Below are 57,671 nucleotides of genomic sequence, written 5' to 3' on the forward strand. Positions count from 1 at the left end.
AATAGAAGCTTATAAAAGCTGGCAAAATTTAGTTGATTATGTGACTAATGTCCTCGATAATCTGGGAAAAGAATATGGAATTAATTTTGCATGACTGCTTACCTTCGCCAATTTAATGGTCACTGGCCTCATGGGAATGTTGGTGGATACAGCCGAGACTGGATAAGCGTTTGAAAATCTGACCCAATAAAACTGGGTCAGGTTTTTCCTTAAGTAGTTTTAAGGTTTCTTCTGCATAACGGTAACCGCGAAATTGACTTTTGAGATCTAGAACACTGCACAGAGGCCCCGAATGGATAACCTTTAACAGATAATGGGATAAATTCACCATAAAAAATGACAGATTAGCCGCATTAGTCACCCCAGTCTCCTTAATATTCATAAAGTCTTCTAATCCCCAAAATTGTTTGGCATCTCTAAAGTTAAATTCTATTTGGAATCGCAGGCGATAATAGTCAATTATTTTCTCCCAACTTAATTCCAAATCACTAGAAAATAAAATGACATGGCTTTGGCTTGAAGTCTGAAGGTTAGTTTTGACTATAATCACGACCTTCAAAGATTGGGCAAATTCTTTATGAATCAGAGTGGCTTGATAAATCTGAGTGGTGATTTTGTTTTTGTCCGTTGTTGTCTTTTTCAAATACTGCGCGGGAATTTGACCAATTTGCAGCCTAGGCCCATACTTGGTTTTAGTTTTTTCTTCTGGATCAGACTTTTCATAAGGAAAATAAAGGGCGGAGTCTTGGCGCAATTTAAAAATTAAATGAAGGCCCAATTGACGAGCCATTTGTAAAGCATTATTATTGCCAAAATGCCCATCCAGCAATAAATACGTCAAAGGCAAGAATTTATTTATCTGTCCCAACAGTCAGGCAATTGATGCCTTGATTCGCCATAACTCTGGAGTGAAAACTACTTGAGTTTTGTCTTTATTTTTGCTTCCTGGCGGTCGGCCTCCTTTGTTCTTTTTGACTAGAGAGCTATCCTCGGTTTATTGACGGCTTGCTTTATTTAGGGGGCATAACTTAGAATTTTTAGTTAATTTTTTCTCCTAGAATTTAGCCTGTTTTTTTGCTAATGCTGACGCCTTTTCTTCGGGAGTTTTTATGGTTTGTTCGATGTGAATGGGATAGGATTTTCTTTGTTGAACGCTAACTAAAGATAAAGCAAAAAAAGATAAACCTGCCACGGGCTTTCCATATAAGCTAGAAAAAAATCGGTCAAGACCGTGAGTTTCTTTTCCAGCTTTGGTGACAATCACTTCATCGCCAGCGAGCAAATAAGCGTCATCTTTGTTGAACAAATGCTCCTGAAAAAATACCCATAACATTCTGGCCCACGGTAAAACCTTGTAAAAGAATCGTTGTACCGTGCGATAACTGCCCCCCACTGGGGTCCAACGAGAAATCCCCAACATGGTCACTCGGCCCTCCATTGCCAGTATGGCTTTGGCAATCCGGCTCAATTGACGGACACTCGTGGTCCCTATGACTGGACTGAGGCATTGTAAAAGTGGTAAGATGTCTTTCTTATGCTAATGTAGATGTCATTTGTGGTTGTGGTAAACAACAAGTGTACTACGTTGGCCCTCCCTTTTTTGCTTTTTTGGCGAAGGTATTGTTTTTAAGCATTGTGATGATCGCGATTTTGGCCGTCATCGGCGGCGCGACAGGTTGGAAAGACATTGAAACTTACGCCGAGAGCCATGAGGTGTGGCTGAGTACCCTATTGCGGCTACCCCGTGGAGTACCCCATGCTGACAGGTACCGTCGTGTATTTCAGCAACTAGCCCCCGAAGCCCTAGAGCGATGCTTTTTAGGCTGGGTGCAGCAGATAGTTGAGGCCAGCGGTGCCCCGGTGATTCCGATTGACGGTAAGACCATTAAAGGCTCATAAGACCGCAACCACAAGCAATCCACCCTCCACGTCGTCAGCGCTTGGGCCAGCGAGCATCGTTTATTGTTGGGCCAGGTGAAGGTGGCGTCCAAGAGCAATGAGATCACCGCGATTCCCGCATTGCTCGAACTCCTGGATATCAGCGGTTGCATCATTACCCTGGATGCAATGGGAACTCAGACGCAGATTGCCCGCGAGATCGTCGGCCATTGGGCCGATTACGTCTTTTGTTTGAAGGCGAATCACCCTACCCTGTGGGCCCAGGTCACGGCTTGGTTTGAGCAGGCTCAGGCCCAGCACTTTGCAGGTAATGAGTACAGTTATGAACAGCTTGTGGAATCGGGTCATCATCGGCGCGAACATCGGCAGGTGTGGGCTGTGCCGGTTGTCTTGATGGGAGGTCTGCACCAAATCGAGCAATGGGCAGTTTTTAAAACCATCGTAATGGTGAAGCGGGTACGATACCTCTGGAACAAGACCACCCCAGAGGTGATGTTTTATCTCTCGTCACTGCCTTGTGATGCGGCATTGATTGGTCGGGCGATCCGTACCCACTGGAGTATCGAAAATCAACTCCACGCTTGTACTAGATGTCACCTGGTGCGAGGATAAGTCCCGCATTCGACGGGGCCACGGGGGCGAGAACATGGCTCTTTATTTTTCTTGCGCTTACCCTGTACAAATTAACCTTCTCAAGAATGCCCCTTTAAAGCAGCATTGAGAAGGTTAATCTGGGTTGTAATTATAGGAATTATGCCAGTATATATAGACTTATCGTCCTGGCCATGACTTTTCTAGAGTAAGCTTAGGAGGCTTGAGTTTCTTTGCGACGTCGGGAGAAAGCCATCGCACCCGCTACAAGTCCTAAACCAAGTAAGGTGGCGGGTTCAGGCACAGATACTTGAGCTACTCTAGCGGACACGATAAAGTCATCGTAGTCGTGATCCCCGGCCAGACCGTTATCTTCAAAGAACAACTGGAGACCCGAGAACAAATCACCTTCAAACAAGACGCGATCGCTTGCCTTGACAGTTCTGCCATTGAGAAGCGGATCGTAGTTATTGTCGCCTATGGTGACCGGCTTATTCCAATTCGGGTCATTTAACGGGTTATTGAGCGCACTGGTGGAGTAAACCGTATTAGCTAGATCTCCACGAGTACGACTTTGTGTTGCCTTGTAGCTGTTCAGAACCAAAGAGTATTCTTTACCTGCCTTGAAGGTGAAACTCGCAAAGGGATTTACAACTGCCAGACCCGAACCTGCTGTTCCTTTACTGTCATTCTCCAACCCACTTCCGATATTGGCATTGAGAGTTTCAGAAATCAGAAGCGTTTCTAATCCAGTAGATAGATCTTTAACCCCGAAGTCACCGAACCACCACCCGTGGGATTGAGCAAAGTTAAAGTCAATAGTCGTATCGGTATCGAACAGGATGCCGCTGTTTCCAAATGTAAGAGCGTCGGCAGGTGCTACAGAGGCTAGGCTGAAGAAAGTGGTTGCTGCTGCTACAGATAGAATGTGTCGTTGGAAGTTCATTGTTTTTGCCCTCAGTTATTTTTAGTTATGCTGACAGATGTCTTACCCTTGATGTCTTAACCCTTTGGGTCCTGAAGTATTTTTTTGAATGATTGTTTGCGACTGGCCTTGGGGGAATCGCCGGAAAGTAATATTGTTCTTTTTTCTTTCCTACTTTCTATTAAGCCATGAAATCTTTGATCTTTCCATGATCGAGATCACAGATTTAATAACTCTTTAAACTTCTCCCTAAATTAAGTGTAATTACGGAGGAATTTAAGTGATATAATTTCTTTTTAAAAAAAAAATCTAAGGAAAATTTTATCTGTTGAATCTGTTCGTGAAGCGTTGGCGAAGCAGAATCTCCTCCCCTAACTTAAAGCGGCATTTGATTTCTAACCCTCGCAGGAGGTATAGGTACGTCCCCGGAATGTGAATCCTGATCTTTCTCTGTATTGGGAAGTGGGCAGAATTTTGAGCCTTGAGCCATTCCCTGCCCCAATTTCCCTAAACCGTCCCTGAGGATATGGGAGAAAATACGGAGAGAGATCGCCCACTAACCGGTGAATCCTCCTCGAAAAATTCCCCCACTTCCCTCTTTACTTTAAAGATGTTCTAGGTCGATGGTGCGGCTGTCTCGGTTTCACTCTTTGGCGATCGCCGTTCCTCCGCCGTTGCCATCACCTCATCCATTTTCTCCAGAATCTCCCCTGGATAATTCTCTAACACCTTCGTCGTCAGAGAAATCCGTCCTTTCCACTCGTCCAACTCCGCAATCACCACTTTAATCGGTTGTCCCACTTGAAACACCGTCTGGAGAGACGCCACATACTTTTGACTGATCTGATTAATATGGAGCAACCCCGTCACCCCATTGAGGTCTACAAAGACCCCAAATGGCTTGAGTCCGACTACTTCTCCTTCAACCAGTTGACCCACTACGAGTTGGCCCATGCGCTTGGCGCGAGCTTGTAGGCGTTGAGATAGCACCAACTTATTGCGATCGCGATCGGCCTCCAAAATCGTGGCACTCAGATTCTGTCCAATGAGCTGCTCCAAATTCCCCCGCTCACTGAGGTGCGATCGCGGAATAAAACCGCGCAACCCTTCCACATTAACCGTGACGCCACCCTTATTCACGCCAATCACCCGGACTGGCACCGATTCATTATTCTCTTGCACCTGAGCTAAATGCTCCCAGACTTTCCTCAATTCCATCTGGCGAATCGATACCTTGACTTGACCTTCGTCATTCGGTTCGCTGACGATCAAAAAGTCCCGTTCCTCGTTGAGGGGTACCACTTCCGCCAGATTGCTGACCGGCTTTACAGACGCTTCTGCTAGGGGGAGAAAAGCCGCCGCTTTTCCCCCAATATCAATATAAGCCCCATCAGAAACATATTCAAACGCTTGACCTCGGACCTTCTGACCTTTACGAAAGTCATAATCTTGTTGTTCGAGGGCTTTCGCAAAATCCTCAGCAGAAAAAGACGGTTGGGCCTTTTGAGAACGGGATGAGTTAGAATTCATCGTGATTAAAACAAAAAACAAAATTAAGATAAAGTTGAAATCGCTGGCACCGCCTCGCCGATCGCCGTGCCAACTAGATCGATTGAATCGGCGTATTCCTAGAAAAACTGGGCCTTGGGTTGCACCCCTCAAAATTGGCGTTAAAGCGATCGCCTCCCAACGGATTGTCAGCTGGCTTTAACACCTGATCCTTCAGAGCACACTCTCATTGTCCTCCCTTGACTCAATTCTGACGAACAATCTTGCAGTTTAGCAACTTTGACTGCCTCCGCCAAAAATTCCCCGACCCATCAAGGGCATCGGTACAGTATAGGGAAGACCAACCCGGTTTCTTGACAAAATCCGTGAGAATCTCCCACAAAGAAATCTCCTGAAACCCGATGTCTGGACCCCTAGGGGTCCAAAACTATACCACTGCTCTAGCCATTGCCCCTTCCTAACAAAACACCGGCAGAACCCTTCCGGGATGGATCTAGCCCTTGTTCCCCAAGCGGACCCTCTGAGTCCCGGACTGTTGAACAGAGTCCACCGCCTAAAAAGCCCGGGAAAACCCCATTAACCATAGGAGACAAAATTAGCGGGACTGAGGGTATTGGAACTCACCCCCGTCAACACCGCTAACACTTCGCCAGTTGTGATCACACGCAGTAAGGCATCGGCACCGGAAGCTTCCACAGAGATTCCCTCAAAGGACAAAGGAGCGGCTAACGCAATAAAATCGTCTGCCACATTAAAATCCGTAATCACATCTGTGCCATCTCCCGGTGCATAGACAAACCTATCCCGACCGGGACCCCCTACCAAGGTATCAGGACCCAAACCCCCGATGAGAATGTCATCCCCAGACCCGCCATTGATCCCATTGGCGGCAGTGTTCCCTAAAATCAAATCATTCACAGGACTTCCCTGGAGGTTTTCAATGGTTGTCCCATAGGCAATGTAGGTCCCATAGCTGCTGGCACTATAAGGGAACTGGGTGGGATCATTAATCGCCAGGTAAGTGGAGGCGTTGAGTGCACTTTGGTTGGTAGTGACCCCCCCTTCGTTCATATCAAAAAAGTAGCTCCCGATCGCCGGTAAGGCAGAAAAATCAAAGGTATCGATTCCCCCTGCATCCCAAATCGTTTGCTTGACCCCGATAAAGTTGTTGCCATCAAACCGATAGAGATCATTCCCGCTATTCCCCGTACTAAAACCATACAGGAACTGGAGCGCCCGGATATCATAAGGCATGGGCGTACTAGCTCCGACCCCAGCAATATTGAAGCTCATCGCCGTGTTGCTATTATTATCCTGGACAAAGGATAACCGGGGACCCTGGGCTGGGAATGTGGGCCGTTCTACGGAGGGAGATCCGGCATAGTTATTAGGCTGCCTTAACCCTAGAGCATGGCCAATTTCATGGACCAATCGTTGATAGCCAAAATTACTGGGGCTCTGAGAAAACGAGAACTGCGGATCGATTTCATAATTTCGACTCAGGACGATATCTCCTCCAGTTTCCAGTCCCGGAGCATTGCTATAGGCGTAAACCGGATCGTTGGCAAATAAGATCCGGATCTGACCGTTATTCGAGGGGCGATCGGGAACCTCAACTAAGCTAAACGGCAGGACTTTATCATACTCCTGCATAATTTTGCGTACATTATTTTTAATCCCTTCGTTGACTTCTCCCACGCCGCTTTCAGGACCGGGATAACTCAGGGCACTGGCGGTTTCTACGAAACTGTAACTGAGGACCCCGCCCACGGGAACGTTCCACTTCACAAAGTTTTCCTCAAGTAAGGTCACTGAGGAAACAGGAGGGGGTGCATCGGTCGCGGGAGGTGTTGCTGGGGGAGGGGATTGGGGAATCAGCAAGGAATTAATGGCGATCGGGTCAAAATACTCAGACGAGCGCCGTCCCTGTGCCAGTCCTTCCTGGAGATATTGCTCCACCAGTTGAGGTAGGGTTAACCCTCTAGCCTGTAGATCCAGGTTATTCTCTAAATAGAATGACGGATTGAAGTTTAAAGAAGGGCGACGTCCTTCTTGAATTCCGTTGAGTTGATAGTGAATGAGTAATTGTTCGCTAGTGGTTAATCCTGCCGCTGCGAGGTCTGGATTGTCTTCTCGGTAAAAATTGGGATCGAAAATCAACGAAGACCGGCGATTTTCCTTAATCCCGTAGAGAGCAAAATGAGCGATCGCCTTTTGGCGATTATTGGGACCAAAGGCTTCGGCTAAGGTGGGATTTTGATTCAGATATAAAATCGGGTCGAAAAATGGGGAAAAACTGACATTCCGAAGCTCTTCGACGGGAACCCCAAGACCCTCCACATCTAAATCGGTCTCGATATCAAGCTGAGTCTCCAGAAATAGATTGAACAGGTTTTGATTCAGGGAAGGGGGTTGAGGACGATCCGGATCCAGAAGAATGAATGGAGAAACGGGTTGTTCAACAACGGGAGTGAGCTGGGTAATAATCTCAGGATCGAGCTGTTCGAGATTTTCTCGATAAAAATCCAGATCAAAAATCGGAGAAAATGGCCGTCCTTGGTCGATGCCTGCATTGATAAAGTGATCGAACAGTTCGCGATTATTTAACCCAGCTAGGTCGGGATTGGTCAATCGATAAAAGTTTTGATCAAAGGGGACGATAATGCGACGTCCCTCTGCCACCCCTCGTTCTGTAAAGTGAGTTTGCAATTGCTCGGGATTGAGTCCGATCAAGTCGGGATTGGCAAGCCGATAGAGTTCCGCATTAAAATACTCGGTTTCAGGGGGTGCAAGCGCCAGACCCGGTAAAACACCTTGAACCATGATTTTTTCCTCTTGATTACAGTTTCATTAAAGTTGGCGGATGTACGACCTGCCCCATTGGATACTGATCATGCCAATCTTGCCAAAAATTTCACGCTTTGCGATCGCCTGTGGTGAGCCAAACCGATCGCCCAGTCGCCATTTCCCTTGTTTCTTATGCCAGCTTATGAAACAAGGGATACCTTCCCAACCCTTCACAGGGATTGGAGGGTTTCATCGAACAGTTGCTGGATCTGAGTCCAAGCATCAACCGCTGCTTCGGGATTGTAGCTCGATCGCCGATCGCATAAAAACCCGTGGGTTGCCCCGGGGTATCGAATCACCCGGTGACGAATGCCATGTTTTTGGAGTTCCGCTTCGATTTGGTTGACTTGTTCGTTGGGGATTAACGGGTCCTCTGTTCCAAACAGCAGGGCGATCGTCCCGCTAATTTCTGGGGTGACACTCAAGCTGGGTTCCCCGCCTCCGGGGGTCCAGTTGACAATCCCCGCCCCATAACAGGAGGCAGTCGCCTTAATTTCTGGAAGGGTCGCCGCCAGATAGGCCACATGGCCCCCGAAGCAAAACCCAATACAGCCCATTGCGGTTGTTTTGACTGAAGGGAGGGTTTTCAGATAATCCAAACTTGCTTGGGTATCGCTTTTGAGTTCTGAAACCTTGGTTTGCTCTTTATAGTGCCGTCCAAGGGTCATGTCTTCTTCGGAGTAGCCCACCTCAAAGTTGGGTGCCGTGCGTTGGTATAGTGCCGGGGCGATCGCCACATATCCCATTTTGGCGATTTTCTCGGTCACCGCTCGGATATGTTCGTTGACCCCAAAAATTTCCTGAAACACGATAATTCCGGGAAATGGACCAATTCCAACGGGTTGCGCCAGATACGCAGAAATCAGTAAATCTGCATTCGGCACTTTGACATGAGCGCTTTTTATCTCTAAATCTGCCATCTTCTTTTTGACGGGTTTGGGTTACAACCTGGTTTTTCCATTAACTCCTATCTTGCACTTAAATGAGTTGATTTCCATCCCTGAGTACCCCTTTTACTCTTCCTACTTTATCGAGTAGCTAGGGTGCCTCCTTTGCTCCTGGACCCAAGGGATCTCTTTGGACCGCACCCGGTCACAAGTTATCACAACTCATGATTCTATCGCTCTTTTCTCCCAAATGGGTCAAGGATAACAGTTACTTTTCTTTAAAAAACCTTCAATGAGATTCCCCACCTAAAATGCTAGACTTAAATAGAACTCAGTGGCTTAGAACAACGATTGATCTGCCGAATTTGAACCCTAAAATTCCAGCCTGCTTTCCAGTTAATCTACTCAAACCCGAGGCAACTTAAGCGTGGAACAACCGACCCTAGGCTTAAGTCGAATCCTACTTCACCAGCACGATTTTACAAGCCCGGTCATAACAAGTATCCCCTGAAGGGGTGAGTGGTATGCTTGGCGATCCCCCACTCGACAAACAGGCTTCTTACTAGATACAAAAGAAGAGAGAGAACGCACAGCCGTCGTTGAAACGGTACGACGTCTCCCAAACCACCGTCAGCAGCAGAATATCTCTAACCGTTTAATCCGAGTGCCTTGGAGTCCCTAGAATGCTTCAGTTTCATATCAAGACCGAAAGCGAAATCCCTGCATCGACTCAGTTATTTAATCAAATCCGCTTCGCGATCGCCTCTCGACAAATTCCCCCCGGGGAAAAGCTGCCGAGTACCCGCGCTTTAGCGATTCAAACGGGTCTGCACCGCAATACCATCTCTAAAGTTTACCGACAACTCGAAGAACTCGGACTGGTAGACTCTCAAGCGGGTTCGGGCATTTACGTGCGCGACGAGAACCAAGAACGAGTCGTTCGCATGACTTCTCCCCTGTTTCAAAAATATCCCGATGCCTATAAAACGGTAAAACGCAGTTTAGATGAATTGCTGCAACAGGGATGTTCTCTCAATCAAGCGCGGGAACTATTTTTAACAGAAATTGACTGGCGCTTGCGATGCAGTGCCAGGGTGTTAGTCACGGCACCGACTCATGATATCGGTGCAGGGCAATTAATGGCCTTTGAAATCGAACAAGAACTCAAAATTCCCGTGCAGTTGGTTCCCTTGGAAGACCTCTCCAAAGCACTGGAACAGACTCCTACCGGAACTGTAGTCACGAGTCGCTATTTTTTCAATAAAGCAGAAGAAGTCGCGGGACCGAAAGCCGTTCGAGTAATTCCCATCGATACTTATGACTATATGGAAGAGATGGAATTAGTCAAAACGTTACCTAAAAATAGTTATTTTGGGATCGTTTGTTTGAGTTTAGGAATTATGCGGGTTGCGGAAGTGATTATCCACAGTTTGCGGGGAGAAGATGTCCTCGTGATGACGAGTCAACCGGATGACGCCTATAAGGTGAATGCGGTGGTCCGGACTGCTCATACCATTATCTGCGATCAGCCCAGTTACAACAAGGTCCGAGGGGCCATCCATGCGGCGCGAGAGGAAATGATTCGCGCCCCTCGGGTGTTTAAGACGGAGAACTATATTGGAGTGGACTCCCTGAATATGCTCAAACGGGAATTGGGGTTTGAGTAAGGATAGAGTTAGCGATCGCCCTCTTCGGAGATATCCGGCGATCGCATCGCTTCGCGTCCCAACATCATCAATCCCGCCACCCCCAATCCCACAAACCCCACATATTCAGACCAATATCTGAGCATCTGCTGCTTCACCGTCAGTCCCGGATGCATGGCAGTGATATAAAGCAACAGCGACATCAGCAACAACGCCGAAACCCCGATAAACAGTAACCCTATTTGAATTCGCGCCGGTTTCAGGTCCTCGTCTCCCACATCTTGCAGTTCCTGCTTGATTTGCTCAATCAGGGATATCTGTACCTCAGCAACATCCGCCTGGGAACTGGGTGCAGAGATATCCGTAAGGGCGATCGGCAAATTAGCATCATCGGGGAGTTCTAAATCGAGGGAACCCTCCCTCACCGGCCTTAATTCTAACGGGGGTAACGCTTCGGGTTCTTGAAATTCCAGCGTTTCAGGGGGCGTTTGAGGAATCTGTTCTGGTTGCCAATCCATATCATCTTTATCGATAAACCTCTCCCTACCGTAACGCACCAGAATACAACAGGGCCGGATTCCAATAATTTGTTTGACAAATTACCTTAAATCTGGTAAGCAGTCAGATTATCAAGTAGACTTTTGCAACTCATCCAATCGCGCTAATACCTCGACGCTGTGAGTAGCGGGACGCACCCCGAGAAAGGTTTCGCGCAAAATGCCCTCGGGGTCAATGATAAAACTGTGGCGCATCGACATCGGCGGTATCCAGGACCCATAAGCTTGACTCACGGCACCGTCAGTATCTGCTAAGAGGGGAAATCGCAACCCTTCCGAATCGCAGAATTCCGCATGAGAGTCTACCGAATCTGCACTCACCCCGAGGATTTGAGCATTTCTGTCTATATATTTCGGTAAATCCTGTTGAAAGCGCCGCGCTTCTAAGGTGCAACCGGAGGTAAAGTCTTTCGGATAGAAATACAACACCACCCACTCTCCCCGATAGTCAGACAGGGAAATATTGCCATTGCCGGTATTCGTCGGCAGGGTAAATTCGGGTGCCGGTTCGCCGATCGCCGGTAGTTTACCCCCCATAGAATAAGCGGCAGGGACCCAGTTGAACCAGGCAAGGAAGGCGAGAGTACCGGCGAGGAAAACTCGGAAAAAATGGCGACGGGACATCATAAATTAATAGAGAAAGAGGGTTATTTTAGATTAGTTTATCCTGCGATCGGCAGAGGCGGTGGGCGATCGGCACTCCCACTACACTCAACCTAGAGGAAAACTCAATCTCGCCATTGACCCCAGTCGAGAGGGCCGGGTTACGATGGAAAAGAACGCTACAATCCCTCCATCCCCGATTCTCCCTACTTCTGCTAATTGATGAACCCCCAATCGCCTACCCCCTGCCCCTTTGTTACTGGATCCATGATTACCGACTCTCGGTATTTTGTGGGTCGTCGCGAGGAGTTGGATCGTATAACCTCCTATGTCAGCGGTGCTCAACCCACTAGCATTAATGTGGTGGGACCGCATCGCATCGGCAAATCTTCCTTGCTGTATCATTTTTGTCAAACTTATGAACAGCGCCTCCAGAATTCTGGGGCCAATCCTCAACAGTATGTGGCGATTTATCTGTCCTTGCAAGCGGCATCTTGTCAAACCCGCTCGGATTTTTATCAGGCAGTGGCGCGGGAGTTTCTGAAACGTCCCTCGGTAAAAGCTAACTCCAAATTAGCAGATCCCCTTTCTCAGTCATCGTTTAATCATCAATCCTTTGCGGAGGCGATGTTTGCCTGGAAAGATGCCCAAGTTTTGCCTATCCTCTGCTTAGATAAGATTGAGGCGCTGTTTCAGTATCCCCAAGAGTTTGATAATGGGTTTTTTGACAACCTGCGATCGCTCTTAGATGGCAATGCCTTAATGGTGATTATCGCCTCTTATAAAAACATCGATATCTACAGTCGTCAACATCGTTTGACCTCTTCATTTTTCAATGTGGGTCATGTTTTACCCTTGAGAGGAATCACAGAAATGGAAGCGACGGATTTAGTGCGGTTACCCCAAGCAACTGACCCGAGTTTGGAACCTGCACTAAGTCCTGAAAAACAGAAACTTGCGCTCGAATGGGGTGGGAGATATCCTTATTTATTGCAACTGGCAGCGTTTTGGTTGTGGGAAGCGCGAAGAGGCGATCGGTCCGTTCAATGGGCGAAACAGCAGTTTGACCAACAGGCAAAGCGCATCCCCGGATGGCGACTCGATGGGCGGCGCATCTGGCGCGGGTTTCGTTGGGTGATTTGGGATTTGCCTAAAAGTCTATTCGGGGTGACAAAAATTATCGGAGTCGGAGTCAATGAAGTGATTGGCATGGGCATCGGCCTGATTGTGATTGTTGTGTTCCTTTTAGCCTTATCTGGTCAAATTACTTGGCTGGATTTTTCTCAACAAATCAAAGGATTATTATGTAGTACCTGGGGGAGTGCGATCGAGCAATGGTGCCAAGCCCAGTAATGCCAGATTGAGACGCCCTGTAGTCGTGCAACCTCCCTAAAAAAGTGGATTAAAACCCAGGGTGTAAAAGACCCAAATCCCCTAATAAATCACCATTCCCATCAACCCAAAAACCCCATACTCTCCCTATTCCTCTCTAATGTGACCTTATGTCTCAACCCAATTCTCTCTCTCTATTCTGGATTTATCTAAGCGAATGTGCCCGCCTCCTCTATTGGGCCTATTTTAAACCCTTTACCTTTCGACAGTGGTTAGGTAATAATATCCATGCAACACTGCCAGACACATATAATCCCTTTTCTAAACAACGGGAACTTGCTCAAAACTCGCCTCTTCGTCGCTATGCCTATCAAGTCTGGTGGGTAAATTTGACCGTGCCGTTCCTCATAATGTTACTCGTTGCCCCCATTTATTCCCTGGCATCCGGGGAACTGTTTAATGGGTTAAGCATTAGCTTATTTTTGCTGGGGTGGGTGACTGGGTTACTGCAGGTACGGGCAAATTTTCAACAGAGATGGCAATGGTTTTACAGCTTGTTCATCACCCTCGCGATTGTTTTATTCCTCCTTCTAGTTATTTCCCAGCTTATCCCTAAAGCGGAGGCCCTGGTGCAATCTTTATTTTCTGCCCCTCTCTTCAGTGCTTTAGGTCTTGTAGTATGGGGTGTATCACTAAGCGTAATTTTTGGTGTGCTATGGGAGATAGCATGGGACATGGTATTGAGTGTAGTATTAGCTGTAATATTCCACATAGCATTAAATGTACCGTTGAGTGTAACCTTCTATGTAGCATTAGGTGTGGGATGTAGTGTAGCAACAGTAGGTACACCCTACTCTGCAACCCTTATACTGACGTCAACTGTAGTTGGATTTGTAGCATCATCCGTAGCGTGGGGTGGGGGGGCTGGTGTAGCATGGATTCTCGGTGTGTTGCGCGTTTACTTTTGGATTCCCGAATTGCTCTGGTCCCTGGCCCTCTTCCTCGTTTCCCGACCAGGAGCGGTATCCAAAACTCTCCCCTATTTACCCCCACGGTTTGATGAATTAATTTACCTCCCCCTGCCTTTTCTCGACAGCTTAATTATCGAATCCTACCCAGAAAATCCCGCTGCTGCCCGTCAAACCATTGATTATCTGATTACCTCCACCAATCAACAGCAACTCGCCGCCAAAGCAATCCGGGGAATTGCCTTAACCACCCTCGATCGCTGTCAAACGATTACCGATATCGTCGCTATTTCTAACGAACTCAACTGGATACCCTCCCCTCCCCCCAAACAACTCGGGGAAATCCTGCCAAATTTCCTAGAAATCAGCCAAACCGTGCGATCAACCCAAAGCTCCACCACTGCCTATCGCCAGATTGAACTCCTGCAAAAACCGATCGCCGCCCTGGGTGAAATCCAAAACCGCTTGGCATTTAACCGCAATCCCTTCCTCGCCACCAGTTTTGGCAGCATCACTCAGCGCTGGTTACAAATCCTCCAAACCGCCTGCCGCACCCTCACCGAAGCTGCGGAAAAATCTGGAGAAATTCCCCAACCCTATATCGCCGGTTCTGCACTCGACCCTGAATCTGCCAAATCTCGCTTCAAAGGGCGTCAGGATTTGTTTCGGCAAATCGAAAACTTGAGTCTGTCCCCCCAACCGCCGATTTTACTCCTCTACGGAGGACGACGCACCGGCAAAACCTCCACCTTAAAGTATCTGCCTCAGAAAGTCGGTGCCGATCTCGTCCCCTTACTCGTAGATATTCAAGGCATCGCCAGCACCATCACCCTATCTGGATTCGCGAAATCCCTAGCAACTGCCATCCAGAAAGCAGCATGGCACTCGCGCCGACTGCAACTCCCTCAACCGGATCTAGAGGAACTGCAAACCGATCCGTTTTTGGCATTGCAAACCTGGTTTACTCAAATTGAGCGCATGGCATCGGGTAAGCGGTTTCTCCTCTGTTTGGATGAATTTGAACGTCTCGAAGAATTGATTGCCCAAACAAAAAGTCGCGCCCCCCTGAACTTCCTGCGTCACCTCATGCAGCACTGTCCCCAGTGGATTCTGTTATTTAGCGGTTCCCATACCCCGGATGAATTAGACCCCTATTGGAGCGATTATCTGATTAATACTCAATCCCTGCGCCTCACCTATTTAGAAGAACCCGAAGCGCGAGAGTTGATCCTCAAACCAGTGGAAAATTTTCCCGATATTTACCATCCCCAAGCGGTCGATCGCATTATCGAATTAACCGCCTGTCAACCCTATTTAGTCCAGTTAACTTGTTCCCTGGTGGTCGATCGCCTCAATCAGAAATCCCGAGACGATACCCAGAAAGCGATTCCCTCTCTCAAAGCAACCCGGGAAGATATCGATGGCGTGATCCCCAAGGTGTTGGAAAGGGGGGGAACATATTTTAGAGAATTATGGACAAACACTCTTTCTCAGCGGGAACAGAACTTTATCCAGGATTTGATGGCAGGAACCGTAGATGCAGGTAATCAACGCCTGATTAGACAACTGATTAAAAAACAGGTAATCGCCGAGGGAGAAAAGGGGAATTATCAAGTCAAAGTGCCATTAATCCAGCACTATTTTGAAAGCGTGTTAACCGATGACTATCCCAATTCGTAGTAACGCCTTCAGGCGTTATTTTATCTAAGTTCGTAGTAACGCCTTCAGGCGTTTCCGGCTGTTCGTAGTAACGACTTCAGTCGTTTTCTTTCCCTGTTCGTAGTAACGACTTCAGTCGTTCTCTTTCCCCATTCGTAGTTCCAACAGTGGGGTTAAGCTAAGAACTAAAGTAGGTTAAAACCCCATTAAACTCTTTATCAGGTAAGGTTTTCAGTCGGATTTATCCGACTTTAGCTATTAGGCGGGGGTTTGAACCCCCGCCGGTGTATTGGGAAGAATGAAGATAAGAGAACGACTGAAGTCGTTACTACGAACTGGGAAAGAAAACGCCTGAAGGCGTTACTACGAACTAAGAGAAGAGAACGACTGAAGTCGTTACTACGAACTGGGAATGCAAAAAAAAGGATAGTGCAATGCACTACCCTTTTTTTTATTGATGAAAATGGCAGATAAGAGTTACAATTGCTTGCTCTTACCTGGGCCAATTTTTACAATTTAGGCGGTGACGGCCTTTTTGATGGTGGCGCTGAGTTCGCCTTTGGCGTACTTGGCGGCGAAGTCATCGAGGTTGACTTGCTTGATCTTGGAGGCGTTACCGGCGGTACCAAAGGCTTGATAGCGTTCGGCACAGACTTTTTGCATATATTGGATGGAGGGTTTCAGGAAGTGACGGGGGTCAAATTCCTTGGTATTTTGGGCCAGGGCCTCACGGACTGCCGCAGTGATTGCCAAGCGGTTATCGGTGTCGATGTTCACTTTACGGACACCGCACTTGATTCCTTTTTGGATTTCTTCAATCGGCACGCCGTAGGTTTCGGGGATGGTTCCGCCGTATTTGTTGATCAGTTCGATCAAGTCTTGGGGAACGGAGGAAGAACCGTGCATGACCAAGTGGGTGTTCGGCAAGCGGCGGTGAATTTCTTCGATCCGGCTGATTGCTAAGATTTCCCCAGTGGGTTTACGGGTGAATTTGTAGGCACCGTGGCTGGTTCCGATCGCCACTGCTAAAGCATCGACTTGGGTTTGCTCAACGAAGTCAACGGCTTGATCAGGATCGGTCAGCAGTTGATCATGGGAGAGTTTTCCTTCAAACCCGTGACCATCTTCTGCTTCACCCATGCCGGTTTCCAAAGAACCTAAGCAACCGAGTTCGCCTTCGACGCTGACGCCGATGGAGTGAGCCACTTTCACGACTTCGCGGGTGACTTCCACGTTGTACTCGTAGCTGGCTGGGGTTTTGGCATCTGCTTCCAAGGAGCCATCCATCATGACGCTGGTGAACCCTTGTTTCATAGCCGAGTAGCAGGTGGAAGGTGCGTTGCCATGATCTTGGTGCATGGCAATGGGGATGTGGGGGTAGGTTTCCACTGCGGCTAGGATCAGGTGGCGGAGGAAGTTTTCCCCTGCATATTTGCGTGCACCACGAGAAGCTTGCAGAATCACGGGGCTGTTGGTTTCGTTAGCAGCCTGCATGATCGCTTGGATCTGCTCCATGTTGTTGACGTTGTAGGCCGGAATGCCGTACTCGTTCTCTGCTGCATGATCCAGCATTAACCGCATAGGTACAAGCGCCATAGATGGTCCTCCTAATTACTTTTTTTTCAGCGATGGGGTATGGACAAGCTGAAATTGTTACAACAAGTTTAAGACAAATTTCAGATTTTTACGAATTATATCTAAAAATGAGAACTTTATAACGTTTTTATCTCAGAATTGCCAATTTTGACTCTTAAGGCGGAATCAAGGAGGATGAATGAAGGGGCAAAGGGAAAAAAGCCAGAATTTTCAGCCTTCAGCTTTTGTCTTGAATGCCTTTGAGACTCTAAAATCTATGAGGTTTTGAATTTATGGGTCGCCCGGGATTCGAACCCGGAACTAGTCGGTTAAAAGCCGAATACTCTACCGTTGAGTTAGCGACCCGCGTGCTTTCTTTTTCAGCACCTTAGCTACATTAGCACAGGCTGTTTAAAAAAAGCAAGGGGTTTTTTAAAAAAAATCTGCGGTGAGGCGAACTTGGGTTTCCCACTTGTCTCCGGGTTGCAAATTCATCAGGTGTAGCCCGGTGTTGAGGGCGTTTCGGGGGGCGGTCCAAGGTTCGAGGCAGTAGAAGTCTTTGTCTTTGAGGGTCCAAAAGACGACGTTGGAATAACTGGCTTTAAATAATAACCGGACTTGCAAGCGACGACTGTGGTCGATCGCCGTGGCAGCGAGTCCGGTAATTTTGGTAAAGGCAGCGTCGATTTCGTCTACGTTGAGGTCGAATCTGCCGGTGAAGGGATGTTGATTCTGGGTTTTTTGGTCCGTGTATTGGACGGCGGGAATTTTAAATTGGAGTTTGGACTTATCCGGGGCCCAAAAGTACGGATGGAGTCCGGTAGAAAAGGGCATGGGCCGATCGCCGGTGTTGGTGTAGCGTTGGTCAATTTCCAGGCTGTTCCCTTTTAGCTTATAGGTAAAGGCTAGTTCAAAATCAAACGGATAAACGGCACGGGTGCGATCGCTGCTGTTGAGAATCAGGGTAATGCTGGCGAGGTCCTTGGTTACCCCCTCGGTGACTTCCCAAGGTAAATCCCGGGCAAACCCATGTTGTTTGAGTTGGTACTCTTTGCCTTGATAGCTGTAGGTGTTATTCGGCAAATTCCCACAGATGGGAAACAAGATGGGGATGCCGCCACGGACACTTAAATCCGGGTTGGCAAAGCGTTCAGCATCCAGATAGAGGAGGTCATGACCTTGAACTTGCCAACGGGTGATGATGCCACCCCGTTCAGGAACGACTTCGACCCGGGATTGAGCGGGTTGGTCGGAGAGGATGTAGGTCTTGTATTGTTCTTCTTTTACTGCGATCGCAAACACTGTTTATCCTTTGTCCTTGAGTCGAATGATCGGGGGCGGCAATTATGTCAGTCTTTACGGTTGTAACGGACGGCGATCGGATAGTCAAGGGGAACTTGCCACAGGGTTGATTCAGAACCCTACCCTCAAACCCTTGTCCCCTTGGGGCGATCGCCGTTGCCTTAGCTGGAAACCAGGCTCTTGGGGAACTGCGGCAGTTTGATTTTCTTGTTCCGACCGGCTACACCGATGGCACCCCCTGCCGCAGCCGCAGCCAGGGCCATGCCCACCGCCCGAGAAGTCCCATTGGATTGAGGTGGGGATGCAGGTTCCGCCTCGCCCAATTTATCAGCTTCTCCAAAAGTAAGAGGCTCACCCAAGTCATTTGTAAAGGGGGAGGCATTAAACGCCTCACCTTGATCACCGGGTAACTCTTCTTCCAGTGTCGGATTAGGCTTAATCTCAGCGGGCTTTTGGGACTCAAACACGGTATTTCCCGAGGTCACCACTTTAGATTGACGAGCATCCAGAATCATCGGAGAAGTCATCGGTTCTTCAAACACCCCAGAGATCATATCGATGTGTTCGAGAATGCGATCGCCCCTTTCCCCTGTGACCACTTTGGGCTGATACTTGCGGACCTCAACGGGTAAAAATTCCACCTTCATTTGTTGCTCTCGCAAGGACACCTTTAGGACAGCGGTATCATAATCGCTGCGAGCATTCCCTCCAAAAATAAAATTCCCCAGAGAGTAAGCAATAGGGCGTCCCTTATAAATTTCTGACCCCTGCAACACATGAGGATGATGACCCACGATCACATCCGCTCCTTGGTCAATCGTAAAATAGGCCAATTCGCTCTGCCAAATTTCTGGATAATTTGCCAGCTCTACGCCCCAGTGAAAATTCACCACAACCCAGTCTACTTCATCCCGAACGGCCTGAATATCCTCAGCAATCCGCTGTTCCATGCCGTGATTGGTCCCCGGTACGCCTTCGGCTGCGGCATGATAATCCGCTGCATAGTAACCAAAGTAAGCAATTCGCTGACCTTTAACATCAATAATTTTAGGACGTCGGGCTTCGGTCATCTCCATCCCGGCTCCGACGCCATGAATTCCCGCTTTTTCTAAAGTTTTCAGGGTTTCCTGGAGTCCGGGACCCTGGTAGTCCATCGCGTGATTATTGGCGAGGTTAACAATATCAACGCCTCCAGAGGTCAGCACCTCCACGGAGGAGGGGTCGGCTTTAAAATTAAAGGTTTTTTCTAGTTTGGTATCGGCGGTGGTCAAGGTGCCTTCGAGGTTGACCATTGCCATATCTGCCTCGCGGTATTCGGGCATTTGGTCAAAGGCCCAGGTATAATCACTCCCGATCAGGTCTTCAAACCCATGACCGAGGGTGACATCGCCGCTCATCATCAGGGTAACCGTCGGGTCATTGGGGTTCATGACATCGGTATGTTCAATGACTGGAACGGGTTCTAAGGCCGCTTGGACTACTTTGGGCCGTTCCGGCGCTCCATTGACCGGATTGGAGGTCGTTTGGGGGGAAACAATGGCGGTGGGTTGGGATTGGTCGCGCAATTGCAAGTAGCCGATCGCGCTGCCCATGATAAAGGCACTGACGGAGACCCCTGCCACTAAAAATAATCTAAAAACTTTATAGTTGATCCAAGAAGCTGCGCGGGAGACCCCATCGAGCAGCTTCTGTAAATACTGATTTCTGCGTTGCTGGTTGGCTGGGGTGACAATGCGGATGGACTGCTGCCACAATAAGTCAGAATTTCCGAGGGGGTTAGCACCTGTGGCGATGATGCGAACTCCATCAATCACTTCCGAGTTGAGCCGCCAGATTTGCTGACAGATAAATTTGTTTAAGCCCGAACGCAGTTGCTGGGAGATATCGGGTTGATGGTTTAACCCATTGATTTCCAGGCGGATCGGCAGGCATCCTTTTTGGACAGGTTCGACCCGGGCATAAATGCCTTGGGGGGCCAGGTATGAGTTGATCAGGTAGGCGATCGCCCGAAAATTTCCCGCCCGTGCTAAGTCGAGCATTGAGGGTTCGGCAAAGGTGCTGAAACTGGTCATCCTGTTCACTCCTATTTTTTGCTGGCAAGTCTAAATTTTAAATCAGGGATATCCCTGGGGGATTGATGTTTAGGGTTTATTTTGGGGTATTAATCCCTTTTAAGGATTCTCCCTGGGTCTCCCGAATGGGTGGGAGTGTCAACGGCGTTCTGATTCAACCGTTACTCCCGGTGAGCTTGTTTAAATTTGTCCTTTAATTTGGGGAGGGATGGTTGTTTAACGAACAATCTGTCTCCCCTTCCCCATTGCTGTTGAGGTCTGAATAACCGAGGCTGATCGTCAGCCTCTTTTAAGTTAGTTTACGGTGAGAAACCGCCCGAATCAGACCGGCTGGGTGGATTGAATGGGCGATCGCCCAAAAACTAAATTCCATCCTTCTGCCGCCTGCATTGTTCACTCAACTCGGTTCCCTCAGATTGTCCCCGATTTTCCCCGATTTTTCTGAGTCATTCTCAAGAGAAGCAACCGGGGAATTTCCCGTGAGGGATTGGCTTGACGATTGTACCCCAAAACTTCCATTTTTTGAGTCTTTGACTTGACAAAATTATCCCTGATATGCATTCGCTCACTTTTGGGTTGTCAAGGCGATCGCCCTGGGGGTTTAATGTGAGCCGAAGTCCCAGGAGGCGATCGCGTCTAAAACGGTGGAATTCTCTCTTAAGCGGTTACTTTGGGTTAAAACTGATAAGTCACGCCCACTTGCAAAACCGGGTAAAATCGGAAACGACCTAACGCATCCTCTAGGTCTTCGCGCTCGCGCTCAAGTTCACTGGCTAGTAGGGGATTGGATGCAGCACCGGGGGCGGTTAACGAGACATCGGGCGATCGCTGAAACATCACCCCAAGGTCCATAAAAAATCCCCATCGTTTTCCGAAGGCCACTGGATTACCCCAGCCCACCCCAATATAAGGTGCAAAATCGGGAAAATCCACCTCAGCTTCTAAGGGCCCCACTTGTGCTGCCGGAAAGGTCGAGTTACCAATCTGATAGGAAGCATTAGCTCCACTTGCCGTCTGAGCCACTCCGGATGCCTTATTCCCGTTATAAACTAGACCCCCAGTGAGCCGAAATCCCGAGTCTTCGTTGGGAAAATAATCGACAAACGCGGGGATTGTCCGCAAATCGACATCGGTATCGTAAGTGATGTCGGTTTCTGTAAACTCACGGTTGAAGGATAAGCCACTAAATCCTATTCTCGCGTTTAAATTGGGGAAAATCCGACCTGTCACTTGAGCGCCAATCCCTGGAGTTCCCACAGTACCGGAGACGGCAAACCCACTCCGTTCTTCCAGCAATCGTAGGGTGCGTGGGGGCAGGGGTGCGGGTTGAGACGGGGGAACGGGACGAGGTGCTGGGGGAACGGGTTGCGTGGGGGGAAGAGGTTGAGTGGGGGGAAGGGGTGCGGGAGCAGGTGGGACCGGCGTTGGCCCTGGGACTTGTTGACAGCGAGAATTAAGAGGAAACAACCGACACAGGGTTTCTAAATCGGTATCTTGCGCTTGTAGGGGTTGGGAGAGACTGGCATCGATCGCCAGAGTGGTTAAAATACCAACCACCCCATAAAAAATTTTTATAGAAAGACTAAAGTTTTGAGCCATGAGCTTTTGTATTCGGCTGGTGTTGGGCTGTTTGCGTTTGCCATCGCATCATATCCCATCCCACTGATGCCGGGGTAATGATTTTGTCTGGGACTAGGCGATCGCCCCTGTGCCCAAGATTGCCCTGGGTGCTTTGCCTTTCCAATCCCTTATCTCTATACTGGGTAAAATACTGTTTAAACTTTTGATAATTTTTTTAACGATTCTTAACTCATCCTGGAGTCGGCGATCACTCCTGAAAACCCCACTCCCTCGCAATCTTGAGGCCAAACTATGACCGTTCGTAAAGACACAATTTTTGAGCAGTTTTTAGCACCCGTCGTCTGGCTATTCGTCGATGAAAAGGCGATGCAGCAAGTGAGTCGCAGCATCGACTGGGAAACCGAGAGTTCTCGCCTCAGTCGGCCAGATTTTGAGTACCCCGACTATTACATCACTCAAAATTTTCACGGCATTGAAGGCGGTTACCTCAATCGGGGTGCTGCCGTCAGTTACGACCCGATTACCCAATATGCGCTTCCGCCCCATGAAGGTTGGATCCGTCAAGGGTTAATCGATGAAATTCGCACCCATCCGCGCCGAATTCTGGACCTGGGTTGTGGCACGGGTTCGACGACGATCCGGCTTAAGCAAGCCTTTCCCGATGCTGAAGTCATTGGGTTAGATTTATCCCCCTATATGCTGGTGATGGCCCAATACAAGGCTAAACAAGCAGGTTTAGAGATTCAGTGGGTGCATGGACCTGCGGAACAGACGGGATTTGCCCCCAATTCTTTTGACTTGGTGACGGCTTCGTTATTATTCCACGAGACCCCCACAGAAATTGCCGAGGCGATCGCCCAAGAAGGTTTCCGACTGCTACAACCTGGGGGACAGTTTTTGATTCTCGATGGCAATCAAAAAACCCTACGCCAGACCCCGTGGCTTACCCAAATTTTTGAAGAACCTTATATTCAGGAGTATGCCGGAGGCAGTGTGGATGCCTGGATGGGTGCGGCAGGATTTGGTGCGGTCCACACGACTGAAGTTTGGTTACTTAATCAGGTAACCAGCGGGATCAAACCGTTACCTCAATCCCCGGTGGCGTCGCCAAGCTGGACTGAAAAAGAGGAGTCATGGGTTGTGGCTCCCAGCTACTAAGAAGAGAGGGACCATGAGTTTAAAAGCGATTTTATTTGATTTCAATGGGGTCATTATTAATGATGAGTCGATTCACGAGGAGTTAATCAATGAGTTGTTGCTGTCGGAGAACTTGCGCCCGAAAAAGGGGGAGTTCTGGCAAATCTGTTTAGGACGCAGCGATCGCGCCTGTATTGCGGAGTTGTTTGCCACTCGGGGGCGCTTCCTGACGGATGCAGCGCTCAATGCCTTGGTGGAACGCAAGGCGATCGCCTATCAGGAACGACTCGCTGCTCTGAATAAGCTGCCCATTTTTATGGGGGTGGATGACTTGATTTATAAACTGCGCGGCACTCCGTTAAAATTAGCGGTGGTCTCGGGGGCTTTGCGCTCGGAGGTGGAACTGGTGTTAAATCGTGCAAATATGGCCCAATATTTCTCGGCGATCGTGGCGGGAGATGACATCACCACGAGCAAACCGGAACCCGAGGGCTATCTATTGGCGGTGGAACGGTTGAATCAGCAATATCCGGAACTCAACCTGACCCCAAGAGATTGTTTGGCGATCGAAGATACTCCGGCAGGGATTCAGGCGGCTCAACGGGCGGGGATTCAGGTGGTTGGCATTGCCAATACTTACCCGTTTCATATGCTCCAACGGCAGGCGGATTGGACGGTGGATTATTTACGAGATCTGGAACTCGATCGCCTCCGGGAGTTTTTTCAACGCTTTTGGACTCAACCTGTAGCCGGTTAAGTTAACTCTTACTGCTAAAGGAGTTTTAGCCATTCTGAACCGCCCCAAAATTTATCTGGGATTGCCTATTCCCTTTCTGCCTGGGTTCATGTTATGATGGTTCCACGAATGACCGGGGAATTAGCTCAGTTGGTAGAGCGCTGCGATCGCACCGCAGAGGTCAGCGGTTCGAATCCGCTATTCTCCATTTTTAGGGAAAAACTCAGACGGGGTGAGCAAGTGGGGTTCTGGATTGCCTGGGTGGGATAACGTTACAATCCGACACTCGGTCATCCCTTCCACCTCGTTTAGAACAAAACTGAATCATTTTGAAGGCCCCACCATATATGGGTCGATTTTATAGATTGCGTCAGGGATTTCCAACAAATAAATCATATAAACGTTCTTCGTTACTCATGAACTGAGTCATCTTTAAACAAACCCCGTCAAGGGGGGACGTTGAACTTTTTGCGGGTTTTATTTTTTGGAGTTCCCTCAGTACGGGCGAGGCGATCGGGATTCGGGTTACAAAACGTTACTCGAAATTTAAGGAAATCCCTCAAGTTCAATGAACTCAATCCTTGGGACAATTCAGAGTGGGTTCGATGAGACAACCAAGCCCCTTTTTAAGCAGAGGAATCCTGGATGAGCGCGATATAATCAATTGAGCATCCCATGAATGGGTGCATTTTTCAATCGCAACATAAAGAGATATTGCTTGGTTTACCTTCAAAAAACTTAATATGTAGTCTCAACTACCAAAAACAGCCTGATTCGCTGAAAAATCACGGATTCAAGACTGAACAAGGGCTGAAAAGGTAAAGTTTGTAACAAACGAATTGTAAGGTTTTGGTAACTATTGTTGCATCTTATGTTGTGTCGATCCAATCCCGGATAAATACGGTATGGTGTAAATATAAAGGAATTATTAAGCTTACTGGAAGAACGGCGAGGGTCGTTTTTCGGGTAGCCGCGAAGTAAATCCACATTTAGCCAATCCCCGACAAGAGATTGGTTTTTGTTGGCAGGAGGAAAGATGAATCCCTTAATGCTACGTCAAATTTGGTCCTTGATAGAAAAAACTCAGGTTAACGTTTTGTTAAGCCTAGATGATGCCAGCTTGGTGCAGTGGCTGCTCAAGCAGTTTAGACAAGAGCAACCCCTTGATCCCGATCAAGTGAATGTGTTGAATGCATACCTGCGATCGCGACTCTCTCTGATTCGCGATATCGCCAGCGAACGAATTGCTACGGATATGGGATAACCCATTGCTCAGTATCAGGGTTCCCTTGGCCCTACTCTCTATTTCCCGCAATGAGATGACCGATCGCGGTCCGGTTTGTCTGCCGCTTTCTTGGGGGAGACGCACGCAATGGCACAACCTACTCAACGGTTGAAACTCGTGATGAAATATCTACTGCGATCGCCACAGCAGTAGGGATTTTCAGTGGTCGAACCCGCAGGCTTTCCCCAGTCGTGTAAGATAAAGCACAGCCTTTAATTAGAATAATTGCGCTGCAACCGGCCAATTCAATATAAGAAATTCATCGAGATGGGTAAAAAGGGATTATTGAAACTGGCGAGTCTATGTCTGGCGATCGCCGCGACTGCTTGTGGGGGGACATCGGGTCAACCCAATGGAACTGTTGCCACGGGTTCGCAGAAGTTGACTCAAATTCAAAATCAGGGTCAGATTGTCTGTGGAGTCAGTGGGGAGTTACCGGGATTTAGTTTTGTCGATGCCACCGGCAAATATGCGGGACTCGATGTGGATATCTGTCGGGCGATCGCCGCCGCGATTTTTGATGACCCCAATGCCGTTGAATTCCGCAATCTCAACGCCAAAGAACGCTTTACTGCCGTTAAAAGTGGGGAAGTTGATATCCTCAGTCGGAACACCACCTGGACCCTCAGCCGGGATACGGGGGCCGTGGGTTTACAATTTGCCCCCGTCGTCTTCTATGACGGACAAGGGATTATGGTTCAGAAAAATAGCGGGATTACCAATCTCGCGGGACTGAAGGATAAAGCAATTTGCACCCAAACTGGGACGACGAACGAGCAAAATGTCGCCGATCGCATGGCAAGTCTCGGCATTAATTATCAACTTGTGGTGTTTGAAGATATTAACGTCGCCTATGCTACCTATCTTCAGGGTCGCTGTCAAGCGGTGACGTCCGATCGCTCTCAATTAGTCTCGCGGCGATCGCGATTTCCTAACCCTGAACAACATTTAATTTTAGAAGAAACCATTTCTAAAGAACCCCTCGCCCCAGCGGTGGGACCCGGAGACCCAAACTGGTCCGATGTGGTGAATTGGATTATTTATACCACAATCTATGCCGAAGAACTCGGGATTACCTCTGAAAATGTCGAGGAAATGGTGAATAGTAGCAATCCTGAAATTACGCGGTTTTTGGGAACGGAAGGAAATCTAGGTCAAGACTTAGGATTAACCAATGATTTTGCCCTGCGCGTGATTCGTCATGTGGGAAACTACGGCGAAATTTACAATCGCAATTTAGGGCCGGAAACCCCTCTCAATCTTGAGCGGGGATTAAATCGATTATCGACTGAGGGCGGGTTGATGTATTCACCACCCTTTCGCTAAAGGCAGTTTATTTTTGAGCTAAATTTTGTTAACAATTAGGAGAAAAAACGAATGGGATTGGGTCTATTAATTGATGGAAAATGGGTAACTGAACGGGAACAGGAAGATAGTGGCGGTCGATTTGTTCGCCCTTCTACCACCTTTCGCGATCGGATTACTGCGGATGGGTCGAGTCAATATCCGGCAGTGGCTGGACGGTATCATCTCTATGTATCGTTAGCTTGTCCTTGGGCGCATCGGACGCTGATTATGCGGTCCTTGAAAGGCTTAGAAGCAGCAATTAGTCTCTCGGTGGTTTCCCCAGTGATTGACCAAAATAGTTGGGAATTTGCCGAGTATCCGGGGATGATTCCGGATACGGAAAATCACTGCGATTATTTATGGCAACTGTATCTTAAAGCGGATGAGAATTACAGTGGACGAGTGACAGTGCCGGTTTTGTGGGATAAAGAAAACCAGCAAATTGTCAATAATGAATCTCGGGAAATTATCCGAATGTTGGATACGGAATTTGAGGGAATTGCCGAAAATTCTATTGATTTATATCCAAAGGATTTGCAAGGGGTGATTGATAAAACCCTTGATGAGATTTATCAACCGATTAATAATGGGGTGTATCGGGCTGGATTTGCTACAACTCAGGGGGCGTATGAGGAAGGGGTAACGGATTTATTTGATGCCTTGGATCACTGGGAGGGGATTTTGGGAAAACAGCGCTATTTATGTGGCGACTGCCTCACGGAAGCGGATATTTGTATGTTTACCACCCTGGTGCGGTTTGATCCGGTTTATTATGTGCATTTCAAATGTAATATCCGGCGAATTGTAGATTATCCTAATTTGTGGAATTATCTCAAGGAGTTGTATCAACATCCGGGAATCAAACCTACCTGCAATTTTGACCATATTAAGCAGCATTATTATCGGAGTCATCCGAAAGTTAATCCTACGGGAATTGTTCCTAAAGGACCGATGATTAATTGGGATGAACCGCACGATCGCAGTCGGTTTGGGTAAAGTCTCGGGAGGAGTTGAGGGGAACCGTACATGAGAAGATTGTGGCGCGATCGCCGATTTTGGTTTGTTGCTATTCAATCTGTTGCCGTTATCTTAATTGTGATATTGGGATTAACCCTTTGGCAAAACTTGCAGCGCAATTTACAGCAACAAGGGATGACTCTGGGATTTGACTTTTTAGACTCTCAGGCGGCGTTTGATATTGGCGAAACCCTGATTCCCTATGACCGAAGTTCTACCTACGCGAGAGCTTTATTGGTAGGATTACTCAACTCCTTACGAGTGATGGCGGTGGGAATTATCCTAGCAACGGTAGTCGGGATTACCGTTGGAGTCGGGCGATTGTGGGATAATTGGCTGTTAAGAAAACTTTCGTTACTGTATGTGGAAATTATCCGCAATACGCCTTTATTGCTGCAATTATTTTTCTGGTATTCGGCAGTTTTCTTAAGTTTGCCTGGACTCCAAGATGTTATAGAATTGCCGGGAAGAATTTATTTAAGTCAACAAGTTGTTGCCTTTCCCCTGCCTTGGACGATACCCGAAGTGCTGGAGAGTGGACAAATTGTGGGGGGATTACAACTGTCTCCGGAATTATCCGCCTTGGTGCTAGGATTGAGTCTTTATACGGCAGCATTTATTGCAGAAATTGTGCGCGCTGGGATTCAGTCGGTGCCAAAAGGACAGTGGGAAGCGGCGCGATCGCTGGGTTTGAATCCCAGTTTAATGTTGCGCTTGGTGATTTTTCCCCAAGCGTTGCGAACGATGATCCCCTCCCTGACGAGTCAATATCTGAATTTAGCGAAAAATACCAGTTTAGCGATCGCGATCGGTTATCCAGATATTTATTTTGTCGCCTCCACCACGTTTAATCAAACAGGACGGGCGGTGGAAGTGATGATTCTGTTGATGGCAACCTATTTAACGATTAGTTTATTGATTTCCCTGTTTCTGAATTTTTATAATAAAAAAGTTCAACTGAAAGAACGCTAGAATTGGCGTCAATAATAACTGCATCAATCTGTTATCAAAGGTGACAAATCTATGGATAGCAAAGCCGAACTTCCACCGATTACGCCCAAACTTTCTCCCTGGATTTGGGCCAGAAAAAACCTATTTAATACTTGGTACAACAGTATTCTGACGGTGATTTGTCTGGGGTTGATTTATCAACTTGGGGGCGGATTGTTACATTGGGCGATCGCCTTGGCGGATTGGCAAGTAATAGGGGTCAACTGGCGGTTGTTTTTAGTCGGAAGATATCCCCCCCAACTCTATTGGCGCGTCGGCATGGCAACGGGGGTAATTGCTGGCGCTGCTGCCTTTTCTTTCTGGGCAATTCGCTGGCGTTCCCGGTGGGTTCAATGGATTCCTTTGGCCTGGATTTTAGCATTTCCGGTGATTCTTTGGTTCATTGGTGGGGGATTGGGACTGCGACAGGTTCAGACGCAGTTATGGAATGGATTATTACTCACCCTGGTGACAGCAATTGTGAGTATTGTGTTGTCATTTCCAGCGGGAGTTTTGTTAGCATTAGGACGGCAAAGTTCTCTTCCGGTGTTGCGCTGGTTGTGCATTCTCTATATTGAAATTGTTCGGGGATTGCCGTTAATTGGGATTTTGTTTATGGCGCAGGTGATGTTGCCGTTGTTTTTACCCGTGGAGATGCGTCTTGATCGCGTCATGCGGGCGATCGCTGGGTTGAGTCTGTTTAGTGCCGCTTACATGGCAGAAAATGTCCGAGGAGGTTTGCAATCTGTCCCTCGGGGACAAATTGAAGCAGCGAAAGCGTTGGGATTAGCAACCCCTTGGGTGATTTCGCTGATTGTCTTACCCCAAGCATTACGCGCCGTGATTCCCGCCATTGTGGGGCAGTTTATTGGATTATTTAAAGATACGTCTTTACTAGCGCTGGTGGGTTTAGTAGAATTAACAGGGATGGCGCGATCGATTCTGGCTCAACCTGAATTTATCGGGGACTACGCGGAAGTCTACATTTTTGTTGGCTTAATTTACTGGATTTTCTGCTATGGAATGTCCCTTGCCAGTCGCCGGTTAGAGCAAAAATTAGCTGTGGGGAAATCCTAAAGGCGATCGCCTCCTATAACCCCCTAATTTTCGCTCTGATTAGAAATTCGGTAAGGTTTTGGATAAATCCCTTCTCTCCGTCATTTCAACCCCGGAGTTTTTATTTATGACTGATTCAAGCTTGCGAAAGGTTGCTGACCGTTTAGCAAAAACCCTAAATCAGGATTTATTAATTCAACAAACTACCCATGAATTAAGAGAAATCCTCAAGGTTAATCGGATTTTATTATATTACTTTTATTCCCCTTGGAAAGGACAAGTCACCTTTGAATCCGTGAGCGATCCTCAATTTTCCATTTTTGGCAAAAGTGGACCGGACCAATGTTTTGGAGAGGAATATGCCGCTTTATATTTGCAAGGCCGAGTCCGGGCAATTTCTAATATTGAAATTGAACCCATTAACGAGTGCCATCGAGAGTTTCTGCGGAACCTGCAAGTTCAAGCCAATTTAGTGGTGCCAATTCTTTCCCCGATTGGATTATGGGGATTACTCGTAGCGCATCACTGTGAGGATACTCGACTCTGGTCTTTAGATGATATCAAGCGGATGAAAACTGCCGCAGCAACTTTAGGAACTGCGGCCACAATTCGAGATAGTTAAGGGTAGGAATACACTAGAAAGACCCACAACCAACCCATGACAAAAACAAATGACAAATGACCAATCCCCCATTATTATTGCCAAAGATGTCCAAAAATGGTATGGACATTATCACGCCTTGCGTGGAGTTAGTCTAACCATTGACCCCGGAGAAGTTGTGGTCATTATGGGGCCATCGGGTTCCGGTAAATCAACTTTTATTCGGACCTTTAATGCCCTAGAAGACTATCAAAAAGGACGGATTGAAATTGATGGCATTGAACTGTCCAATGACTTGAAGAATATTGATAATATTCGCCGGGAAGTGGGGATGGTTTTTCAGCAGTTTAATCTATTCCCACACCTCACCGTCTTGCAAAATGTGACTTTAGCCCCCAAATGGGTGCGCCGATGGTCTAGGATGAAAGCAGAGGAAGTAGGGATGCAGTTATTGGAACGGGTGGGAATCCTCGAACAAGCGCGGAAATATCCCGGGCAGTTATCCGGAGGACAGCAGCAACGAGTGGCGATCGCCCGCGCCTTAGCAATGCAACCGAAAATCATGCTATTCGATGAACCCACCTCCGCTTTAGACCCAGAAATGGTCCGGGAAGTCCTAGAAGTGATGCGGGATTTGGCAAACTCTGGAATGACGATGGTAGTCGTCACCCATGAAGTCGGATTTGCCCGAGAAGTGGCCGATCGCGTCGTGTTTATGGATGGTGGAACGGTCATCGAAGTGGCAACACCCACCAACTTTTTCCAAAATCCCCAAGAAGAACGAACCCGTCAATTTTTATCCCAAATTTTATAGACAGTTGCTGACCCAATACAGAATTTATGAGTGAACAGACGATTACGATTATAGGATTGCTCGCTGGGACATTAACAACGTTGGCCTTTGTCCCTCAAGTTCTCCAAACTTGGAAATCTAAATCCACCAAAGATGTCTCATTAAATACTTTTTTAATGTTTTGCAGTGGGATTTTTCTCTGGCTGATTTATGGTTTATTTAAGCAAGATATTGCCATAATATTAGCCAATTTTATCACCTTTATTTTGGCTTCGATTATTTTAGGTCTTAAATTAAAATATAAATAGGTTAACTGCAATCAACCTGCGGGTTAACCCACGAGTTAACCCACGAGAGAGAGTCCGGCGGGGGTTTAAACCCCCGCCTAACAGCTAAAGTCGGATAAATCCGACTAAAAACGTTGTCTGAATTGCCTTGTAGTCGGTTTTTAACCGACTTTAGCTATTAGCCGGGGGTTTGAACCCCCGGCGGACTTTGCAACTTTGCAACTTTCTTTGCAACTTTCAAATTATCCTCATTAAAACCCCTGCTTGTGACTCCTTCTATCTTTGATGCTGAACATCTGTTATTTACTCCGGCGACTGCGGATGCTGATGCAATTCCCGTTATTTATGCCTTTCCCAATGAGTACACCGTTGGGATTACTAGCTTAGGCTATCAAATCGTTTGGGCGACCCTGGCAACACGCGGAGATTTGCAAGTTTCTCGGTTGTTTACGGATTTGCACGAACCCTTACCTGGGGAACCGGAATTGTTGGGATTTTCCGTTTCTTGGGAATTGGATTATGTGAATATTCTGGGATTATTAGAGTCTCTGGATATTCCGATTCGGGCATCCGATCGCCAAGAATCACACCCGTTAATTTTTGGCGGGGGTCCGGTTTTGACGGCGAATCCTGAACCCTTTGCTGACTTTTTTGATGTAATTTTACTCGGGGATGGAGAAAATCTCCTCGGTGAATTTGTGGACGGGTATCAGCAGGTACGCAAGGCAGGGCGATCGCAGCAATTGCAGCATCTGGCGCAAATTCCTGGGGTGTATGTCCCCAGTTTGTATGAAGTCACCTATCATAGTCCCGATGGGGCGATCGCCTCAATTCACCCCATTGATTCAGACATTCCTGAAACTGTCGCCAAACAAACCTATCGCGGTAATGTTTTATCCACCTCATCTGTGGTGACAGAAAAAGCCGCTTGGCCGGATATTTTCATGGTAGAAGTGGTTAGAAGTTGTCCAGAAATGTGTCGGTTTTGTTTAGCAAGTTATCTAACTTTACCCTTTAGAACCGCCAGTTTAGAACACTCTTTAATTCCGGCCATTGAACGCGGATTACAAGTCACGCGGCGGATTGGATTGTTAGGCGCTTCGGTGACTCAGCATCCGGAATTTAATCAATTATTAGATTACCTAAATCAACCCCAATTTGAGGACGTGCGTCTGAGTATTGCCTCAGTTAGAACCAATACCGTCACCCCAGAATTAGCCCAAACCTTGGCCAGTCGCGGGACAAAATCTCTGACCATTGCTATCGAAAGCGGTTCGGAACGGGTACGGAAAATTGTCAATAAAAAGCTGGAAAATCAGGAGATTACCCAAGCGGCCATTAATGCTAAAGCGGGGGGGTTAACTGGATTAAAACTCTACGGAATGTCTGGGGTTCCGGGGGAGGAACTGGAGGATTTGGAGGCAACGGTGCAATTGTTGCAGTCTTTGAAAAAATCTGCACCGGGTTTACGTTTGACCTTTGGCTGTAGCACCTTTGTCCCGAAAGCGCATACCCCATTTCAGTGGTTTGGGGTGAATCCGCAAGCGGAAAAACGGTTGAAAAAGTTACAGAAAGAATTAGGGAAATCGGGGATAGAATTTCGGCCAGAAAGTTATAATTGGTCCGTGATTCAAGCCTTAATTTCCCGAGGCGATCGCCGCTTATCTTCCCTCTTAGAATTAGTCCGCCATTATGGCGAAACCCTCGGCAGCTACCGTCGCGCCTTTAAAGAATTGCGAGGAACATTGCCAGACTTGGAATTTTACGTTCACGAGAATTGGGAATCCACCCAGATTTTACCCTGGAATCATATTTTAGGACCCTTACCTGTGACCACATTGCAAAAGCATTTAGCGGAGGCAATGAGTTATTTTCCTACGGCAGAAAAAATCATTTCCCCTGTGAGTTAGTCTGGGAGTTTTTAAATCCCTTTAATGCCATTCCCAAATCTTAATCGTCCCATCATCGCCGCCGGTGGCGAGGGTTTGTCCATCGGGACTGAAGGCGACGGCGCAAGTGGCGCGGGTGTGACCCGGGAGGGTGCGGATTTCTCGGCCTGTTTTGACGTGCCATAATTTTACCGTGTTGTCGCGACTGCAACTGGCGAGGGTTTGTCCATCGGGACTAAAGGCGATCGCATAAACCCAATGGGTATGACCGAAGAGGGTGCAAATATGGCGTCCGGTTTGGACTTGCCAGAGGTTGATAGTTTGGTCAAAGCTGCTACTGGCGAGGATTTGGCCGTCGGGACTAAAGGCGATCGCACAGACTTGTTCCCCATGTCCGGTGAGGGTATAGAGTTCCTTTCCGGTTTCTCGATGCCAGACTTTAATGGTTTTGTCACTGCTGCCACTGGCAACGAGTTGACTATTAGGACTAAATGCCACTGCCATTGCATATCCCTGATGTCCGACGAGGGTTTGAACTTGCTGTTTTTTGGCAATATCAATTAGTTTGATGGTTTTATCCCCACTGCCACCCGCGATAAATTCTCCGTCGGGACTGATGGCGATCGCATAAATTTCGCTGTCTCCCGGGAAACTATGGAGTTCGCTTTCCCCCAAACGTTGCCAGAGTTTGATGGTGTAGTCCCAACTGCCACTCACGAGAATCGGCGATCGCGGACTATATGCCACTGCGGAAACCCAATGACTGTGACCCTTGAGGGTGTACAATTTTCGTCCCGTATCCCTCACCCACAATTTAATCGTTTTATCCTTACTGGCGCTGGCAATTTGCCGTCCCGTCGGACTAAAAGCGAGGGACAAAACCCAACTGCGATGCGCTTGAATGGTATGAACACATTCAAAAAATCGATAAGCATTAAACTTTTTTAAAGCAGCGATCGCCGTCGGTTCTCTCCGATGTTTCAGCAACAAAAACGCCGATCGCCGCACGGTATGGCAGTCATCTTTTAAGGCATCAATGACTAACTCTAAACCCGCCTGACCATAATTTAACGCCTCTTTCAACGCCGAAACTTTCACCGGAATATCCACCACCGCCAAGCGGGTTTGAATCCCCGTCAGTCCTCCCAATACTGCCGCACCCGGTGGCGGCGCATGGTGACCCCCCATAACAGCATCATAATATTTCGGACCCTCAAAATTCATTGACATAGTATTTGCTGATTCAAACTTGAATCAATTTTCCTCAGTTTTTAATTAAAATTTCCCACGCTTGCCATAACAAAGACGCTCGTTCAGCATCTCGTTCTGGCATCAATTGTCTAGCTTGGTCTAAAGTAGTTTGTGCTTCTTTGTTGTTGCCAGTTTGCTTAATTGCCATACTCATTAACAACCACACTAAGGCTTGATTGGGTTGAAATTGCAACGCTTTTAAATAGCTGGAAACTGCATCTGGATAGCGGCGAAGTTTATAGAGCATGATGCCTTTGTCTCGCCATGCGTCCCATCGGTCTGGCTTGAGTTCTAGGGTTTTCTCATAGCTGGATAATGCCTCGTCATAGTTGCCCATTTCCGCATGGATGCGGGCTTTTTTGTACCAAGCATCGGCATTATTGGGTTTGAGAGCGATCGCCTGGTCATAAGAGGCGATCGCTGCATCAAATTTCCCAAAATTCTCCAAAATTGTCCCTTTAATCATTTGCGGCGTCGCCCCCATTAATCGGGAGACAATCGAGGGATTATTGGGAGGCGGCGGTGATGAATTTCCCCTAACTCCAGGGGACTGGTTGGGTTTGGGAGTCGTTCGATTAGTGATTGGCGGTAACCAATCTAAATCCGTGAGAACTTCCGTCGCGGAATGATAGCGCCGATTGAGATTAGCTTCTAATAATCGGTCTAAAATCTTGGCAAATTCCAGAGTAACGGGAGATAATAGATAATCCCGCCAATGCCAAACTCCTTCCTTAACATCAAATAAACTAAATGGTTCAGTTGCCGTTAGTAATTGCACACAAGTCACCCCCAAACAATACAAATCACTGGCGGGAACCGCTTGGCCTAAAAATTGCTCCGGGGCGACATATCCAGCAGTGCCAATTACTGTTCCCGTCCGTCCCAATGCTGTTGCCGTGGCAAATTTAGCCGCACCAAAATCAACTAACACCAGTTGGCCCGACTTAAAGCGATTGGGTTCTTCTTGCATTTCATTGTTCGCCTCTAAAAGTTCGGTTATAGTGGCGCGTCTAATAATATTTTCAGGTTTAATATCTCGATGAATTACTTTTTTTTCATGGACAAATTGTAAAACAGGCAATAAATCAAATAACACCTCTCGAACCTTAAATTCCGAGAGTGCGCCTTCTGCTTCCAACTCTTGGGCTAAGGTTTGGCCGTCGATAAATTCTTGGACTAAATATTGATAATTATCCGACTCAAAATGAGCCAATAAGGCCGGAATTTGGGGATGAGTTCCTAAATCATCTAAACGGACCGCTTCTTTTTGAAACAGTTGCGCTGCTTTTTGAGCATTTTGGGGGGTTTGGTATTGGGGAAAAAACTGCTTGATGACGCAGCGGGGTTTTGAGGGTTTGTACTCATCGACTGCCAGGAAAGTGCGCCCAAACCCACCCTGTCCAATAGATTTAAGCGCACGATAGCGATCGCCCAGTAGCAGCTTTGCACCGCAATTATGGCAAAAGTTATAGCCTGTTGGGTTTTGAGGCTTTTGACAGTCGGGATTTAAACAATAGCTCATAGGGACAAGCCAGCAACGGGATAACTTAATAGTAATCGGTTGGCCCAGAATGTTATCGAGTCCCTACTCGCGCTGCCAAATCATCACGGTTTTATCGCTGCTGCCACTCACTAGGGTTTTGCCGTCGGGAGTGATGGCAATGCCGGTGACTGGGTTGCTATGACCCTTGAGGGTTCGGATCAGTTCTCCGGTGTCGCGATGCCACAGTTTGACGGTTTTATCGGTACTGCTACTGATTAGGGTTTCGCTGTCGGGGGAGAAGGCAACCGCCGCGATCGCCCCCCCATGTCCCGTAAAGGTGCGAAGTTCTTCCCCTGAGTTCACCTGCCACAGTTTTAGGGTCATGTCTGCACTGCCACTGACGAGGAGTTGTCCATCGGGACTGAAGGCGATCGCATTCACCTTGTCGTTATGAGTCTTGAAAATACAAACTTCCTGTCCCGTTTGTAACTGCCAGAGTTTAATCATCCCATCCTCGGAGGCAGTGGCGAGAAGGCGATCGTCGGGACTAATTGCTAAAGCGCGAATCATGCCACTATGAGCATTAAATCGGCGCAGTTCTTCCCCGGTTTCTCGATGCCAAAAGGCGACTGACCCTCGGGTATCACTGGCGATGATTTGTTGACCGTTATTCAGAAAAATGACCGCATAAACAGCCTCAGAATTGCGGGTAAAGCGATGGAGTGGGCGACCCTCAGCGACATCCCACACTTCTACTGCTTCCCCGACTCCCGCAGCGATCGCCCTGCCATCGGAACTGAAGGCGATCGCATTCACCGAGGCAAACCAGTCTTCCCCATTAAAATTGCGGATTTCTGTACCTTCAGGAATCCCCCAGAGTTTCAAAGTATTATCCCCATCCCCAGCAGCAACTTTGTTGCCATCCGGATGCATCGCCACACAATTGATGACATCTCGATGTCCGGCGATTGTGCGAATGCATCGCCAATTTTGGTTAGGAAATCCGTCAGCATCGGGAACAGTCTCCGGAGAATCAGAGGAAGATTTTTCCCCCCGCCATTTGCCCACAAATCCTTGCAAATCTCCCAACACTTCACCGATTGAAGATTCAATTCCCCCCATTGCTTTGGTGAGGGATTCGGGTTTGGTAAAGGGTTTGATGGACAATTTTGGGATTAAGGGTTTGTTCGGTGTTGTTGGCGTAGACTCGGGGTTTTCCTCCGATGGTGCGATGATTTCTTCGTCCCACTCGTCCAAGTCATCGTCAGAATTGGCAGGCGGTGGCGGTGGCGGTTTCACGGAAAAGGCTTCTTTGCGATATTCCGAGGGGACCCGAGGCGGTTCGCTGGGGTTTTCTGGAATGGGAGGATTGGCAGTAGGTTGATTAGGGTTGCTGTCTTCCGGAGGCGGTGAGGATAGGGTTTGGAGTTCCGGGAGGGGAGAGGGGATGGCGCGGGATGCGGTTTCTAGGGAGTCCAGACGCTGCATGATCGCCTCGATGACGCTATTCACAGAGGCGATCGCTTCTTGATTTTGTTGGGTTAAAGTAGCTTGAATCTCCTGAAGTTCAGTCGCTGTTGGCGGTTCGTTGAGTGCTTCTAATTGTTGCAGGCGATCATAAATTGCCTCAAATTTCGGAGAATTCCACAGGGATTGGATGGCATCTTGGAGTGCAGCAGCAGAAGTGTTGGAGGTGTCTGATTCCGGGGAGGAGGCGATCGCATTAATCGCATTGGCGGTAATCTCCAGTTGACTGAGGCGATCGCTGAGGGTTGCCAGGGTTTCGGCAGTAGGAAGAGTGGCGAGGGTTTGATAAATTTGCCCCACTGCCTTTTCTGTTTGTTCCCACAGGGATTTTGTAAACGCTTCGATTTGGCGTTCCGTTTCTTGATTGACTTGTGCCGTGGCGGTTTCCAGTTGTTCCAGGCGATCGGCTAAAGGTTTGAGATTGGGGAAGGGGGGAAGGGATTCCAATGCCTGATGAATACGGGCGATCGCCGTTTGATTTTCCTGGCGTAACGAGTCTTTTAACTCCAATTTCTGCGCCTCGATGCGATCGCGCTGTTGTTCCAGTTGGGATTCCAGGGCGTTAATCCGGGCGATCATCGGGTCCAGATTCGGCAATTCCGGGATAGCGGGGAAACTCTCCTCAACTTGGGCGATCGCCTCGAACAGTTCATCCCGTAAAGATTCTTGGAACTGCCTAATCCGTTCCTCCGTTTGCGAGTTTGCCTGTTGCTTGCTGGATTCCAGGCGATCGAACCGCTGGTTTAGAGGTTGGAGGGAGTCATAAACTTGGGCGATCGCCTCTTCGCTGCGCCGTTGGTTGAGTTGATAGAGTCGCTGCCGATTCACCAGATTCAAACTCACCGACACCGTTAACGGGACCGCTGCATAAAGGATTTGTTGAGTCCCAGCAACGGCGATCGTGCCCAGCACAGAACCGGCAAGGGCCACAGATTCAGTAATTTCGAGCCAGTGGGGTTTGATCATGGTTTTTCGACAGGTGAACAAGCAATCAACAGTTTGACAAAAGTCTCACGCCCCTCTTAACAAGGGTTGGGGGTTTTCTGGAATGTTGCCAGAGGTCTAAATTACATCGAAGCAGAGACTCACCAAGGCAATTTACCCCAATGAAGTCCTTACCGTTCGATTTCTTTTCTCTATGGTAAGGCTTCTGAAGGCAATCCGATGGGTGGGGTTGTTGCGGTGCTGTTATGGTATCAGCGGGAGGAAATTCATTGTCGATTGAGTGACAGGGAGTAGTAGAGGCTTTTTTTAGAGGCTTTCTCCACCTAATCAACACAGGGAAGATTATCAATTAGGTGGCAATCAACAACTACCAACTCCATTTACATCCTCGAAGGGCTTGACATGATTAAAGGTAAATGTGAAAATTCAAGTGTTATCAAAACAACCCCTACATTATGGAAGGAGAACAACTTTCTTTGTGGCCTGAATTAAAAACAATAAATTCTAAAAAAATAGAGAAGCAACCCAAGTTACGACGATATGAGCGGATTCAGCGGGAACTGGTATTGAGTGAAACTGATCCCTACAAAATTTTTGTAGAAGTAGAATCGGGGAGAAAAGCTGATACTCCATATCTATTTATGGATTTGTTTTGTGGTGCCGGAGGAATGACTCAAGGTTTATTCCAAGCTGGCTTTAATCCGATCGCAAGTGTAGAAGTGAACCCGATTGCTTCTGCAACTTACCAAAGAAATTTTCCTAACTGCAATCATTTTTGTGGAGAGATAGAAAACTTCTCTCCCGATTTAGTTCCCAATAAAATTAAGTCTTCCCCAGTACATTTAATCGTTGGAGGGCCGCCCTGTCAAGGGTTTTCCGTAGCGGGGAAACGTAACCCCAATGATCCTCGGAATCGTTTGTTTCAGGAATTTATTAGAGTGGTTGCCAAGGTACGCCCCTGGTATGTTGTCATAGAAAATGTACCGGGAATTCTGACGCTCCAGAAAGGAGCTATCAAACAAGCAATTTGTGAAGCACTGGAGGCGATCGGTTATTCCAATGTATCGATCGCCATTCTTGAATCGGCTGATTATGGCGTTCCACAAATTCGCCCCCGTGCTATTTTTATTGCGAACCGATTTGGAATGCAGAACCCTTATCCGAAGCCTCAATTAACCTCGGAACAGTACAAACCCATCGAGTCAGCAATTTCTGATCTGCCCGAATATACCCGAATTCCTGAAATTAACCATGAGTGGACTCGCCATTCCTCTGAATATATGGAACGAATTGCAAAAGTTCCTCCGGGTGGGTCATTATATGAAAGTTATGTTGATGCTTTTAAGCGGCAATATCCCGGTAAACCCAGCATGACTGTTAAAGAAAATCATGGAGGCACTCACATCCATCCCTATCTCAATCGTGTCATTTCAGCCCGAGAAATGGCAAGATTGCAAAGTTTTCCCGATTCATTTATTTTTGAAGGATCTATGAAGAAAGCAATGTGGCAAATCGGGAATGCTGTTCCACCTCGTTTAGCTGAGTGTATTGGTTCCGCACTGATTCCCGCTCTAAACACCATAAAAAATTCAGCCTTAAACTAACGTTTTGCTACAAGTTAATCAGCCTGAGCTATTTTTTGATTGAGGCGATCGCGCCAAGTTTCAAAATCATACCAGCCACATCCTACGCAACCTATTTCAGCATCTTTCCCTCTAACCGGGACATCGGCGGGCCAGTTTTCATCTCCTTCGTAATAGAATTTTATGCCCAAAGGTGTCCCTCGTTTGTTAGTTTTGATACAGCGTTCACAACTTCTGGATTTTAAAAGGTTATGGTTTCCAGCACTATCTTTTTTGAGTAATTGAAATTTTTGCTTGATCTCTGCTGGGGTCATGTCCGCATCATGAGGGGGTTCAGTATCTCCCCACCGCTCCATTGGAAAGCGATGATCAATTATTAGTTCATGAACCGAACGGGTTCTTTGTTCTATTACATCCCTGTAAGCATAAAATTCCAATACTTTTTTGGCGAGTTTAAGGGAAATATTGGTTGAAGAATTTGCCGGTTGAAGATTTCCTGTCCAGCGGTCTTGTAGTTGATTAAGTTTACAATTTTCGCAATATCTACTTGCAGTTTCAATGATTAAACCAGGACGACTTTTGGTCCCGCGTTGTAATCCTTGAATTCCACCCCCTCCCGCATATTGTCCCGAACCAATTTTGCTTCCTTCACATCTGCGGCAATGCCATTGTTGGTCGGCCAGAAGGTCAAATACTTTTCGTTGGGTCGAGTTTTTTCTGAATTGATTGATAATGTCAAAGGGTAAGTCTTCCGGGTTCATTCTATCTCGTCAATTTCAACTTCTAATCCATTGAGAAGAGTGGAAACCGTTAAACTTAGACCCTTGGCTAGACTGACAATAGCAGTTAGAGAAGGATTTCTCATCCCGCGTTCAATTCCCGAAATGTAAGTTCGATCCAGGTTGGCACGAAACCCCAGTTCCTCTTGGGAAATTCCCAACTCTGTCCGACGCTTCTTGACAAGATTACCCAAGGCAAGCAGGATTGCTCTTCTCGATTGATTCATTTACCGATTGTCAAGGTCTGTAGACGATGTGTCTATGGACGATGTGTCACATTAAGGTCCTAACCCGAAAAATTTCGCCACAGCTTAATCGTGCCATCGTGAGATGCACTGGCTAAGGTGGTGCCATCGGGACTATAGGCTAGGGAACTGACTGTCATGGAATGTCCCGATAGGGTTGCCACGGGTTCTATTGTGTCCAAAGTCCAGAGTTTGATGGTGGTGTCGTGACTGGCGGTGGCAAAGGTTTTACGGTTGGAACTAATGGCAACTGCCGATCCGGGTAAGACATGGGGACAAAGGGTTTCTCGCAATTCAGGATAATTGTCCGTTGCTGTAGGGAGGGTCCAAATTTTTAAGGTGCGGTCCCAACTACAACTGATTAGGGTTTTGCCGTCGGGACCGATCGCCAAGGCATGAATGGCACCGGAATGGGCGGGAAAATCCTGGAGTAATTCCCCTGTATCCGCCTGCCAGAGGTGAATTGAGCCATCGGCACTTCCCGAGGCGAGAAGGTGCGATCGCCCAGGGTCAGAGGTTGCCCATTTTGGATTGTAGGCGACACAAGTCACGCGATCGCGATGTCCGGTGAGGTTAAATTGTAATTGTCCGGTTGCAATGGACCAAATTTTGACAGTGCGATCGCGACTGCCGGTGGCGACTCGCTGTTTATCGGGACAAATTGCCACCGATGACACCAAGCTAGTATGTCCCGTGAAGGTTTGGGTTGGGATGGGGGGGATGCCATCTCGCAAATCTTTGGGACTGAGTTGCCACAGACTCCAAAGTTTAACGGTTCCATCCATGCTGCCACTGGCAAGGATTTGTCCATCGGAGGCAATAGCAATGGAGAGTATGCCTTGTTCAGATGCGGAGATTTGTTGCACTAATTCCCCAGTTTCTAAATCCCACAAAGCGACGACACCTTTATCATTGCCACTGGCGATCGCCCGGGATTGGGCGCTAAAGGCGACGGCATTGATCGGGGTTTTTCCACCCGTTTGGGCGATGGTTTGGACGCAGTTCCAACCCACTGGCGCAGGTGGAGAATTCAGAGGGGATGGAGAAGGCGTTTCTAATTCTTGTTCTGGGGGAGGGGAGTTTTGGATTGGCGGAAAGTATTGAGATACCATTACCACCTTTCCCTTAGAAATTGCCGATTTTTCAGGCATCTGAAGCTGAATTTTGGGATTGAGTTCTTTTAGCGCTACTTCTGCCGAGGCATAGCGCTTTGATAAACTTTCCAGCAGCATTTTATCGAGGATATTTGCTAACCCATCACTCACGGGATTGAGTAAATAATCTCGCCAAACCCACCGCCCCTCTAAACTATCCCATAAATCAAAGGGGGACATTTGGGTGAGCAAATGGATACAAGTGACGGCCAAACTATATAAATCACTGGCAAATCTGGCTTGCCCCCGGAGTTGTTCTGGGGCTGTATATTCTGCACTGCCAATTGTGGTTCCCAGTTGGGCTAATGTCGTTTCTGTCGCATATTTAGACCCGCCAAAATCCACTAAAACCAGTTTTGTTGCTTGCCCTCTGCTGAGAGTTCCTTGATTGGGATGAGGATGGCGAATAATATTTTCCGGTTTAATATCGCGATGAATCAGGCGGTGGTGGTGGATGAAATGTAAGAGAGGTAACATTGCCTCTAGCAATTCTCGAATCTGAGATTCACTAAATGTGCCCTGTTCGGCGAGTTCTGTGGCAAGATTGGTCCCGGGAATATAATTTTGAACAAAATAGTGGCGATCGCCTTGTTCAAACCAGGCCAATAAGTTGGGAATTTGGGGATGATTGCTAATGATTTTTAAGCGGTCAACTTCTTCCCGAAATAACTCAATAGCGGGGCGATCGGCGGTCGGACTGGGGCGAAACTGTTTAATAATACAAGGCGGTTTTAGGGGTTGAGATTCATCCACAGCCAAATAGGTTTTACTAAATCCACCGGCCCCGATTTGTTGGAGGGCGCGATAGCAACCTGTGGGCGAGGAATGGTCAGAACTTTCCAGTCTTAATTTAGCACCGCAACTTTGACAGAATAGATTCCCATCCGGATTCTGGGGTTTGGGGCAATTGGGATTGAGGCAATGTGTCATAACCAGCACCACCAAGGCATTATCAATATAGCAGTCCTAAATCAGTTGTGTCATAAATCCAAACCTAAGAGCCTTGTCCTTGCGTAAAGTCTGCGCTTGTCCTGCGCTTACCGCCCTCGCGCAGCCTGTGCGCGTTTCACGCCCCTCCTGTGCGTGTTGCACAAACCTCCCTAAAAATTCGCAAATCCCTCAATCTCGATGAGATTCTTGCCACCACGGTAGAAGAGATGCGTCAGATTCTCCAGTGCCATCGGGTTCTGGTGTACCAGTTTGCGCCGACGATGGAGGGGACTGTCGTGGCAGAATCGGTGGAGTCAGGGTATCCGGCGATTTTGGGCATCGAGGTTCGGGATAGCTGCTTTCAGGCAAGGGGGGGCAACTACTTTCTGGAGAGACGGAAGCAGGCGAATCCTGATATCCGCCAAGCTGGATTAAGCCCTTGTCATCAGGAGCTATTGGAAGGCTTCCAGGTACGAGCCAATCTCGTGGTCCCGATCGTCATTGGGGGAGACTCCCCTCACCCCCATGTTTGGGGCTTGCTGATTGCCCATCACTGCCATGAACCGCGACCCTGGGAAGCATCAGAAATTGATTTATTAAATAAAATCTCGGTCCATATTGCGATCGCCATCCACCAAGCCCAACTTTACCAAGATACTCAAATTGAACTGGCGGAACGTCACCGGGTAGAAGCGGCCCTGCGTTCCAGCGAACGGTTATATGCCACCCTAGCGGAAGCCTCTCCCGTGGGCATTTTTCGCACGGATCCGACAGGAAAATGTATTTACCTCAACGATCGCGCTTGTGAAATGCTGGGGTTATCTCGACAAGCTGCCCTCGGCGAGGGGTGGTTCCAAGCTGTGCATCCCCAGGACCAAGATCGGGTGAACGCGGAATGGAACAAAAGCGCCCAATTCCACAGCCCCTTTGCCTGCGAATATCGCTTTTGCCGTCCCAATGGGGAGGTGAGTTGGGTTTTTGGTCAAACCCTGGCTGAAATTGGCCCCGATGGAGAAGTGACGGGCTACATCGGGACGGTTACGGATATCAGCGATCGCAAACAAGCCGAACAAGCCCTAACCACCTTAAATGCCGAACTCGAAGCCAGAGTTTCTAAGCGAACTGAGCAATTAGAACAAACCGTTCAACAATTACAGGGAGAAATCCAGCAACGACAGCAGGCAGAACAAGAACTGCTCCTGGTCAAAGAACGTTTACAATATTTACTCTGGGCCAGCCCTACGATTATTTATAGCTGTCAAGTAACCGCACCCAACATCCTCACCTTTATCAGCTATAACGTCTTCCAGATTTTAGGATATGAACCCAAACAATTCCTAAACAATTCACAATTTTGGTGGGATTGCATTCATCCAGAAGATGTGGAGAAGGTCGCTACTGCATTCTCCGCAAGCAGCCCTAGTCAAAACCCGAGCATGGAATACCGAATGCGCCATGCCGATGGCCGCTATCACTGGGTGCAGGATGATTTTCGGGTTGTCCGAAATGCCCAAGGTCAAGCCCTAGAAATTGTCGGGTCTTGTGTTGATATTAGCGATCGCAAATGGGCCGAGAGTGAACTGAAAGAAAGCGAAGCCCAACTCAGTGACTTTTTCGAGAGTGCCAACGATTTGATTCAAACCGTTGACCCTGATGGAAAAATTCTGTACGTCAATCGCGCTTGGCGTGAAACCCTCGGCTACAGCCCAGAAGACCTCCAGCACCTCTCCATGTCGGACATCATTCATCCCCACTGCAACCCGCGCTATCATCAACTCTTAAGTACCCTCACCGGAGACTGCACTCAAACTGTTACCTTTGAACTGAAAGCCCTCAAAAGCAACGGTAAATCCGTCTTTTTAGAAGGAAGACTCTCCTTGAGAATCGAGGGAAATCACTCCCTAATTCACGGAGTGTTTCGAGATATCACCAGGCGAAAAATTGATGAATTAAAGCTCAGAAAACAAACGGAAGTTTTACAAACGATTTTTGATAATATTCCGATCATGCTGGTATTTTTTGATGCTGAAGGTCAAATTCAGCTTCTCAATAGCGCCCTAGAAAAAACCCTGGGTTGGTCCTTGGCGCAAGCGCAAGCAGAAGATACCTTTGTGGAGTGCTATCCCGACCCGGAACAACGCCAAAAGGTCCTCGATGCCATAGAGGCAGGGACGGGAGAGTGGATTGAGGTTAGAGCTCGAACCCGCCAGGGGAGAGAGATAGAAGCGGCTTGGGCGAATATCCGACTCTCCGATGGCAGTGGGATTGGCATCGGACAGGATATCACCGAACGGAAGCGATCGGAAGCAGCCTTGCGCGACAGTGAGAAGTTATTCCGTTCTACCTTTAATGGGGCCACCATCGGACTGGTTCATACCAATCTCACGGGTCAGTTTCTGCGAGTCAACCAAAAATACTGTGAAATTCTCGGCTATTCTCAGGAAGAATTGCTGCTGAAAAGTTGGAGAGATATTACCCATCCCGATGATGTGGAAAAGAATGTTCAGTGTATGAATCCCCTGATCAAGGGACAGGTGCGCGAGTGTTCGTTTGAGAAACGGTATTATCGGCAGGATGGGTCCATGATTTGGGCATCCCTGACGGTATCCCTGGTGCGTAAACCTTCGGGAGAACCGGACTATTTTATTGCTGCGGTGGAAGATATTACCGATCGCAAAAAAGCGGAAGCTGAAAAAGAAAAACGCGATCGCTATCTGACGGCATTAGTCCAAATTCAGCATCAATTATTAAATTCCTCGGTTGATACGGACCTCTACGAGATGATTCTGAGTATTCTGGGACCCGTCTGCGGTGCCAGTCGCGTCTATATGTTTGAAAATTACCGCGATCCCCAAGGGCGTTTAGTCACCAGTCAAAAAGCGGAATGGTGCGCCGAGGGCATTGAATCCCAACTGGACAATCCCAACTTGCAAAACTGCCCCTACAATGAATTTTTCACGAGACTACCCAATACCCTGGGGAAAGGGGAAATCATTGAAGGCATTGTCTCTAATTTTTCCGAGTCCGAACGTTTAGTTTTAGAACCCCAAGGAATTGAATCAATTCTGTTGTTACCCTTGATGGTCAATGGGGAATTTTTCGGCTTTATCGGCTTTGATAATGGCATTGAAGCCCAACCTTGGGACCCGTTAGAAGTCAGTTTATTAAGTTCCGCAGCAGCGGCGATCGCCCTGGCAAAAGAACGTCAAATCACCCAATCCGCCCTCGCCCGTCAGTTGGCAGCTGTAGAAGCGGCGACCGATGGCATCGGCATTCTCAATGAAAACAACGAATACATTTATTTGAATTCCGCTCACGCGAACATCTTTGGATATGATGACCCCAAAGAGTTGCTAGGTAAAACCTGGAAAGAGTTATACCATCCTGAAGAGATTCAACAAATAGAACAGGAAGTTTTTCCAGTGCTGGGGGCATCGGGACAATGGAGTGGGGAAACCTTGGCTAAAAGAAGAGACGGCACCACCTTTCCTGAAGAAATTTCTCTCACCTTTATTGCGGGAGGGGGATTAATTTGTGTGGCGCGGGATATTACCACTCGTAAACAATCCGAGGAACAAATTAAAGCCTCCCTCCATGAAAAAGAGGTATTGCTTAAAGAAATTCACCATCGGGTCAAAAATAACCTGCAAATCATTCACAGTTTATTGAAGCTGCAATCCAGCTACACGAAAGACCCCCAAGCTCTGCAAATGTTCCGGGATAGCCAAAATCGGATCCGGTCGATGGCTTTGATTCACGAACTGTTATATCGCTCCAATAACTTAGGCAGCATTAACTTTTCGGAATACATCAATCAGTTAACCACGAATTTATTGCGAGCCTATAATATCACCGCTCATTCCCGGCCCCAAATTTTCATTAATGTAGAGCCTATTCAATTGGGAATCGATACAGCGATTCCCTGTGGATTAACGATTAATGAATTGATTACCAATGCCTTCAAATATGCCTTTGTTGATGGTTTGTCCGGGACAATTAGCATTGATTTTCATAAAGATGAATCGGACACTTACGAACTGAAAATTTCCGATAATGGGGTCGGACTTCCTCCGGACTTGGATTTCCGAAATACTGAATCCCTAGGGTTGAAATTAGTCTGTAACCTCACCCGACAACTGGATGGAGAAATTACCCTCGATCGCAGTCACGGAAGCTGCTTCACGATTCGATTTAAGGAATTAACTTACCAACCTAGAGGATAAACAAGTGGATAAAATGATTACAGTTTTAGTCGTGGAAGATGAAATTATTACGGCGATCGATATTCAAAGTAGTTTAGAAAACTTAGGGTATCACGTTCCCCCCATCGCTTCTACGGGCAAAGAAGCCTTAGACCGGGCTGAAAAATTTCAGCCGGATATTATCCTCATGGATATCGTTCTCAAAGGAGAAATCGATGGTATCGAAACGGCTAATCTAATTCGCGATCGCCAGCAAATTCCGATTATTTTCCTGACCGCTTATTCTGATGATGCCACTTTAGCCCGGGCCGGAATTAGTGAACCCTTTGGCTACTTACTCAAACCCTTTGACGATCGGGAACTCCATACCACCATTCAAATGGCTCTCAAGCGCTATCAGGCGGAATCAAAAATCCGGCAAGAGCGCGATACCGCCGCCCAACTCCAACGAGAAGCCGAAAATTTGGTAGAATTGAATTCTCGCTATATTGCCATGACTTCCCACGAATTCCGCACCCCGATGACAACGATTCAATCCTCATCGGAATTGCTGGAACATTACAGTCATAAATGGTCCGAAGAGAAAAAACTCAGCCATCTCAAGCGGATTCAATCTTCAATTAAGAGTATGACCAACCTCTTAGATGAAGTATTGACCATTGGCAAGGCGGACGCCGGTAAACTAGAGTTTAATCCTATTAACTTAGATGTGGTCACGTTAGCTAAAGAACTGGTGGAAGAACTGCATTTAACCACGGATAAACCTCGGATCAATTTGCAAGCCTTCGGGGAGATTGACCAGGCCACTGTAGACCCCAAATTGATGCGTCACATCTTGACAAATCTCCTATCCAATGCTTTAAAATATTCCCCGGCTGGGGGAACGGTGGAGTTTACCGTGACAGGTCAAGGGGAATACCTGATTCTATCGGTGCAAGATTCAGGAATTGGGATTCCCGAATCGGATTTAATCCATCTGTTTGAATCTTTTCAACGGGCAAGCAATGTCGGCAGTCTTCCCGGGACGGGTTTGGGATTGGCGATCGTCAAAAAGTGTGTCGATCGCCATCATGGAACCATTACAGTTAACAGTCGCGTAGGAGTCGGCACCACGTTCACCGTCACCTTACCGATGCATTCCCCCGTTACTTCCACCATCCCGGTGATTTAAAAGCATAGGTTTTTACTTCCGGTCCCCTCCCCTGTGTCTTGGTCCGGGTTAGGGTGGGGTCTTCCGGGTGGCGCTCCCACCTCACGAGGAATTAATGGGTGGACTCTCGGAGTGAGGCGCGATTCCCTACGGGATAGCTCCGCTTACCGCCCGTCACGAAGAAAGAGGACCCGCCTCCATAGAGGTGCGATCGGCTGATGGGGGTGCTTGACGTGGCAGATGCCACGTCAAGAAGACCCCACCCTAACCCTCCCCTTGGCAAGGGGAGGGGACCGGAGGTGCAGTTAGGCGCTTCTATGAGTGCCCTTACATGAAATCACGATTGATACCAACCGGATTGGGTCTGAAACGGGTCTAATTGCGGTTGAAATAAACAGCAAATGACCCGATTAAAGGGGTTAATGCTTTTCATCCTAGGTGGGAACTAATTCCCCTGGACGTAATCGCGCCCATTTGCCCATTTCTTCTTTAAAACTTTCACAACCGACCACATCCCATTCCATCTCAATGGCATCCGGGGTATTGCGGATATTCACGTTAATGGTGGGTTCTAGGGGTTCAAAATCGGGGGTTTCAGTTAAATGGGGCTGTTGATGTTGATATTCCACTGCGTTATAGGTTAAGCAGCGATCGACATAGTGGCAGTTTACGCAAATACACATCGTAAACACTCCATACGGCTTTTTTGTTACTCTAACGTAATCAGCAGAGATATTGCCCACCCGGTAGGTTGATTTTTTTATGAAACAAGGCGAATCTATTCGTACTCTGGGTCCCGAAACTTGGCCGTTTAGCTTGGAAATGCTGCCTAATGATGCCTATCTCGTCGGGGGTTCGGTCCGAGATGCCTTGCTGGAACGGCAGTCCCCCTATTTGGATTTAGATTTTGTCTTACCGGGTTATGCGATTAAAATTGCCAAGCAGATTGCCGATCGCTATAAAGCCGGGTTTGTGGTCCTGGATGATGAACGCAAAATCGCCCGGGTGGTGTTTCCCAATGCCACGGTGGATTTTGCCAAGCAGGAGGGGATGACCCTAGAAACCGATTTGCAACGCCGGGATTTTACGATTAATGCGATCGCCTACCATCCTACAACGGGTCAGATTGTAGACCCTCTGAAGGGACAGGAAGACTTACAAACCCGCACAATCCGGATGATTTCCCCCACGAATCTCGCGTCGGACCCCCTGCGTCTGTTACGCGGTTATCGGCAGGCGGCGCAATTGGGGTTTACCCTAGAACCTCAAACCCAAGCGGCAATCCGACAATTAGCGCCTTTGTTGCGGCAGGTGGCAGCGGAACGGGTGAGTACGGAGTTATGGTATCTGCTGAATTGCCGGGGAGGAAGTCGTCATCTGGTGGCAGCGTGGGAGGATGGTTTGTTGCGCTATTGGTTGCCCGATGCCGCGAAAGATTCCTTAACTATTTTAACCCGGATTGATGAGGCAGCGATGCAATTGGGGGAAAAATGGCCGCAGTTGGCGGAAGAATTGGCGGCGGATTTGCACGCTACTTTGAGGATTTCTGGATATTTAGAAATTGCCAAATTAGTCTGTTTGTTACCGTTTGAACCGGGTTTAGCACAAGGGCAATTAATGCGCTTAAAGTTGAGTCGGGTGGAAATTAAAGCCGCGATTCAGGTGATAAAAAGTTGGCAGTTAATCCAACAGCAACCGGAGTTGACAGAATGGACGGTGCGATCGCATTATTTTCTATTTCGTCAGGTGGGGTCGTTGTTTCCGTCCTTAGCAGCGATCGCCCTTGCCTCGGGAATTTCTCTGGAGGCCCTAGGCAATGCCGTTGAGCGCTATTTGGACCCGGAAGACTTGGCAGCACATCCCAAAGTTCTGATTACTGGGACCGATTTAATCAGCGAATTAGGGATTCCTGCGGGTCCGCAAATTAAGGAAATTTTAAATCAAATTCAGTTGGCAACGGTGGAGGGAGAGATTTCTACAAGGGAGGAGGCAATGGCATTAGCTGATAAAATCCGAGGATCTATTGGATGATTAACTGACACCCAGCTAAAGGATTAAAAACTGGGGTGCTTAACAAAATGTTGGCAAGAAAACAGCAAATCATGTGAGAAATCGGGTCTCTCACACCCAGTAAAGGATGAGAAACCGGGTTTCTTACCCAAATGTTGGGAAGAAGACAGAAAATTGTGTGAGAGGTTCTACCTCTCACATTAGCTAAAAAACTAGAACAAGGACTAGCGCACTGTTGCAAAATATCTACCCTAATCCAACTCAATCCCCTGCCTTTTGCTTGAGCACCAGTAAGGTGATATCATCATAAACTTTTTGTGGACCAATATATCCTTTAACATCAGAAATCACCGCTTTTTGGATTTCTTGCGCCGATTTGTAGCAGTTTTTTTGGGCCACTTCAATTAACCGTTCTAATCCATATTCTTGGTTATCCAGATTAAACGCTTCGGTAATCCCATCGGTGTAGAGTACCACCACATCCCCTGGATTTAACTCAATGCGGGCAGTGGTGACAAACTCGGCTATTTCTTCCACCATTGCAATGGGAAATCCTAAATCAATTGTATCAATTCGTTCCACTTTTCCGCCCGATCGCACCACCAGCACTTCTTCATGTTGTCCACTAATTTGCAACACCCCATCAGCATAATCCAACAGCGCCAAGGTCATAGTTTTATCACAATTCATCCGTTGAGCATTATGATAAACTGTACGATTCAAGACATCTAAAAATTCCTGGGGGTCCGTAAAATTGCCTTCCAATAAACTGCGGACGACGGTTTGAGCCATAATCATCAATACCCCACTTTCTAACCCATGTCCCGTCACATCCCCAATGCCAATTTTCACCCGGTCCTGATATTGCAGCACATCATAATAATCGCCCCCGACTTCTTCTGCGGGTTCCATAAATCCGGCAATATCTAACCCGGAAATTGCATTAAGTTCCGCCTGTTTCGGTAAAATCATTTGTTGCAGGCGACGGGTGACATCTAATTCCGCTGCCATGCGAAGATTATCTGCTTTGAGGCGATCGTTCAGAATGGTAATTTCCCCATTTGCTTGGGCCAATTCAGCGGTCCGTTCCTCCACTTTTTGTTCCAAGGTGCGGTACAGCAGGGCATTTTCTAGGGAAATAGCTGCTTGGGAGGCTAAAACTTGCAGGACTTCTAGGCGATCGCCTGTAAAGGCATCGGTAGTTAAGTTATTTTCAAAATAGAGAATTCCTGTCAGTTTCCCTTGATGGCGAATGGTGGTACAAAGTACCGATTTCGGTTGATGTTTTAGAATATATGGGTCTTGGGTAAACAGTCCTTCGCGAGTCGCATCATTTAACACGATATCGGACTGAGTTTTGGCGACATAGTGAACAATTGCCGTGGAAAGCTCATGACACTCCTCTACGGGAAGGGATTGCAGAACCATCCTTTTTTCCCCGGAAACCACCGCTGCTTCAACGGTTAAGCGGTCCTCGGTTTGTAAAATTAAAAAAGCTTTAGATGCACCGGCATTTTCTTGGAGAATTAAAATTAATTTCTCCAGCATTTTACTGAGGACAATTTCACTGGAAAAGGCTTCCGCAGCTTTCATAACCGTAAACAAATCGAGGGAACTGCTGCGACTGCTTTCGGTAGAGGAATTAACAGTTTCAAACGAATCAATCGTTGAACCGGATTGGCCCGCCCTGCGTAAAAATTGAGGATATTTAGTTTCTAGCTGGTCAACCTTAGCCTCTGCACCCCATTTTCGGTAATTATAGCTCGCTTCTCGGATATAAACCTGGCCGAGTTCATCCCATCCTTTGCAGAAATAGAACTGCGCCGCCAATTCATTCGCGAGGGCTTCATTTTGAATAAAACCGGATGCTTTTGCCTGGGCGATCGCCTGTCGATAAAGTTCCATTGCTTCCAGTTCTTTCCCCGAAATTCGCGCCATTTCCGCCGACACCAAGAGGAACTTATCCTGGTAATTCTCCGGGCAGTTTTCCGCCCAAATCTGGAGTTGTTGCTGCTGTTGTTCGAGAATAAACCAATACTCTTTCTGTTCTGTTTCCGATGCCGTGGGATAAACCGCTGCTAACACCAACCCATAATAAAATGGATGTTTCGTTAGGGGGTAAAACCCAAAGTTAGCCGGAACAAGGGGTTCCGCTTCCCGACAGATGGCGAGGGCTTCCTCATAGCGTTCAAACGTATATAAAAACTGGGTTTTTAAATAATAGTACCAGTTCAACCCAATGAGTAAATTTACTTCCCGCCACAACCGCAATCCCTCCACTTCATCAAACTCGTTCTCAATCCCCTGAAACTGCTTGATCACGTGCTGTAAATTTAGGCAAACGTACAGCATACTCTGATAATTGGTCTGGCGAATGATGAGCAGAAATTTATCAGATTCCTTGGCAATTTCTGGCAGACTGTCCCCAATTTCCAACCGCGTCCAGAGTGTCAAGAATAAAGCCCATACTCCATAGACGACATCCCCAATAGACCGGCAAATCAAGTAAGAGCGGTTATAGAAGGGCAGATTAGTCTTAAAGGGTTTCCTGTAAGGATTGATGGCACTACAAAACAAATTAATTACCTTGCCGCCAAAAATAGGAGTCTTAGATTTTTCCAGGAGTTTTAAGGCCAGTTCTCCAAATTCATATCCAGTTTTATAGTCGTTTTGGAGTGCCAGCATCAATCCGTAAGCTGCGTAAGCAAAGGCCGAGGTATCGGTATGACCAAAGGTTAAGGAAAGCCGGGTCATGCTTAACACACACCAGCCATTATAATTCATGTATTCTTCACTAAATGGAGCTCCCCACAAGTTGGCTAGGAGGGTCATGCAAACCTGTTTTTCTGGGTCTTCCATCGGGGGTCGATGCAGGAGTTCAGCAATATTAACTCCCGTCAGATTGGCTTGCACTTCCTGTATTTGGATGCCGATCGCCTCTTGCAATTCCTCCTCGGTTTCCGGCACCTCTAACCCCATCAGATTCAGACCCGCTAATCCCGCTTGCACCGATTCCTGAAATCGCTCCCTGATGGGAGACAGCAGCATAATCAGGTTATAAATTTCCGCCCGGTCAAATTTATCAACAACTTGCTCTAATAAAATGCTAAATAGCTCGTCCGCCCTTTTAAAATTACCGGCTAAATACTCACATTCCGCCAGTTCTCGATACACCGTAAAGGTCAACTCATAAGCAGTTTGCCAAGCAGTTTCCAGCAACAGAGACCGGGCGATATTAAAATGTTTGACCGCCGCTTGATACGCCGTAGAAGCTTTCGCTTTTTTGCCTGCTAAACTATTCAAGCGAGCGACTTCTAATTTAAAATCAGAGTCCACAATCGCCTCTAGGCCCGCATTCAAATGGGTTGCAATATCAAAAATGTTCGACTCCAACTCTTCAGAACTCGTGTGACTGAGCATTAACTGACCAATCTGTAAATGAGTATTGGACCGTTCTGATTCCGGAATCAAAGAGTAAGCCGCCTGTTGAACACGGTCATGTAAGAAATTATATTCTATGCTAAAATCGCTATCTTGCAAAAAGGCCGCTGTTTCTTGACTACTTTCTGGCAAAAAGCTGTAATTTTTACTAGAAAAAATGAATCCTTCCCGCACGGCGGGCCACAAGTCCCGGGCGACGAAAATCTGGGACTCTTCCCGGACCACTGCTAACGTTTTCAAATCAAAACTATTCCCAATACAAGCGGCTATCTTCAAGGTTTCTTGAACCTTCGGGGCAAGTTTTTGAATCTTTTGGGTCATTAATTCAACCACATTATCCGTCATCCCCACCGCTTGAATTTGCTCCAGTTTCCAGGACCAAGCACCCCGACCTTCCCCTTTGGGAAATCGAAACGTTAATAGGTTACTGTCATAAAGCGATTTGAGCAACTGGTTGATAAAAAATGGATTACCTTGAGTTTTGTGAGCAATTAAATCGGCCAGGGGCAGGCTTTTAGTTTCAGAACAGTGCAGAGTATCTGCAATCAATTCATTGATATGTTCTAACTGTAGGGGTTGCAGTTCAATCCGATTAATAATCGCTCCTTTTTGCTCCATCTGTTCCACTACTGAAATTAACGGATGAGCCGCATCCACTTCATTATCCCGATAGGTCCCAATAATCAGTAAAGCCTGACTTTCTGACGCCGTTGCCAATCGTTGAATCAGTTTCAAAGACGCCAAATCTACCCACTGCAAATCATCCAAAAATAAGACTAGGGGGTGTTCTTTTTTGGCAAAAACTGCTATAAACTTTTGAAACAGTAAATTAAAGCGGTTTTGGGTTTCCGTAGGCGCTAGTTCCGGAACCGGAGGCTGCACACCAATCAGTAACGCTAATTCCGGAATCACATCGGTGATCACCTGTCCTTCTGTTCCTAACGCTTCGATAATTCGCTGTTGCCAACGGGCCAATCGTTCCGGAGTTTCGGTTAAAATTTGGCGAATTAGGTTTTGGAATGCTTGAATCAGGGATTGATAGGGAATATCGCGGTTAAATTGGTCAAATTTTCCCGAGATAAAATAGCCCCGTTGTTGGGCAATGGGTTTGTGAATTTCTTGCACAATGACCGATTTGCCAATTCCCGAAAACCCTGACACTAACATCAGTTCGATTCCCGGGGAATGGGTATCTGGAGTTTCTGCACTTTCCCCCTTTTTGCTGACTCGTCCAAACGCCCCCATTAACGCCGCAATTTCCGCTTCTCTGCCGTAAAGTTTTTGGGAGATTTGAAATTTGTCCGAAGTATCCTGTTCCCCAGGAGTAAACCCCTCAATCTGACCGGTTTCTTGCCATTGCTTCCAGCCTTTTTCTAAATCGTAGCTTAACCCATAAGCACTTTGATATCTTTCTTCTGCCGTCTTTGACAACAGTTTCATCACAATGGCACTGAGAACTGGAGGAATTTTGGGCTTAACTTCATGAGGGGAAATCGGTTGTTTGGCGATGTGAGAATGAACCATCTCTACCGGGTCCGTCGTGGAAAAGGGAAGCTCTCCGGTGAGCATTTGATAAAATGTGATTCCCAGAGAATAGAAGTCCGTGCGGTAGTCAATGGAGCGATTCATCCGCCCGGTTTGTTCCGGGGACATATAGGCTAAAGTTCCTTCGAGTAAATTCGGATTACTCAAGGTTTGCTGGGAGCGTTCCAGACGAGTAGAAATGCCAAAATCGATGAGGGTCACTCGGAAGGGAGCGAGATTGACTACCAGATTTTGCGGTTTAATATCTAAATGAATAATTGAGGATTTATGAAGTTCTCCCACACTTTTCGTGAGGGAAATCGCTATTTTAAAAAAGGTTTCTAAGTCTAGGATTTGAGTAGAGAGTAGTTGTGCTACAGTCAAAGGACCGGCATCTTCCATGATGAAGACAAGCCCTCGACTCCAGCTTTCTAGGCTTAAAGGCTTAACAATACCGGGGATATCTACCGAGTTTACCACATCATATTGATGTCGGAATTTAGCAATTTCGGTCGGGGTGGGATATTCAGTTTTTAAGAATTTGAGAATTTCAGTCTGGACTTGGCCTTCTTTGCGCCCTCGGCAAACAATCGTATGACTACTTTCATGAATTTCTTCTAAGATTTCATAACCTGTAAAAAAGAGCATAGTTTTTCCTGTCAAGTTAGATTGAGTTGTTTTGCAGGGGAAGTCAAGGGATACAAGCTAAAATCAGAGTAACAGTTTGTTGTGGAGACGAGGAGTAATTCTTATGAACTCAGAGTTCAAGAGAGTTTCTTTAACTTATATCCAAGTTACAATTGAGCTAAACCCATGTCAAGTCAGGGGCAGAAATTAGAACTTTACCAAGAGTAACCACCCCGAGGAGAAGCCGCAGCAATTGAGGCGATCGCGCAACTTACTCCGGCGATGAACACTCAAACTGACCCCGAAGGCAACCGACCCACAAAATGAGACCAACAGCCCAAAGAGCAGGGGTGCATCTGAAGCAAGTTTACTCTGGAGCCAAACCTGCCTAACGTTTCTGACATCCAGTAAAGGACGAGAAACCGGGTTTCTGACCAAAATTTGGGCAAGAAAGTAGCAATTTCTTTGAGAAACCCGGTTTCTGAACTCCCGGAAAAAAACTACAGCACTTCAGGCAAACATCTCCCCTAATCCGGCTCAATCCCCTGCCTTCTGCTTGAGCACCAGTAAGGTGATATCATCATAAACTTTTTGTTGACCGATATATCCCTTCACATCAGAAATCACCGCCTCTTGGATTTCCTGCGCGGATTTTTGGCAGTTTTGCTGCGCCACCTTAATCAACCGTTCTAATCCATATTCTTGCTTATCCAGATTAAACGCTTCCGTAATTCCATCGGTATAAAGCAAGACTACATCCCCTGGATTTAACTCGATGCGGGCGGTGGAGACAAACTCCGCCATGTCTTCCACCATTGCAATGGGAAATCCTAAATCGATGGTGTCAATTCGTTCTACTTTTCCCGAAGAGCGCACCACCAAAACTTCTTCATGTTGTCCGCTGATTTGCAAAACCCCCTCAGCATAATCCAACAGGGCTAAAGTCATCGTTTTATCACAATTCATCCGTTGAGCATTATGATAAACTGTGCGATTCAGAACATCTAAAAATGCCTGGGGATTGGTAAAATTCCCTTCCAATAAACTACGGACAACGGTTTGAGCCATAATCATCAACACCCCACTTTCTAACCCATGTCCCGTCACATCCCCGATGCCAATTTTCACCCGGTCCTGATATTGCAGCACATCATAATAATCGCCCCCGACTTCTTCGGCAGGTTCCATAAATCCAGCAATATCTAACCCAGAAATCGCATTAAGTTCCGCCTGTTTCGGTAAAATCATTTGTTGCAGGCGACGGGTGACATCTAATTCTGCTGCCATGCGAACATTATCGGCTTTTAGGCGCTCATTCAGAATAGTAATTTCCGCATTCGCTTGCGCCAATTCAGCGGTCCGTTCCTCGACTTTCTGTTCCAGGGTGCGGTATAGCAAAGCATTTTCTAGGGAAATAGCCGCTTGTGAGGCTAAGACTTGTAGGACTTCTAGGCGATCGCCTGTAAAGGCATCAGTGGTTAAGTTATTTTCAAAATAGAGAATTCCTGTCAGTTTCCCTTGATGGCGAATCGTGGTACAAAGCACTGATTTCGGTTGATGTTTAAGAATATAGGGGTCTTGGGTAAACAGTCCTTCCCTTGTCGCATTATTTAACACCACATCGGACTGAGTTTTGGCCACATAATTAACAATTGCGGAGGAAATGTCCTCGCATTCTTCTACGGGAATCGATTGCAAAACTATCCTTTCTTCACCGGAAATTACCGCT

The 57,671-nt window shown here is 47.4% G+C and carries 39 protein-coding genes, 2 tRNA genes and 2 pseudogenes (1 of these 43 running past the window's edge); 21 read left to right on the forward strand and 22 right to left on the reverse strand.

Going from position 1 to position 57,671, the window contains the following annotated elements; translation table 11 throughout:
* Window positions 1–112 precede the first annotated feature (112 nt).
* Window positions 113–1,525, reverse strand: a pseudogene (locus tag NG795_RS21330) (transposase).
* Between the two features lie 113 nt (window positions 1,526–1,638).
* Here NG795_RS21330 and NG795_RS21335 point away from each other — a divergent pair.
* Window positions 1,639–2,511, forward strand: a pseudogene (locus NG795_RS21335) (ISAs1 family transposase).
* Window positions 2,512–2,704: 193 nt separating this feature from the next.
* Here the strand turns inward: NG795_RS21335 and NG795_RS21340 are convergent.
* The 4 genes from NG795_RS21340 to NG795_RS21355 all read right to left on the reverse strand — a co-directional run bounded on the left by NG795_RS21340 (window position 2,705) and on the right by NG795_RS21355 (window position 8,691).
* Window positions 2,705–3,436: a PEP-CTERM sorting domain-containing protein gene (locus NG795_RS21340; protein ID WP_367290659.1), complete on the reverse strand. Its 732-nt coding sequence runs from the start codon at window positions 3,434–3,436 to the stop codon at window positions 2,705–2,707.
* 594 nt (window positions 3,437–4,030) lie between these two features.
* Window positions 4,031–4,945: a S1 RNA-binding domain-containing protein gene (locus tag NG795_RS21345; protein ID WP_367290660.1), complete on the reverse strand. Its 915-nt coding sequence runs from the start codon at window positions 4,943–4,945 to the stop codon at window positions 4,031–4,033.
* A gap of 555 nt (window positions 4,946–5,500) precedes the next feature.
* Window positions 5,501–7,747 carry a hypothetical protein gene (locus NG795_RS21350; protein WP_367290661.1) on the reverse strand — a complete coding sequence of 749 codons (2,247 nt, stop codon included), beginning with the start codon at window positions 7,745–7,747 and terminating at the stop codon, window positions 5,501–5,503.
* 194 nt (window positions 7,748–7,941) lie between these two features.
* Complete coding sequence (locus NG795_RS21355) at window positions 7,942–8,691, reverse strand: dienelactone hydrolase family protein (protein WP_367290662.1); 750 nt, start codon at window positions 8,689–8,691, stop codon at window positions 7,942–7,944.
* A gap of 650 nt (window positions 8,692–9,341) precedes the next feature.
* On the opposite strand from NG795_RS21355, the gene NG795_RS21360 reads away from it, so the two are divergent.
* Window positions 9,342–10,325, forward strand: coding sequence for a GntR family transcriptional regulator (locus NG795_RS21360; RefSeq protein ID WP_254563581.1), 984 nt, complete (start codon window positions 9,342–9,344; stop codon window positions 10,323–10,325).
* Between the two features lie 8 nt (window positions 10,326–10,333).
* On the opposite strand, the gene NG795_RS21365 is transcribed toward NG795_RS21360, so the two are convergent.
* Window positions 10,334–10,822, reverse strand: coding sequence for a hypothetical protein (locus tag NG795_RS21365; RefSeq protein WP_367290663.1), 489 nt, complete (start codon window positions 10,820–10,822; stop codon window positions 10,334–10,336).
* A gap of 111 nt (window positions 10,823–10,933) precedes the next feature.
* On the reverse strand, window positions 10,934–11,488 hold the full coding sequence (locus NG795_RS21370; protein WP_367290664.1) for a peroxiredoxin: 555 nt from the start codon (window positions 11,486–11,488) through the stop codon (window positions 10,934–10,936).
* 243 nt (window positions 11,489–11,731) lie between these two features.
* Here NG795_RS21370 and NG795_RS21375 point away from each other — a divergent pair, with 243 nt between their 5' ends.
* Together NG795_RS21375 and NG795_RS21380 are read left to right on the forward strand one after the other, a co-directional pair.
* Window positions 11,732–12,817, forward strand: a complete 1,086-nt coding sequence (locus tag NG795_RS21375; protein WP_367290665.1) for an AAA-like domain-containing protein — start codon at window positions 11,732–11,734, stop codon at window positions 12,815–12,817.
* A gap of 149 nt (window positions 12,818–12,966) precedes the next feature.
* Window positions 12,967–15,444: a hypothetical protein gene (locus NG795_RS21380; protein WP_367290666.1), complete on the forward strand. Its 2,478-nt coding sequence runs from the start codon at window positions 12,967–12,969 to the stop codon at window positions 15,442–15,444.
* Between the two features lie 495 nt (window positions 15,445–15,939).
* Here the strand turns inward: NG795_RS21380 and fba are convergent, their stop codons facing one another.
* The 3 genes from fba to NG795_RS21395 form a co-directional block, all read right to left on the reverse strand.
* Window positions 15,940–17,019, reverse strand: coding sequence for a class II fructose-bisphosphate aldolase (gene fba, locus NG795_RS21385; RefSeq protein ID WP_261200456.1), 1,080 nt, complete (start codon window positions 17,017–17,019; stop codon window positions 15,940–15,942).
* Between the two features lie 273 nt (window positions 17,020–17,292).
* Window positions 17,293–17,364 (reverse strand) — tRNA-Lys (locus tag NG795_RS21390).
* 66 nt (window positions 17,365–17,430) lie between these two features.
* Window positions 17,431–18,300, reverse strand: a complete 870-nt coding sequence (locus NG795_RS21395; RefSeq protein WP_367290667.1) for an aldose epimerase family protein — start codon at window positions 18,298–18,300, stop codon at window positions 17,431–17,433.
* 16 nt (window positions 18,301–18,316) lie between these two features.
* Here NG795_RS21395 and NG795_RS21400 point away from each other — a divergent pair, with 16 nt between their 5' ends.
* Complete coding sequence (locus NG795_RS21400; RefSeq protein ID WP_367290668.1) at window positions 18,317–18,502, forward strand: hypothetical protein; 186 nt, start codon at window positions 18,317–18,319, stop codon at window positions 18,500–18,502.
* Here the strand turns inward: NG795_RS21400 and NG795_RS21405 are convergent.
* Window positions 18,462–20,372: a CapA family protein gene (locus tag NG795_RS21405; RefSeq protein WP_367290669.1), complete on the reverse strand. Its 1,911-nt coding sequence runs from the start codon at window positions 20,370–20,372 to the stop codon at window positions 18,462–18,464. The two genes, NG795_RS21400 and NG795_RS21405, sit on opposite strands and share 41 nt — an antisense overlap.
* A 675-nt stretch (window positions 20,373–21,047) precedes the next feature.
* Window positions 21,048–21,971: a hypothetical protein gene (locus tag NG795_RS21410; protein ID WP_367290670.1), complete on the reverse strand. Its 924-nt coding sequence runs from the start codon at window positions 21,969–21,971 to the stop codon at window positions 21,048–21,050.
* Window positions 21,972–22,244: 273 nt separating this feature from the next.
* On the opposite strand from NG795_RS21410, the gene NG795_RS21415 reads away from it, so the two are divergent.
* The 12 genes from NG795_RS21415 to NG795_RS21470 all read left to right on the forward strand — a co-directional run bounded on the left by NG795_RS21415 (window position 22,245) and on the right by NG795_RS21470 (window position 33,112).
* Complete coding sequence (locus NG795_RS21415; RefSeq protein ID WP_367290671.1) at window positions 22,245–23,111, forward strand: class I SAM-dependent methyltransferase; 867 nt, start codon at window positions 22,245–22,247, stop codon at window positions 23,109–23,111.
* 13 nt (window positions 23,112–23,124) lie between these two features.
* Window positions 23,125–23,847 carry an HAD family hydrolase gene (locus NG795_RS21420; protein WP_367290672.1) on the forward strand — a complete coding sequence of 241 codons (723 nt, stop codon included), beginning with the start codon at window positions 23,125–23,127 and terminating at the stop codon, window positions 23,845–23,847.
* A 114-nt stretch (window positions 23,848–23,961) separates the two neighbouring features.
* A tRNA-Ala gene (locus tag NG795_RS21425) sits at window positions 23,962–24,034 on the forward strand.
* An 828-nt stretch (window positions 24,035–24,862) separates the two neighbouring features.
* Window positions 24,863–25,090 (forward strand): hypothetical protein, encoded by a 228-nt coding sequence (locus NG795_RS21430; RefSeq protein ID WP_207089851.1) that lies wholly within the window; start codon window positions 24,863–24,865, stop codon window positions 25,088–25,090.
* Window positions 25,091–25,378: 288 nt separating this feature from the next.
* Complete coding sequence (locus NG795_RS21435) at window positions 25,379–26,437, forward strand: amino acid ABC transporter substrate-binding protein (protein ID WP_367290673.1); 1,059 nt, start codon at window positions 25,379–25,381, stop codon at window positions 26,435–26,437.
* A 51-nt stretch (window positions 26,438–26,488) separates the two neighbouring features.
* On the forward strand, window positions 26,489–27,454 hold the full coding sequence (locus tag NG795_RS21440) for a glutathione S-transferase family protein (protein ID WP_367290674.1): 966 nt from the start codon (window positions 26,489–26,491) through the stop codon (window positions 27,452–27,454).
* A 30-nt stretch (window positions 27,455–27,484) separates the two neighbouring features.
* Window positions 27,485–28,447: an amino acid ABC transporter permease gene (locus tag NG795_RS21445; RefSeq protein WP_367290675.1), complete on the forward strand. Its 963-nt coding sequence runs from the start codon at window positions 27,485–27,487 to the stop codon at window positions 28,445–28,447.
* Between the two features lie 51 nt (window positions 28,448–28,498).
* A complete protein-coding gene (locus NG795_RS21450) occupies window positions 28,499–29,542 on the forward strand; it encodes an amino acid ABC transporter permease (RefSeq protein ID WP_367290676.1) in 1,044 nt (347 codons plus the stop codon).
* 106 nt (window positions 29,543–29,648) lie between these two features.
* Window positions 29,649–30,143, forward strand: coding sequence for a GAF domain-containing protein (locus tag NG795_RS21455; RefSeq protein ID WP_367290677.1), 495 nt, complete (start codon window positions 29,649–29,651; stop codon window positions 30,141–30,143).
* 49 nt (window positions 30,144–30,192) lie between these two features.
* The gene (locus NG795_RS21460) at window positions 30,193–30,936 is read left to right on the forward strand and encodes an amino acid ABC transporter ATP-binding protein (protein WP_367290678.1); all 744 of its coding nucleotides are present in this window, start codon (window positions 30,193–30,195) and stop codon (window positions 30,934–30,936) included.
* 26 nt (window positions 30,937–30,962) lie between these two features.
* Complete coding sequence (locus tag NG795_RS21465) at window positions 30,963–31,223, forward strand: SemiSWEET transporter (RefSeq protein WP_367290679.1); 261 nt, start codon at window positions 30,963–30,965, stop codon at window positions 31,221–31,223.
* A 245-nt stretch (window positions 31,224–31,468) separates the two neighbouring features.
* Window positions 31,469–33,112, forward strand: a complete 1,644-nt coding sequence (locus tag NG795_RS21470) for a B12-binding domain-containing radical SAM protein (protein ID WP_367290680.1) — start codon at window positions 31,469–31,471, stop codon at window positions 33,110–33,112.
* Window positions 33,113–33,133: 21 nt separating this feature from the next.
* Here the strand turns inward: NG795_RS21470 and NG795_RS21475 are convergent, their stop codons facing one another.
* The 3 genes from NG795_RS21475 to NG795_RS21485 form a co-directional block, all read right to left on the reverse strand.
* On the reverse strand, window positions 33,134–34,321 hold the full coding sequence (locus tag NG795_RS21475) for a WD40 repeat domain-containing protein (protein ID WP_367290681.1): 1,188 nt from the start codon (window positions 34,319–34,321) through the stop codon (window positions 33,134–33,136).
* A 34-nt stretch (window positions 34,322–34,355) separates the two neighbouring features.
* Window positions 34,356–35,864: a protein kinase domain-containing protein gene (locus NG795_RS21480; protein WP_367290682.1), complete on the reverse strand. Its 1,509-nt coding sequence runs from the start codon at window positions 35,862–35,864 to the stop codon at window positions 34,356–34,358.
* A gap of 63 nt (window positions 35,865–35,927) precedes the next feature.
* Window positions 35,928–38,318, reverse strand: coding sequence for a WD40 domain-containing protein (locus tag NG795_RS21485; protein ID WP_367290683.1), 2,391 nt, complete (start codon window positions 38,316–38,318; stop codon window positions 35,928–35,930).
* 434 nt (window positions 38,319–38,752) lie between these two features.
* Between NG795_RS21485 and NG795_RS21490 the strand changes: the two genes are divergently transcribed.
* Window positions 38,753–39,901: a DNA cytosine methyltransferase gene (locus NG795_RS21490; RefSeq protein WP_367290684.1), complete on the forward strand. Its 1,149-nt coding sequence runs from the start codon at window positions 38,753–38,755 to the stop codon at window positions 39,899–39,901.
* A 14-nt stretch (window positions 39,902–39,915) separates the two neighbouring features.
* On the opposite strand, the gene NG795_RS21495 is transcribed toward NG795_RS21490, so the two are convergent.
* The 3 genes from NG795_RS21495 to NG795_RS21505 are packed head-to-tail and all read right to left on the reverse strand — an operon-like array spanning window position 39,916 to window position 42,988.
* Window positions 39,916–40,641, reverse strand: coding sequence for a restriction endonuclease (locus tag NG795_RS21495; RefSeq protein ID WP_367290685.1), 726 nt, complete (start codon window positions 40,639–40,641; stop codon window positions 39,916–39,918).
* Window positions 40,638–40,886, reverse strand: a complete 249-nt coding sequence (locus tag NG795_RS21500) for a helix-turn-helix domain-containing protein (protein ID WP_367290686.1) — start codon at window positions 40,884–40,886, stop codon at window positions 40,638–40,640. Before NG795_RS21500 ends, NG795_RS21495 begins: the two co-directional genes overlap by 4 nt.
* 59 nt (window positions 40,887–40,945) lie before the next feature.
* Window positions 40,946–42,988, reverse strand: coding sequence for a protein kinase domain-containing protein (locus NG795_RS21505; protein WP_367290687.1), 2,043 nt, complete (start codon window positions 42,986–42,988; stop codon window positions 40,946–40,948).
* Between the two features lie 149 nt (window positions 42,989–43,137).
* On the opposite strand from NG795_RS21505, the gene NG795_RS21510 reads away from it, so the two are divergent.
* Entirely contained in the window at window positions 43,138–47,211 is a 4,074-nt protein-coding gene (locus NG795_RS21510; RefSeq protein WP_367290688.1) for a PAS domain S-box protein, read from the forward strand.
* 13 nt (window positions 47,212–47,224) lie between these two features.
* Window positions 47,225–48,361: a hybrid sensor histidine kinase/response regulator gene (locus NG795_RS21515; RefSeq protein ID WP_367290720.1), complete on the forward strand. Its 1,137-nt coding sequence runs from the start codon at window positions 47,225–47,227 to the stop codon at window positions 48,359–48,361.
* Window positions 48,362–48,452: 91 nt separating this feature from the next.
* On the opposite strand, the gene NG795_RS21520 is transcribed toward NG795_RS21515, so the two are convergent.
* A complete protein-coding gene (locus NG795_RS21520; protein ID WP_367290689.1) occupies window positions 48,453–48,587 on the reverse strand; it encodes a hypothetical protein in 135 nt (44 codons plus the stop codon).
* Between the two features lie 187 nt (window positions 48,588–48,774).
* The gene (locus NG795_RS21525; protein ID WP_261201950.1) at window positions 48,775–49,023 is read right to left on the reverse strand and encodes a Ycf34 family protein; all 249 of its coding nucleotides are present in this window, start codon (window positions 49,021–49,023) and stop codon (window positions 48,775–48,777) included.
* Window positions 49,024–49,102: 79 nt separating this feature from the next.
* On the opposite strand from NG795_RS21525, the gene NG795_RS21530 reads away from it, so the two are divergent.
* On the forward strand, window positions 49,103–50,371 hold the full coding sequence (locus tag NG795_RS21530) for a CCA tRNA nucleotidyltransferase (RefSeq protein ID WP_367290690.1): 1,269 nt from the start codon (window positions 49,103–49,105) through the stop codon (window positions 50,369–50,371).
* Window positions 50,372–50,611: 240 nt separating this feature from the next.
* Here the strand turns inward: NG795_RS21530 and NG795_RS21535 are convergent, their stop codons facing one another.
* Together NG795_RS21535 and NG795_RS21540 are read right to left on the reverse strand one after the other, a co-directional pair.
* The gene (locus NG795_RS21535) at window positions 50,612–55,963 is read right to left on the reverse strand and encodes an AAA family ATPase (protein WP_367290691.1); all 5,352 of its coding nucleotides are present in this window, start codon (window positions 55,961–55,963) and stop codon (window positions 50,612–50,614) included.
* 516 nt (window positions 55,964–56,479) lie between these two features.
* Window positions 56,480–57,671: the 3' end of a SpoIIE family protein phosphatase gene (locus NG795_RS21540; protein ID WP_367290692.1), read on the reverse strand. Its footprint extends 4,160 nt past the window's final position; the window shows 1,192 of its 5,352 coding nt (coding positions 4,161–5,352); its start codon lies off the right edge, out of view — the gene reads right to left on this strand; its stop codon occupies window positions 56,480–56,482.

It is taken from the genome of Laspinema palackyanum D2c, from assembly GCF_025370875.1.
GTDB classification, from domain to species: Bacteria; Cyanobacteriota; Cyanobacteriia; order Cyanobacteriales; family Laspinemataceae; genus Laspinema; species Laspinema palackyanum.

Coding starts and splice junctions, on each gene's coding strand:
- NG795_RS21430 (WP_207089851.1), top strand. CDS start 24,863: ATGAATCCCTTAATGCTACGTCAAATTTGGTCCTTGATAGAAAAAACT.
- NG795_RS21345 (WP_367290660.1), bottom strand. CDS start 4,945: ATGAATTCTAACTCATCCCGTTCTCAAAAGGCCCAACCGTCTTTTTCT.
- NG795_RS21340 (WP_367290659.1), bottom strand. CDS start 3,436: ATGAACTTCCAACGACACATTCTATCTGTAGCAGCAGCAACCACTTTC.
- NG795_RS21440 (WP_367290674.1), top strand. CDS start 26,489: ATGGGATTGGGTCTATTAATTGATGGAAAATGGGTAACTGAACGGGAA.
- NG795_RS21360 (WP_254563581.1), top strand. CDS start 9,342: ATGCTTCAGTTTCATATCAAGACCGAAAGCGAAATCCCTGCATCGACT.
- NG795_RS21365 (WP_367290663.1), bottom strand. CDS start 10,822: ATGGATTGGCAACCAGAACAGATTCCTCAAACGCCCCCTGAAACGCTG.
- NG795_RS21490 (WP_367290684.1), top strand. CDS start 38,753: ATGGAAGGAGAACAACTTTCTTTGTGGCCTGAATTAAAAACAATAAAT.
- NG795_RS21515 (WP_367290720.1), top strand. CDS start 47,225: ATGATTACAGTTTTAGTCGTGGAAGATGAAATTATTACGGCGATCGAT.
- NG795_RS21405 (WP_367290669.1), bottom strand. CDS start 20,372: ATGACCAGTTTCAGCACCTTTGCCGAACCCTCAATGCTCGACTTAGCA.
- NG795_RS21535 (WP_367290691.1), bottom strand. CDS start 55,963: ATGCTCTTTTTTACAGGTTATGAAATCTTAGAAGAAATTCATGAAAGT.
- NG795_RS21495 (WP_367290685.1), bottom strand. CDS start 40,641: ATGAACCCGGAAGACTTACCCTTTGACATTATCAATCAATTCAGAAAA.
- NG795_RS21480 (WP_367290682.1), bottom strand. CDS start 35,864: ATGAGCTATTGTTTAAATCCCGACTGTCAAAAGCCTCAAAACCCAACA.
- NG795_RS21415 (WP_367290671.1), top strand. CDS start 22,245: ATGACCGTTCGTAAAGACACAATTTTTGAGCAGTTTTTAGCACCCGTC.
- NG795_RS21530 (WP_367290690.1), top strand. CDS start 49,103: ATGAAACAAGGCGAATCTATTCGTACTCTGGGTCCCGAAACTTGGCCG.
- NG795_RS21350 (WP_367290661.1), bottom strand. CDS start 7,747: ATGGTTCAAGGTGTTTTACCGGGTCTGGCGCTTGCACCCCCTGAAACC.
- NG795_RS21435 (WP_367290673.1), top strand. CDS start 25,379: ATGGGTAAAAAGGGATTATTGAAACTGGCGAGTCTATGTCTGGCGATC.
- NG795_RS21355 (WP_367290662.1), bottom strand. CDS start 8,691: ATGGCAGATTTAGAGATAAAAAGCGCTCATGTCAAAGTGCCGAATGCA.
- fba (WP_261200456.1), bottom strand. CDS start 17,019: ATGGCGCTTGTACCTATGCGGTTAATGCTGGATCATGCAGCAGAGAAC.
- NG795_RS21380 (WP_367290666.1), top strand. CDS start 12,967: ATGTCTCAACCCAATTCTCTCTCTCTATTCTGGATTTATCTAAGCGAA.
- NG795_RS21450 (WP_367290676.1), top strand. CDS start 28,499: ATGGATAGCAAAGCCGAACTTCCACCGATTACGCCCAAACTTTCTCCC.
- NG795_RS21525 (WP_261201950.1), bottom strand. CDS start 49,023: ATGTGTATTTGCGTAAACTGCCACTATGTCGATCGCTGCTTAACCTAT.
- NG795_RS21475 (WP_367290681.1), bottom strand. CDS start 34,321: ATGTCAATGAATTTTGAGGGTCCGAAATATTATGATGCTGTTATGGGG.
- NG795_RS21460 (WP_367290678.1), top strand. CDS start 30,193: ATGACAAATGACCAATCCCCCATTATTATTGCCAAAGATGTCCAAAAA.
- NG795_RS21410 (WP_367290670.1), bottom strand. CDS start 21,971: ATGGCTCAAAACTTTAGTCTTTCTATAAAAATTTTTTATGGGGTGGTT.
- NG795_RS21375 (WP_367290665.1), top strand. CDS start 11,732: ATGATTACCGACTCTCGGTATTTTGTGGGTCGTCGCGAGGAGTTGGAT.
- NG795_RS21420 (WP_367290672.1), top strand. CDS start 23,125: ATGAGTTTAAAAGCGATTTTATTTGATTTCAATGGGGTCATTATTAAT.
- NG795_RS21455 (WP_367290677.1), top strand. CDS start 29,649: ATGACTGATTCAAGCTTGCGAAAGGTTGCTGACCGTTTAGCAAAAACC.
- NG795_RS21465 (WP_367290679.1), top strand. CDS start 30,963: ATGAGTGAACAGACGATTACGATTATAGGATTGCTCGCTGGGACATTA.
- NG795_RS21500 (WP_367290686.1), bottom strand. CDS start 40,886: ATGAATCAATCGAGAAGAGCAATCCTGCTTGCCTTGGGTAATCTTGTC.
- NG795_RS21370 (WP_367290664.1), bottom strand. CDS start 11,488: ATGATGTCCCGTCGCCATTTTTTCCGAGTTTTCCTCGCCGGTACTCTC.
- NG795_RS21485 (WP_367290683.1), bottom strand. CDS start 38,318: ATGATCAAACCCCACTGGCTCGAAATTACTGAATCTGTGGCCCTTGCC.
- NG795_RS21505 (WP_367290687.1), bottom strand. CDS start 42,988: ATGACACATTGCCTCAATCCCAATTGCCCCAAACCCCAGAATCCGGAT.
- NG795_RS21445 (WP_367290675.1), top strand. CDS start 27,485: ATGAGAAGATTGTGGCGCGATCGCCGATTTTGGTTTGTTGCTATTCAA.